This window comes from Pseudomonas fluorescens, from assembly GCF_004683905.1.
Lineage (GTDB): Bacteria > Pseudomonadota > Gammaproteobacteria > Pseudomonadales > Pseudomonadaceae > Aquipseudomonas > Aquipseudomonas putida_A.
Map to the genome: position 1 here is coordinate 2,806,344 of NZ_CP038438.1, position 52,449 is coordinate 2,858,792.

A 52,449-nucleotide genomic window follows, 5' to 3' on the forward strand; every position below is an offset into this window, starting at 1 on the left:
TGGGTGCCGCCCGCGCTGATAGTGGAAAGCGCTTCGTCGGTACCGTGCGTGCTGGTGTGCGCCGATGACGTGCCGCGCATGGGGACAATGAAAGGTTTCGCGCTGGTCAACACGTGCCGCCAGCAGCCCTTGGCCACTCGGCGCATGGTGTTCTCAGCCATCGGTTTGTCGCGGAAAATCGTGCGTCCGAGGTTGCTCCAGTCGATGCATTCGGCGGCGGAGCGCCACTGCAATTGTTTCGCCGCTGGCCGCTTGTGGCGCTTTGGCGCTGGCCAGACGATCGACTTCCCGTCGCTGCGTGCCACCAGGTAAAGGCGCTTGCGTATGGTCGGGGTGCCAACGTTCGCCGCGATTCGTTCGCGCCACTCGACGTTGTAGCCTAGGCCGCGCACCAGCGCCTCCACAGGCACGAACTCGCCAATGGACTGCAAAATCTCCGGCATATCCGGGTGGTCGGCAGTTAGGCCGGTGCTGATCGCGGAAATGAAGGCCTTGAAGGTACGGCCACGCTCCTCCTTGATAGGCTGGCCTTCTTCGTTGATCGGGCCCCAGTCGCAGAACTCTTCGACGTTCTCCAAGAAGAGCAGGCGAGACTTCGTGACGTACAGCCAGCGGATAACCACCCACGCCAGCCCGCGCACCCCTCGATCGCGCGGCGCGCCGCCCTTTGCCTTGCTGTGATGCCGGCAATCTGGAGACGCCCAAATAATGGCGACGGGCTGGCCGCCAGTAGCCTCCAGCGGATCGACCTCATACACGTCGGCGACGTAGTGCGCTGTCTTTGGGTGGTTGGCGCGGTGCACGGCCAAGGCAATCGGATTGTGGTTTACGGCCACGTCCGGCTCCCGGTATGCCCTGGCGATGCCGGTGCTGGCGCCTCCGCCGCCGGCGAACAGGTCGACCACCAGTTCCTTTTCGAACGGCAGGCCCATGCTCGGCTGGCCATGGATGAACTGAGGCAATTTCTGTTGTGCGGACATAGGAGGATCCTTGCCGGTATAGTTCCGGGATCTACGAGGGAGAGGTTTATGAGTTGGGATTCTGTGTCGTACTGGATTGAGCATCACCCCGGCCTGGCTTCATGGGTCCAGGCGGTAGGTTCAATAGCGGCAATTATGGCGGCGATCTGGATAGCATCGCGCGATTCAAGAATGAGGCGAATCGCGGAAGCCGAAAGCGAAAAAAATGCTGTTATTCGTGCGGAAGCTGTAGTGAAAGAAGCCGCTCTAAGGGTGCGTTTAGCAATAGACGTGCATGAAGGTTTAACTCCTCCCCAGAAGGAAATGATATCCACAGGGTTGAACCAGTCGTTACAGCACTTAACGGAGGTTATTTCAAGTAATGGGGTTAAATCCGTAGTTTATACGCAGTTATTTTTGACAAGAGTTGCAGTTGAAGACGTCGCGCTCTTGGTAAGTGCAATTACCCCGGAAGACAGTTGGTCTGAATATTCGCTTCAATCAGTTCAGAAAAGATTGGATGGAATTGAGTCCGCTCACTCTGCGCTGGTCGCCATGCACTAAGCATATTTAAAAACTTGTGGGACGGGCCGTACTGAATTGACAAGTACGGCGATTTTCTTGGCGTCTCTATGCGTTAGAAAGCGGGCCACGACGTTGCGAGATCACGTCATAGCTTCTGCATAAAGGTGGCAACCCTCGTGACTGGTGATGGCAATTTGATTTGGATTGAGGTATTACGGATGACCGGCATGGGGCCGGGATATAGAGTTTGGTGGTGCTGTATGATCGAAAATGGAAAACATGATCACTTTGGAGAGACGCTTGAATACATCTCAATCGACCTCAGTGACAAGAAACACAAGAATCGCGTTATCGACTTTTTCGAAACACGTGACCCGTTGAGCCAGGAATTTACGTGCGACATTCAAGCCAAATGGTCGACGGGCAAGTTCCATCCGACATTGACCATGAGCAAGCAAGATGTTCTGGGGTTGGCTGACTTGTTTGGCGAATGGGCTGCTAGGATTCGTGAGGGCGAAGCTGACTAGTCGGGGGCAATGATCTCGTCGCCGGGATACTTCTGAATCATCAGCATGCTTTTCTGATCGAAAAGTCGCGCCACGTTTCTGGATGGTCGGTATTCGTGTCGCGGCGGAGTGAGTAGGGGAAGTGCGCCGCCCGGGCCGAGGCCGTGTAGGTGGTGAATCATCAGCGTGATCGCCTCGCCCTGTTCCTCGATGCCGCTCCAGGCCATCAGCTCAGCGAGGGCTTGGCGCGTAGCGGGCAGGGTGTGGAACCGAACCTCTACTTCGCAGCGGCTCTTCCTCTTCACCGCAGCTTTCTCTGACCGTTCCGCGTTGCTCTTGGCCATGGCCTACCTCTTCAATTCCGCTGGCCGGCAAGTCCAGCCAGTTCAGTAACTGCAAGCTTCAACACTCCGTGATCCGTCTCGATAACGTAGGTTGAAGTGATGGCTAAATGCGATTACGATGCCGCCCCTTCACAAGGGGGTTGCGCAATGTTTCCAAGGTATTTTCGCTGGATCGCAGCATTTGGCATTCTCGCGGCATTGGCGATGATGGTCATTACCGGGCTGCAGGTGTTTTCCGGCATGGCCTCAGCCGGAGACCTGATACGACCCATCATTGGCGTGGTTGCATTCGGCTGGATGTTCACTCAATCGACCAAGGTTTGAGGCAGATCACGCTGCCACCTTGACCAGCCTAACACCGGCCATGCTGAACTTGTCGCCTTGGGCTGCGACCATTGCGTCGAGTGCTTCCCAGTCCACAGTCAGCACCGAAATTGGCGCTTGGCCGTAGGCTACGGCTTTGATCAGCGATTCCAGATCGAACACTTCAGCCTGCAGGTTCACCGGCGCCGCGGTTGTGGTCGCTGGCTTCGACGCAGACTGAACCGGCGCAGCGACTGTTACCGGTGCCGGGATTGCGACTGGCGCGGGTTCGATCGGCGCCTTGGCTTTCGCCTCATCCTCGATTCGCTTCAGCTCCTGCTGGCGGATCTGCTCGCGCTGGGCTTCGGCTTTCTGCTCTTCGGCTTTCTGGTGTTCCGAGATCCGCACCTTGATCAGCGCGACTAGGTCGTCGTTCGCTTTCATCACCAGCTGCTGAACGTCGTTGAACAGGAACATATATTCGGCGGCGAGCTCGTCCAGGCTGGCCAAGTTGCTCCGGATGCTGTCGCCGACCTGGCTTGCGGCAATCTTTGCCCGGGCCAGCTCGGAATCGGCAGAGTCGCGCAGGCTGCTGATCGTCTTTTTGCCTTTGATGGCTCCGGCGAAATCTGCAGGCACCGCCGGCATGCGCGCTTTACCGCCCAGTGAAGCGTTGATCTGGTCGATGTGGACCTGCAGCGCCTTGGCTGCATCCATGACGATGTCTTCACGGATGCTGAGCTTGCGGGCTTTCACCAACTTGTCGAGCATCAGGCGTTTGGCGCGCGCCTCGGCGCTGATTTCGTCAATGGTGCGGAACAGCGCGTCAATGCTTTCGGTTTGGCTCAGCGCGTGCTGCTTGGCGGCTTCCAGTCGCTCCTCGACATCGCCACACCACTTGACCGTTTTTTCGGCGTCAGCGAAGTGCTGATCGGTTTCCAGCTCGGTGTTGATTGAGCTGAAGACAGCCAGCGAGTGGGCTTTGAACTGCTCCAGGTTGCTGGCAGTGACCATGCCGGTCACCTCGATCCGCAGAGCTGGCAGTGACTCCGGCGTTTTCCCAACGGCCTCCGGCACCACCTCGGCGGAAGTGAAGTCCTGCAGGTCGGCTTGGAATTGTTTCCAACCTGCGACGAGCGTCGCGGCGCGGCCGGGCACCGGCGCGTATTCCATCGACACGAAGTTTTCCTCGGTGCCGTCGGAGCAGACGAAAATTACTTTCTCGGCGCCGCTGACCAGCAGCTGCTGTTCCAGCTGCCAGTAGTAGTGCGGATCCAGCGTGCCGGCGCGAACGTCGGCAGCAAGTTGCTCGTTCCACATTTTGTGTTCGAACAGCACGTCACCGAGGATTGTGCAGCCATCGAGGGATGCGAGCAGATCACCTTCGGTGCCGACGACGGGAAACAGGTCCTCGCCAATTCGCCCCTCAAGAATCGGCCGAGCGAGCGCCTCCGCTTCGTGCCCTTTGTCGAACAGATTTTTCTGCACCCACCACGACACGTCCCGATCGAGACCGGTCTTCTTCGCGTGCAGCAGTTCAGTGCGCTTCATCTGCTTTGAGGCGCCCATCATTGCCGGCGCTTCTGAAGCCGTGAAGTAGTTGGCGCGGAGCGCGTGCCAGGCTTCGGAGCCCTGAGCGACATTGTGGATCTTCATTCGTGGTCTCCTTCAATCGGCGCGAGCGCTTTGATCTTGGCGATCTGCTCTTCGCTCAGTGTGAATTTGCTGCTGACAGTTGCGATCAGGTGATCAGGGGCGGAGCGCCCGGCGTCGACAGCGACTTGCCATTTAGGCAAGTTCTCTGCGAGCTTCTCGTCGGGGTAGGGCGGAAGTTCAGCTGGCGCCGCGCCACGCGCCGGTGATACGTCGCGAATGGTTGGTGCGCTTTCTTCCAGCTCATCCGGGCTGTACACGCCGAGGATCACGTCCGGGCAGTAGAGGCGCGACCAGCGTTTGGTGGCGAGGTATGCCAATTGCTGGCGAGGATCGTCAGCCCAGAGGGTGCTGTTACGGGTGCGAGCCTGGGCCAGAAGCAGCTCAAGCACGCGCGGCTCGTCTTCGCCCCGGAAGGTCGCCCAGACCTTTACGCCCAGACCTTGCTCGTCCTCAAGCTTCCAGCCCGGGACGCGGTACTCACCTTTGTCGCCGTTCTTGATGGTGAATTTACCGATCACCTTTTCCCAGGCGCCGTACCACTCGTAATGCAGGCGATCCACTACAGGTGCGCAGGTAGTGATCACCGCGTTTACCAACTGCGCTTCGTAGCCCAGCACGCCGTTCACCAAGTGCGTTTTCTGCGCCACGGCGAACGGGTTCATCCTCCACTGCATCGATTGCATGACGACCGCCAGACAATCCGCCGGGTTACCGTTGAAGTGCTTGGGCAGCGTGGCGCGGCCGGTGGCCATGACTTCGGCCAAGCGCATCATCTTGTCCAGGCTGTCGCCGTCCAGTACCAAGGCGCTGGTGCTCGTTGCTGCGTGCGGAAGGACGTGGAGGTTTCGGTCGTGCGCCACCGGCGCAACGCTTTGAGCGGACATGACTGTTCCTTGCCGCGCGGTGCGCAGCGATTGAATGCTTTGTTTATTGAGTGATGCGATCGGCGAGGGCGCTGAGCAGCATCAAAAAGGTGAAAACGCCGAGGGAAGAAAACGCGCCGCGCCAGATGATTAGGCGACGCGCCCATTGGCGACCGGTCACGGGCGAACTCTCACCGCAATTCGCTTGCCCTTCATGGAGGGCGCCAGACGGTGCGGGAGACTGGCGACCAGATCCTCGCGCTTGCGGCCGATCACTTCGTTGAAGGGAAGGCCAAAGCCGAGCAGGGCGATCTTGTGTTCAATGTCCTCGAGCTGCTCGTCGATCAGCGATTTAACCGGTGCGGTACTCATGCGTCTTCCTTGCGCCGCTGACAGGTGTCACGCAGGCGTTTGCAGTAGTGGTTGAACTCGTCGGTGGTGATCGCGCCGTCGGTGAAGAGGCGGGTGATCAGGCCCTGCACCAGCAGGCTGATGTCTTCCTCGCCGGCGGGCGCTGACACACCATCAAGGGCTTGGTCGATCAGGATGTGAGGGCTCAAAACCCACACTCCCGTTCAACGCGATCGCTTTCGCGCTTGGCATCTCGGTATTCGTTGGCGTGCACCGCGACCAGGTCGCCGGCGAGTCTTCGAACAACCAGCGGATCGCCGCCAACTGCCTCTACTGCCCACTTATGCAGTACACCGCCATCCCCGCGACAGATCAGCTCGATCAGAATCTTCTCGATGGACCGATCGGGATCAGGGTTCGCGGCCATGTGATCCGCCAGCGCCGCCGGTAAGTGGTCAGCGTTGACCAGGACCTTGCTGCGACCTACCGGATTTGGCGCCTCGACGTGGCGTCGATAAAGCAGATCGTCGACCGACTCGGTCAGCCATTCCTGACCTGCCTCCGTTTCGAGAAAATCGTCTTCCGGGATGGGCTTGCGTAGAGCTGACATGGTCGTCTCCAGAGTGGCGGGTGTTGATCCAACAAAACTCGGATGCACTCATCCGCTCCGCTGGTTGCCGTTGGGAGCGGAGGGGAGTGCATTCGAGATTGGTCGGGAGATTGATGCCTAGCTGCGCGGACTCATTGGGGTGCGACACGCAGAAAAAAGCCCGCGAGAGAGGCGGGCTTTGGGGATGGCTTCAGAGGCAGTCGGACTTGCCTATTTGAAACTCGACTATCGGTGAGCTGGTTGAATCTTTGTAGAGGAGGTCAATGGAAAGCCCCGATTTTACGAACTGCCCTAAACCTTTTTCATTACAGAATGCAGAAGCTGCAAGCGCTCTTGCGTCCTTGGTGAATTCATCGGAATCCATTTCGTCTTTCGTAACTTTTGTGAGTGTGTAAGAGATACGCATGACCTCATCGCTGTAGGTCACAGAGTCGACGCGGGTTGAATCGTCGGATACTTTTCCGGACTGGACACTCATGATGAGCGCGAGCCCCTTTAGTTGGCGCTCCCGCTCCTGCTTTTTCTCTTCCGGGCCAGATTTTGCGTGCCATACCTGTACCAAGATAAAGAGCAAGGTCATTGCCGAAAAAAATATGATGATTCCGCGATTTTGTTTCAATTGAAATTACCGTAGCAAAAGGCCATTACTCAGTTGACCATGCCGGTAGCACCATCTCAAGTCGGAGGAGTTGCGTCATTGATCCACAAAAAGGCCCGACTGCAGCTATCCGCTCCGGTGAGTGCCTCTTGGCGTAGAGGGGAATCGCGCGCGGGTCGGGCGGAAGGGAAAAGGCGTAGTGGGGTAGTGGGGCCGGCGGTGGATTGATTGTCCTAGACGCCGGCAACGAGCATGGTCACTCTACGATGCAAATCCAGCGGTGATCTTCCCGGTATGGCGCGCGAGTGAAGTGAACATCTGAAACCAGATTCATGCCTCGCTCTTGGAGCGCTTCGGTGAGTTGTACGAGTGTCTCTGCTTGAATAGTCATTGCTGTCACCTCGTCAGATTTTCTACGTTCATAATTCTTGACCGGGCGGGCAACTGGCTAATTCAATTTTTCTACTCGGTCGATTTGTTCAATCCACACCGCAGAGCTCTCCCTGACTGTCCCCTTCATTCAAGACTCAGGGCAAGGAGGGCTCTGCGCTGTGGATTGATGCCGCCTCATCGAAGCGGCATCAATAAATCTGTGGTCTTTCTCCGCCCCATGCGCGGCGCCGCGGTTTCCCCACCTGGCCGGCGTCACACATTTCGGGTTCGGTGTTCTTCGCCGGCTGGCTTGCATGGTTTGGCGTCCTCCCATATGGGGAGTCCGGCAGGTTCCAGAGCCTGCATGGGGATCGAAGTTTGTGTTTCGCGCTATGCCCGTTTCCGGGGATCGATCCGCGAAGATTCCTGGCTGTTAAAGAGCGGCGCGGCTTTCGCCGCTGGGCCGGTGTTGTCTGGCTTGCGAATAAAAGTAGCAGTGCTGCTATTTAAAGTAAATAGCGCTGCTAATAAATAATTTGTGGGCGTAAAAATGCCCGCGCTTGGCGGGCTGAAGAACCGTATCTTGGAAAGGGTGTTGTAGCAGGCGGGAAAAGCCTCAAAAGGAGGTGGCGATCGCCTGGGCTAATTGACCGTCTGTCATATGTGGGAGAGGGTAGTACGCACGGTAATGTCGTACCGCTTGCTCAAATTGAGCGCCTCGGGTCTCGCCGTCTGAACCGATGAAGGCGAGCAAGTGCTATCTTCGAGGGCAGCCTATTTTGAAAGATCGAATGGACAGCGCTTCGTTCCTAGCGTCTTTCTCATCTTGATTTTTCATTGAGAATGTACCGTCTTGATAGCTCTTGGCCATGGCACTGTTATTTCTATCGATCTCGCCGTAAATGTGAGCGCACTCAGCGGACTTTGCTTCGGCAGTAGCCGGCGGCGGTGCGTTTTCGACATCGAGTACATATTGAGACTTTTGATAGGCGCATCCAGCCAATATGGATAGCGAAAGAAGTGCAATGATGTTTTTCATGAAACCTCCGTGTCATTTTCTGTGAATCTAGTGCCCTAAACAGCGCCAGCTTGAGGCGCGCCGCGGAAGACTTGCGGTTTTCGATGGGGCGAGCCATCAGCGTGCTGGATCCTTGGCCGCCATATTCGTCACATCGCGCTTATAGCGTTGGTTGGGCTTGCTGAGGGGCATTCCATACCCCTACATTAACGTGAGTACATCGCCCACCAGAACACATGCCCCAGAATCGAAATCTGCTGCTCCTGGATCTGCTGGAACGTGTAGTCCTCGTCAGGATGTTCATCACGGTTGAAGCTGCGTAGGCGAATTCCGATCGGGATCCGATAGACCTGCTTCACTCGAAGCTGCCCGTTGTGGTTGATGGCGTACATCTCGCCGTCGACGATGTCACTCAGTGAGTTTTTCCCCACGTTCACGCCTACAGTGGCGCCGTCGCGCAGCACGGGCACCATACTGTTGCCGCCTACTTTCACGCATTTCGCATTGCTGAACTGAACGCCGTTGTGGCGCAGATCCTTCTTGTTGAAGCGCAGACGCGAGTTGGCGTTTTCCTCGATGGCAAATCTGCCAGAGCCGGCCGCCAGTTCGACTTCGTGAAGGAAGGGGACGTAGACCTCGTCGTCATCGAGAGGGGTGTCGTCGTCCCAGGTCTCGATGCTCCCTAATTTTACGCTTGGCTGTATGCGCTCCTGCTGCACGCTGGCAACAGTGGATACCAGTCGAGAGCTGACCTCGCTTGCATCGAAGTTGAGCGCCTTTGCGAGCTTCAGCAGCGCTTCAACATTTAGTGGCACCTTCCCGGTGGCGTATTGGCTGAATGCGCTTTGCCCGGACCATCCGCATGCTTCGGCAACGTCCGCCTGCGTCAGGCTGCGCCCGGCCGCTTTAGCAGCTGATTTCCGCTGTTCGTAGATAGCTTTGAGCCTGGCGCTCTCGGCGACTTCTTCGGGGGTGAGGGGGCGACGTATTTTCATACGAATAAGAGTATTAGCAGAGCTGATATCCAAGCAAACAGCACTGCTAGTATTTTGTTGCTGATAAAAAGCAGCGCTGCTACTATCCATGGCAGATATCAAGCCGTGGAAATTCCATGAAAAAGATCCCTTTGAGCAAATACCTAGAAGAGCACGGCACTCAAGCCGCGCTTGCTGCTGCTCTTGGCGTGAACCAGAGCGCGATCTCGCAAATGGTTCGAGCCGGCAGAAGCATTGAAATCACCCTTTATGACGACGGCCGTATTGAGGCGAATGAGATTCGTCCGATCCCGGCGCGCCCAAAGCGAACAGCTGCCTGAGGCAGTCATTGCTTACTGCCCGAGCAAATGATCGCCCACGCACTGGCAGGGCGCCACGGAAACAAATTTGAGGTTTTACGAATGGAAGATTTTCTGCGGGCCTGCCAGAGCGCTGTCCTCGACAACGAAGCCAAGACCCTTGCTGCAAAGATGGGCGTTCCTCACGTTGGCCTGCTTCAGCGCGCCAATCCGGACAACGATGCACACCACCTGACCGTGGAGCATTTGTTCGGGATTCTGTTGCACACCGGCGACATGCGCCCTCTGGCAGCACTGGCGAGTGAATTTGGTTTTGACCTCATTGCGAAAGCTGCACCGGAGCCGCAAGCGTTGACCAAATCACTGATCAACGTCGGCAAAGAGGTAGCCGATCTGACCATCGCGGTGCACCAGGCGCTGGATGACAACCACGTCAGTTCTTTCGAGAAGAGCTTGATCCGCCAGGAGATCAACCACGTTCGGCAGAGCCTGGACGTGATGGATGCCTCGGTGAAGGCCGCCTGAATTCCGGGCACAAAAAAGCCGACGGAGAAGGTCGGCTGATTCGCAAAACTAGAGAGGCCCGATTATGCAGAGACAACCCAATCCAAGCAATACCCCCAAAAGTGTCGCGACACGTTTTTCGAATTCTGAAAACGTGTCGCGCATTCCAACTCAATTCAGCTTCCACGGACTGCTGGTTCGCGTTATCGACGACGGGAACGGTGAACCGCTGTTCATTGCCAAGGATGTCGCTGAAGCCCTGGGCTACACGAATACCTCCAAAGCCATCAACGCCCACTGCAAAGCCGTCAGCACCTGCCATACCGAAATGGGAGGTCAGGTGCGCGCGGTGCAGATTATCCCTGAGCGTGATCTCTACCGACTGGTGATGAAGTCCAAACTTCCTGCTGCCGAACAGTTCGAAGAGTGGGTCGTGGGTCAGGTGCTGCCGAGCATCCGCAAGACCGGCAGTTACTCTACACCGGTGCCAAACAAATCCAAGATCGTCGGCGAGCTTGCAATCCTCGAATGCTTCGATCGACTGCTGAAGCCCGCAGCATCCAGCAAGATGATGATGCTGGCCAAGATCGCCGCCAATAATGGTCTCGATGCCAAGTTTCTTCCCGGCTATGCCGTAGATGCGGCACCAGACGCAGCCGGTGGCAGCTCCATGCCAACCAAGGCCGTCACCGCGCTGATCAAGGAACACGGCATCGCCAGCACGGCTGCCGCCTTCAATCACGCGCTTGCGGCGAAAGGCATCCTCAAACAACTCCAGCGCAAAAACTCCAAGCAGGTGATGGTCGACTTCTGGTCCGTGACTGAAAAGGGTCTGGAGTTCGGGAAAAACCTCACCAGCCCTCAATGCCCACGCGAGACACAGCCTCACTGGTACGTGGATCGCTTCCTTGAACTGGCCAATTTGGTCGGGAAGGCCTGATATGCAATTCACCGTCACGATCAATCAGGTGAAGGCGTTGGAGTGGGGGCTGAACTCTCAGCAGGCCCTGCTGTTCGCTTTCGTCTACGGCTGCCCAAGCTGGGCGAAGCCAATCAAGACTGACGACGGGATCTTCTTCGCGTTGAGCAAGGCCAAGATCATTGATGAGCTGCCGCTACTCACTGACAAGCCGGACACTGCCTACCGCATGCTGAAGGCCTTGGAAGAAGCTGGCTTGATTGAGCTGTCCAGCACTTCGAACATCACTCTGTTCCGCCTTACTGAGAAGGCGATCGAGTGGAACCAGAAGCTGGACGGGTCGGAAAAATATCCGACCCCACCGAAGAACGAAGGTCGGAAAAAAATCCGATCTACATCGGAAAAAAATCCGAGCAAGGTCGGAGATAAATCCGAGCCAGGGTCGGAAAAATCTCCGACAAATCAGGATACCAATCATCAGGGTACCAATCAGGATACCAGTCAGGACTTGCAAGGCAGCCCGGACAAGCCGGCCCGCAATCTGGTGCTGGTGGTTGATCGCACCGATGCGCCACGGGTTGAGATTCCCGCTGACATGCCGGGCCCGAAAGACCAGTCCTGCAAAACCTTCAAGGTCTGGGCGAACTACGCCATGGCCTACCGCAAGCGCTACAGCACTTGGCCGGTGTGGAACGCCAAGGTCGGTGGGCAACTCGGCCAACTGGTCGACCGCCTCGGCGCCGATGTCGCTCACCACGTCGCTGCCCACTTTCTGAAAACCAGCGATGCCGCCGTCTTGCGCAAGTGCCACAGCCTCAACGAGCTGCTGGCCAACGCCGAGAGCTACCACACCCAGTGGGTGACAGGTCAGCGCATCAACGGGACAACCGCACGCCAGATGGAACGCACCGAGGCGAACGTATCCGCCGCCGAACAGGCCGCGCAAATGGTCTTGGCGAAGCGCCAAGCAGGGGAGCGCAATGAGTACCTTTGAAATGAACGACCAGCAGGTTGCTGGCCTCGCCGCCGCGATCTGCGCCACCGCTGAGGCCATGGGGCAGGAAATGAACCCAGGCACTGCGGCGATCATGGCCGAAGACCTCTGCGCTTACCCGGTGCCGGTCGTGAAAGCAGCGCTGAAGGCCTGCCGCTTTGAAGTGAGAGGCAAGCTGGCGATGGCTGACATTCTCCTGCGAGTGCAAGCCGCTGACGGCCGCCCGGGCAAGGACGAAGCATGGGCGATCGCCATGACCACCAACGATGAATTTGAAACCGTGGTGCTGACCGATGAAATCCAGCTCGCGCTGGCTGCTGCGAAACCTGTACTCGATGCTGGCGACAAGGTCGGTGCGCGCATGGCCTTCAACAGCGCTTACGAGCGTCTGGTGGGACAGGCTCGGGAGGACAGCAAAGAGGTGAACTGGCATGTGTCTGTCGGCTTCGACGCCAACCGCCGCAGGCAGGCGATCACCAAAGCTGTGCAAATGCAGCGAATTCCACAGGAGCGCGCTCAGCAGTACCTGGCCGACTTGAGTGTCGCGCCGGTCACTGAAGACGGTAGGGCCGTAGTTGCGCTGCTCACCGGTGAGGTCGCGCGACCTTCCCCAAAACTGCGGGAGAAGCTCGCCGCGGTGAAGGACTCGATGCTGGCAATGCGGAAAGCCACCGACGAGGAAAAAACAGAACTGCGAATTTTGGCAGCCAACGAGCTTGCTGATCGCCGGGCGCTGCTGATTCGGCAGGCCGAACAATTGAAAGCAGGGAGCGCTGCTCAATGAACATCGATAAACAAAAACTCCAGAAATTGCTCTGGGCCGAGGCAGCTTCATACCGCGCAGATTGCGCGAACTGGAAACATAACACTGAGGCCCTTCAGGACTTCCTCGGCGAAAAGACTGTGGAGGAGGTGGCGCTGGAGCTGTTGGCTGAGAACGAACGACTGACGCAGCAACTCGGTCAGTTGATCGACGAATTACCCGACAAGGTGGCCGCCCATGGCTGACAAAATCAGCGTCAACTGCCAGGCCAAGCTCTCGGAGGCCATCACGCGGCTCAGCAACATGTTCCGCGACGAGAAGTTCGTCGTGGTGAGCCTGCGGCCGGGCAAAGACCGCACGCTCGATCAGAACCGCCTCTGGTTCGCGATGTACAAACGCATCTCCGAAATGACCCAGATCGGCGACGCGGCCGACGCTCGTTGCTACTGCAAGTTGCACATCGGCGTGCAGATCCTGCTGAACGAGGACGCCGGCTTTCAGGCTGAGTGGTATCGGGTGATGCGGCACCTGCCATACGAGGCCAAGCTCGCCCTGATGGGTGAGTGCAAGCTCTTCGGCCCTGACGGGTTCCCGGTGACCAGCCTGTTCAATCGCGCCCAAGGCGTTGCCTACACCGACCGCATCGTTACACGGTTCGCACAGCAGGGCGTGTACTTCGATGATCTGCTGAGCCAGGAGGCTGCATGACGATTGAAAGGAAGCAGCCGCGCCCGAAAAAGTGCTCAGTCAAAACCTGCAGGGCCTCATTCGTCCCGAAGGTGAGCTTTCAGTCTTGGTGCTCGCCGGACTGCGCCGTTGTCATCGCGCGGGACAAGCAGGAGAAGAAGCGCAAGTCGCTGGCCAGCATCGAGCGCCGCGAGATCAAAGTCCGCAAAGAGGCCCTGAAAAGTCGCGGCGATCACCTCAAGGATGCCGAGAAAGCAGTGCGCGACTATCGACGCACCTATGAGCTGAGCATCGGCAGCGGCTGCACGAGCTGTGGTGAATCGCAGGAATCGATTCTGGCCGCCCAAGGATGGAAGGTGGGAGGGGCATTTGACGCGGGTCATTTCATGGGTAAAGGCGCCCGGCCGGAGCTGCGCCTGGAGCCTTCCAACATATGGCTTCAGTGCAAGGCCTGCAACTCGGGCTCCTACATGCACGCCCGTAAGGGATACACCGTTTCCCAAGGCTTTCGAACTGGACTTATCGCCCGCATCGGCCTGGAGGCCGTCGAAGCGCTTGAAGCCGACCACGAACCACGCAAACACACCGTAGAAGAACTCAAGGCGATCACCGCTGAATACCGGGCCAAGACCCGAGAACTGAAAAAGGGGCAGGCAGCATGAAACTGATCAACGCAAGGCAGGTATGGACTGAGGCTCAGCATGAATCGAACGCGTCGATCAGCGCTGCAGCCATTGACCGGGCAGAGTCTGCGCCGGTGAAAAAGGGCGCCCGTATGCGCCGGCATGAAGCGGTATTCGCCGCACTTGGTGAAGACAAGGAAGAGCGCATTCAGGTTGTGCGCGAAAGGATCAGTATCAGCGAGACGCGTCGCACGCCAGTTGGCCGCTCTACCGCTCGCGCCGCGCACTTGGCGATGATCGGAAAGGTGTTGCGCGCGATCGACACGCTGCCATACCAAGTGCAGCAGTTCGGTCACTACCTGTATCACCCGGCGATGAACATGCGACATCTACTGAACGCGGTGCTGCTGATCACCGCCAAGGCGGCGCTACCCGATCTGACCTCGGCCAAGCGAGTGAAAGCGCAGTACCTCGTTACTCTGGCCCTGCAGTCGTACAAAGGGGAGGTTCAAGGGGCGGCGGAGTGGGGGCCGGCGCGGGTCGCTGCTGAGATGGATGCCTTCTTCGGCGTCAGCATCGACACAAAGAACTGGACGCGTGACTGGATGGGACTCTGGGAAACCCTGAAAGAAGTCATTCAGGAAGTGGATATTCAGACACAACAACCTATTTGGCAGGTTATTCACGCGGAAAAAGATATAGAGGCGGCATAAACATATTGATATGACGGCGAATTGCGGTTACCTTTCCCATAGTGCGCAATTCACGCAACACGCACACGAATACCTGAGCCCGGCCTTCGAGCCGGGTTTTTTATGCTCGTTACTGGCGCATTGCCATTGCCCGTTCTTGAGATATCTGATCAAATTTACTTGGCTAGAAATCCTCCCAACGTTGCTAGACGGCGTATGAGGGGATTGAGCTAAGAATGCTAACGTTTAGCAAGCTGGGTCATAGATCGGAAAAGGGAAGAACAAGTTTGAGCGGAGTCTTAGAGACATTTAGTTTTGGCAAGGCAGTGGCAGTTCAAGCATGGCCAACATTTTGGCTTGCTTTGATATGCATTGGGGTTGTCTTGATCGTTATGAATTTGGTCTTGAGCACAAATTACCAGCGAAGCTTTGGTGAGGTCCTATTCAAGAAGGGCTATGTTTTGGCTTGCCTAGTTATATTCGCGCTTTGCGTGGCTATTCCACATGGCTGGGAGTACTTGCTGCATCCGGTTGTGGATTCGGGCGGGTTCGATAGCAAAGAAATCGACTCCCCTGAGAAAGTATTGTTTTTTGGCGATCTGGTAGGTTCAATTATCGGACTTCTTGCGGCATTTGGTGCAAGTATCGGGTATCAGAAGACGCACTAAAATGTTTTTTTAAATGCTGAGACTTATCAGCATAAACCCCGCCCTGCGCGGGGTTTTTTTATTGCTTGAATTCCACTGCAGCCGGGACAGCCTTCGGGAGGCCTGGACGCCGTTGGCCGGTAGTGCGGCGCATCTGAAAAACACCGGCAGCCCGCGCACCCTGGCCTCACATTGCTTTCGGGGTGGCGCGAGACTGGATCAGCGAGATCGATGCAAAGGGGCGTCGACGTTGAGAAGGCCTTTGGCCGACAGCTCGGAAAGACGAGCGCACCTATTCAGGGCCTCTGTATTCGCAGGGGCTCTTTCGCATCTAAGAGGTAGACGATGAAGAGCGAATACCGGCAGATCGTTGAGTCGATCATTTCACAGGAAGCCAAATTGGCTGAGGTGAAGCGAATGCACGCTGAGGCTGTCGCCCGTCTAGAGCAAACAACTGAGTGGGTAGCGTTCAATGAGGCCAGCCTGGAAAAGTATAACGACAGGCTGGCTGAGCTTGAGGCCGGGCTAACTCTTTTAGAAACCTAAATGGCTTGCAAGGAGATTGGGGTATTTGATTGGTCCTTTGGTCGCTCTCACTCTGTTCAATACATCGACCACAACCATGATGTCCTTGCTCGAGTCGAATTCACTGCCGGTCCAAAGCCGCGTGCAGAGGCTATCCGCTGTCAGATCGGATTCGAAAACATAAAATGAGGACGTTTCGTCCCAAGGGACTTCTTTCGCCAGTTCCTTTACCTGCTTCACAAAAGAGGTGTAACGCTCATTGTATGTGTCGTCTGCCTCAAATCTGAAGGTCACTATAAAATTTGCCATGGTTCCATCCTTTGTCGCGATTGTAGGGATCTCGACGATAGCACGGAGCCATATGTCCGCCACCAAGCGGGCTTTTTTATTCCCGACTCCCTGACGGGGAGGAACCGAGATGCCAAACATGCCAGACAAACCAGACACATGGGCGATAGCGCTTGCGTGGTTGAGCCAGCATTCGCCGATTCTCTATGCGGCTGCGCTGTCCTGCGCGATGGCCGTTTTGCGGATCACTTACGGTGGCGGTACACGTCGCCAGATGCTGGTGGAAGGCGCCATCTGCGGCGGCCTAACGCTGACCATCATCAGCGGGCTGGATTTCTTCGGCCTTCCTCAGAGCATGGCCACCTTTGCCGGCGGCTGGGTCGGCTTCCTGGGAGTGGAGAAGATCCGGAACATTGCGGATCGGGTGACTGACTTCAAGTTGCCGAGCCGCAAGGCCGAGTAAGTCGCGACACGTTTCGAGAATCATCAAGTTGTGTCGCGACACGCGACGAGGAGAGCAACATGGATAACCAGCACAAGAAGATCACCGGCTACCGCGATCTGACCCAATCTGAAATCGACGGCATGAATTCGATCAAGACTCTTGAGGCGGGCGCCGGCGAATTGTTCAAACAAATCGGTCAGATTGAAGGTGTCGACCCGCGACTGCTGGCATTGGCCAAGACCAACTTGCAGCAAGGCTTCATGTGGTTCGTTCGCTCGATCGCAAAACCCGCTGATCCTTTCAACTGATGTTCATTGGTTCATATGCGGACTTCGTACAAGTTCCAGCAAGCGTTGATGGCCTCTTCGCGGGTGACAAAGAGTGTTTTCGCTTGTTCTGGGTGCGGAATTTTCAGGTCAGTAATGGGGCTTAGCAAAGTCAAAAAATCCCGAGGATCGCGATTCACGTGCACTTCCTGCATCTGATTCAGTAAATAGCCCTCTGCCGTAAGAATCGCGACAGCTGCCTCCTTGTGATTACGGGCAAAAGCGATCGCGGTCTCATTTGCCTTATCGCGATTCCCGAGCAGCAGCATGGAGGCCGCGAGCTGCACTGCGGCCTGGCCTGCCTGGTTTATGAAGTCAATCATGTCCAATAGATCCTTGTGGTTGGCTTATCCGACATTGGGGGTCGTTTCGTGCGAAATCAAGCTTTGGTTGGATCGCAGCGACCGGTACCGTCAGCCGAATAGGGCCGAAAGACGAAGTCACGGTGTTCGGTCTCGGGCCAAAGTGCCACGACCTGCAATGTCTGGGTGCGATGCTGCTCGGCGAGCAGAAACTGATTGATGTGCTACTGGATGGCGGGGAAGAGTTGGTGTGCCGCATGTGAATGCGGCACGAAAACTAAAATTTTCTGCGCTTAACGGCTCGGGAAGACGACACATTGCACCAATGGCTGGGACGCTGCGATGCACTCCTCACCTCGTTCGTGCAACGGCTGATAGAGGCTTCCCAAAATAAAACCCATGATCGCCCAAATAACGCAGTAGATCTTAGGGCGTTCTTTTGGGCCATCTGTACCATTTGCGTACGCGATGCCCTTCCGCAGCTGGCGGGCTAACAAGTAAAGCAAAGGGCATAAAACTGCTAAAGCAAAGCTGAATAGGCCAATCGTAGGGGTCATGTCTGTTTCTCAAAAGCTGATAGGGAGCTCAATCCTTTGTGCGGTTCTCAGTCCAGCCAAAAAATGACGTCATTTTAATGACTGCCTGATTGGATCCAACTAATACAAGCAACACGCCATCTTTTCAATCCCTCCTTCTAACTATCAGTGAACCCTTATGACAACCAAGCAACCCGACTGGGAGGCGATCGAACGAGCCTGCCCAGCCGAGATTGCAAACATCAGGGCTTACTGAGCAGGCAAGCAACAATTCCGGGCTCTACGCATTCCGGAGCGATCATGAAAATGATGACTGCTACTGCAAGTACTAAGTAAATCGTGTTTTTCATCCTGCGAGCCTCGTTGGTTACTGAGCGCTCATTAGGCCCCGGCTGGCTCGCACATTGGCGGGCAATCTGCCCCTCTTTTGGGGGCGAACTCTGAATTGAGAAGGTTCTTCTGGTATGAATCGGCCGCGTCCTCCTGCGTCATTGGTCGAGCTATCCGATCTTTCGGATTTCGGCACCCGCCTGATGCCAGCCCCCGAAGTATGGGAATGGCTCCAGTCCGAAATCCTCGCCGACACCGGCAGCATCCACAACGAAGAACACGCCCATCTGATCGATGCGGACATTCGTGTGATGTGGGCGTCTGCTGCCTTCACGAAGAAGGGGCGCACGGTGGTGGGCCAAGCCGAACAGGTAGCGTTCCGCGCCGGCGGCTGGCAGAAGGCCCGGATGGAACAGCAGATGCGAGATTGGTTCGGCGACGTGCCGGCCTACAACATCACGCTGGCTGCCGACTACTGCGCCCAGTGTTCCGATGCTGACTTCTGCGCCTTGGTCGAGCATGAGCTGTATCACATAGCCCAAGCGACCGATAAGTACGGTCAGCCAGCATTCACCCAAGACGGATTGCCCAAGCTTGAGATGCGCGGACACGACGTTGAAGAGTTCGTCGGTGTGGTGCGTCGCTATGGGGCGAGCCCTCAAGTGCAAGAGCTGGTGGACGCTGCAAACAAGCCTGCTGAGGTAGGAAAAATGAACATTTCTAGGGCCTGCGGAACCTGTCTGCTCAAGTCGGCCTGATTCTGGACAGGCTCTGGACGGATGAAAATCTATGGCAGCCCTTCAAAACGACGTGAAGGCCTTTATTGTTCAGGCCTTGGCGTGCTTCGACACGCCGTCACAGGTTGTTGAAGCCGTCCAAAAGGAATACGGGATATCGGTGACCCGCCAACAGGTGGAGACACACGATCCCACAAAGACATCAGGGAAAGGCCTGGCCAAGCGCTGGGTGACGATGTTTGAAGATGCCCGCAAGCGCTTTCGCGAAGAAACTGCAGAGATCCCGATTGCGAACCGTGCATACCGCTTGCGAGCCATGAACCGGTTTGTTGAGCGGGCAGAGTCGCTGAAGAACATTGGCCTGGCCATGCAGATCCTTGAGCAGGCCGCGAAGGAAACCGGTGACGTGTATGTCAATCGGCGCATAGAGCCTGACAAGACTCTTGATGAAGAGATCAAGGTCCTTGAGATCGAGAAGCGCAAAGCCGAACTCAAGCTGATAGAGAAGGGTGGCGGCAACTCCAACGCCCAGCTTCTGGCTGATCTGATTGCGAGGCTGCCTTCATGATTGCCAATACCGGCAACCTATTGCTTGATCGCCAGTTGGCGCGCTGGTATCCGCTCAAGGATCACCCGGTGCAGCTCGCACTGGTTGCTGCTGTCGCGGAAGGCATTCGTTTCCCGTTGGTTCCTGCAGGTCGCCGGAGCGGTAAGACCGAGCGGTTCAAGCGCTTCCTGGTGAAGCAGGCATCCGCCTACACCGGCATGTACTTCGCCGCAGCGCCGACGCACGCTCAGGCCAAGAAGATTTTCTGGGATGACCTCAAGGCTTTCACGCTGAGCTGCATGCACAGTCGCCGGCCTTCTGAGTCTGACCTGATCATCTACCTGGACAACGGTAGCGAGATCCACGTCATCGGGTTGGACAAGCCGCAACGTATCGAAGGCATCCCTTGGACTGGCGGCGGTATCGACGAATTCGCCGACATCAAACCGGATGCCTGGGAGGCCAACATTCTCCCAGCGTTGAACACCGTCAACCCAACCATGCCGGATTACCGAGCCTGGTGCTGGCTGCTCGGTGTTCCGGACGGTCTGAACCACTATTACGACCTGTGCATGCAGGCTGAGTCGGGCAGTGATCCGAACTTCCGGGTGTTCCACTGGAAGTCGGCCGAGATCCTGCCGCCCGATGTGATGGACGCGATGAAGCGGGCCATGTCGGCAAAGCAGTTCAAGCAAGAATTTGAAGCCTCGTTCGAAACAGCGTCTGGCCGGATCTACGAGGACTACAGCAAAGCGAACGTCACGAATGCCGCCATTGAGCCGCACGAGCAACTGATGTGGATGCACGACCAGAACTTCACACCTCTGTCATCCGCGATCGGTGTCCGGCGCAACGACGGCAAAGACCTTTATCTGCTGGATGAGATCGTGCTGATCAGCGCTGTATCGAAGCAGTCGGCTGCTGAGTTCGTGGACAAATTCAAGGACCACAAGAACAAGCACGTCCTGATCTATGGTGACCCTGCGGGCAAGGCCGGCGAAAAGCACGGCCACGCCTCTGACTACACCGACATTGAGGGCGTGCTGAAGGCCAATGGCTGGACGTACACGCGCAAGGTCAAGCCGGCGCACCCGTCCATCAAGGATCGGCAGAACGCCGTTCGGGCAAAGATCCTGACCGCGTCAGGCGAAACCAGCCTGTTCATCAACCCTGTTACAGCGCCTTGGTGCCACAAGGGATTGAGCACGGTTCAGCTTCAGGCTGGGTCAACGTTTCAGGAAGACCAGAAGAACGACTACCAGCACATCACCACGGCGATAGGCTATTGCATCGACGTTGAGTGGCCGTGCATCAAACGCACAGGCGGAACACGCCGAATTGGAGGCTTGGCCTGATGCCAGTGCAATCGACAAACCCGGACTACGACGCGCACATCGCCGAGTGGGAGATGATGGATGACGCGCTTGAGGGTGAGTGCGCCGTCAAGCGCAATGAACGCAACCTGCCCAAACCGAGTGGCATGGTTGAGGCCGAAAAGCTCGACGCCGCCGGTAACAAGTACCTTTACGCGAACTACACGGCCCGCGCTCAGTACGAACACTGGGTGCGCGACTCTCTGCGCTCGATGATGGGGTTGGTGTCTCGGTTGATCCCGGAGATCGAATTGCCCGCCGGCCTGAAAGGGCTGGAGGACAACGCCACAGCGGACGGCTTCGGCCTGAAGCAGTTGTTCTTCCGCATGGTGCGCCAGGCTATCTCGCACGGTCGGGTGCCGCTGGTGGTGAACATTGATGAGCGCGGTGAGCCGTATCTCTCGACGTATGCCACGCGCAACGCCATCAACTGGGACACCGCAGATCGGGGCGGCCGGCAGGATCTGGTCCTTTCGGTGTTCCGCGAGTTTCGCAAGAAGGGCGGCGATCGCTACAGCCACGACTGCGACACGGTTTTCCGTGAGTTCTTCATGCAGAACAGCGTTTGCTACACCTCGGTACGCAATGAGGGTGGCGAACTCGTCGAGGACGAGAAACCCCTCGGCACTACGGGCACTGACAACCGTCTGGTCAAGGGGCTGCCCTACCTGCCGGTGATCTACTGCGGTTCGACCGACAACTCGCCAGACGTCGACGAGGTGCCACTGCTGACCATGGCGCGGGCCGCGTTGAAGTCGTATCAGCTGAGTGCCGACTACTTCACCGCGCTGCACCAAACCAGCCATCCGCAGCCGTGGGTATCGGGTCTCGATGACTCCGTAGAGCTCAGCGTGACCGGGCCATCGGCGGCATGGGATCTTGGCCCGAATGGTAAGTGTGGCTATTTGGAATTCCAGGGCGCCGGCGTTGAGGCTGTTCGCAAGGCCATGGATAGCCAGAAGAGCGCGGCGCTTGAAGCAGGCGCCAAGGTCATGGACGTGGGTGGCACTGAGTCGGGCGAGGCGCGCAAGACACGCCAGAACGATCAGCATGCCACGTTGCATAGCATTGTCATCACGGCGGCAGAGGCGGTGGAGCAGGGCCTGCGGTATGCAGCTGAGTGGAAGGGCTACGACCCCAAGCAGGTCAAGTTCAAGGTGAACCCTGAGTTCGTGACCCCGGTGGTCGACGCCCAGGTGCTCGCCGAGCTGCTGAAGGGCGTGATGGCCGGGACGATCAGCGCTGACACCTACTGGCAGTACCTCACCACCGGCAAGTTGCCGGATCGCCCATATGAAGACGAAGCCGACCTGATCAGCGATGAGCGGGAGTCGGCCGGCATCAACCTGGATAAAGACGATGCCAACGACAAACCTGGCGCAGGCAGACAGCCAACTGCTGGAGCAGACGACGCGCCACTCGGTAATGCTGGAGCGGCTTAAGGCCGGCGAGGTCAAGAAGTTCGAGAAGTACCTTCGCCAGATCGACACGCTTGTGCGGGTGCAGTTGACCCGCAAGGAGCTGACCACCTACAGCCGGGACCGCCTTGAGCAGTTCCTGGCTCGTGTGGACGGAAAGCTGCTCGAGATCTACAAGGCCTACGGCGATCTGGTGCAGACAGATCTGGTCGATATCGCTCTGTACGAGTCGACCTTCGAGGCCAACAGCCTGAGCAAAGCGCTGTCCATCGACGCGGTGGTGCCGACCAACACGGTGATCCGCGCGGCGGTGTTCTCCTATCCGCTGCAGGTCAAAAGCATCGACGGCGGCAAGCTGCTGAAGAGCTTCATCAGCGGCTGGTCGCGCACTGAGACGATGCGGGTCACGAACACCATCCGCCTCGGCTTCGGCCAAGGCCAGACCAACGCCCAAATCATCCAGGCTATTCGCGGTAACGCGGCGCAAAACTTCACGGACGGCATTCTTGCGGTGAGCAATCGCAACGCCGCCTCCGTGGTGCAGACTGCGATCCAGCATGTGGCCACCACGGCGCGGATGGAAACGCTGAGGGCCAACAGTGACGTGGTGCTGGGTTACCGCTGGGTGTCGACGCTCGACCGCAAGACCTCACAGGAGTGCAAGGGCCTAGACGGCATGCGCTTCGATTTGGGCAAGGGGCCTTTGCCGCCGGCGCACATCAACTGCCGGTCGACTACAGTGCCGACCACCAGGCTTTCGGAGATGTTTGCCAAGGACGCCACGCGCGCTTCGGTGGGCGACAATGGTGGCGCGCAGGTTGATGCCAGCCTGAACTATTACGAGTGGCTGGCAACGCAGCCGGCGAGCTTCCAGGATCATGCCCTCGGGCCGGTCCGGGGCAAGTTGTTCCGCGATGGAGGGCTGACGCCGGAGAAGTTCGCCAAGCTGCAGCTCGACAAGTCGTTTAAGCCGCTGACCCTGGCGCAGCTTAAGGAAGCCGAACCCGACATGTTCACCCGAGCAGGCGTTACACTCGGCGCTCAACCAAGTTGAGATGGCACATGCAGATCATCGTTGAGGACGGGAAGGGCAGGCCGGACGCTAATAGCTTCGTGCCTCTGGAGAAGCTGACCTTCTACCGCGACTACTACGGGTTCAGGATCCCTGCAACTGAGGCCGATCAGGTCGAACTGCTGCTGCGCGCCGCAGCCGATATCAACGCTCGTCAATGGAAGGGCAGCAAGGCCAATCCCAAGCAGGCTATGGCCTGGCCGCGACATGACTGCAAGATCGAATATCAGACTCTCTCAGAGACATTCGTGCCCTTTGAGCTTGAGTGGGGCCAAGTACGGCTGGCAGTTGAGTTATACGCCGCCGAGCAGGGGTTTAAGATCGAGGAGCCGACTCACTGCGCTGAACCAAACGGCCGGCGCACACGGTTGAACCGCGATACGCCCGGATTGCGCATGCGCCCGCCGCCATATGCCCCGAGCAGGACGCAGTTTGCGGATTACCTAGTGACGCGTGGTTTGACGGTCGTACCGAGGTGAGTTAGTTCGTCACATCACAGTATCGCCAAGAGTTGTCAGGTGGCACAGTCCAGCTTCCCCAAATGGAGTTCGAGAAGTGTCAAAAACAGCCAAGGAATACCTCGATACACAGCTTCCTGAAAAACCTGATCCGGAGCACGATTCAGGCTCACAATTCATTTTCGCGATCCTCGATTTCAAAGAAATCGAACCTGATGATGTAACTGCCAGCATGAAGAACGAAATCATCGCCTTGGCAATACCTAGACTTCACCTAGCTTATCCATGGGCCTCGGCAATTGTTCCAGATCAGATGGGTGTAAATCCCAGCGGATGGCTGATGCATTTCAAAGTCATACGATAAATTTGTAAAAACCACACAAAACCTCGGCCATGCCGGGGTTTTTTTATGCCCGTCAGGCGGGCCAACCAATCCCCAGGGGATACCCATGCCATTTGAATTTGACCCGGCCGCCGCTGGCCTCACCCTCGACGCAACTCAAACCGCAGCCCTCCAAGAGGCGCTTGGCGGAAAGGTTCAGGAGTATCTGGACAAGGAAGTAAACGGGCTCAAGTCCAAGAATCAGGAATTGCTGGGCTCCAATCGAACCATCAAGACCGAATTGGACAAGCTGAAAGGTCAATTCGAAGGCCTGGATCTCGACGCGGTGAAGGGCTTGCTCGCCAAGGTGGGTCAGGACGAAGAAACGAAGCTGATCGCCGAGGGCAAGATCGACGAGGTGATCAATCGCCGCACCGAACGCCTGCGCACCGATTCAGATAAACAGATCAAAGCCGCCAACGAGCGTGCCGACAAGGCCGAAGCATTCGCTGCCAAGTACAGCGACAAGGTGCTGGCCGATTCCATCCGCGCTGCAGCGATCAAGGCCGGCGCGCTCCCCGAGGCTGCCGAGGACATCATCTTGCGCGCCCGGGGCACTTTCAAACTCAGTGAAGACGGCGAGGCAATTGCCACCGACCGTGACGGCGAGGTCGTTTACGGGAAGGACGGGAAAACCCCGCTGTCGCCGCTCGAATGGGCGGAATCGCTGCGTGAAACAGCAACACACCTGTGGCCAAGGGCTCAGGGTGCCGGTCCGACCGGCGATCAAGGTGGCAAGGCCACGAAGAAATGGGGCGAGTACACCGAGCAGGAGCGCGCCGCGCTGGCCCGGGACAACCCCGACGCATTCAAAAAACTCCAGGCCACCAAAGGAACCTAATCCATGGCAACTACCCAACTGACCGACATCTTCGTCGGCGACTACTACGCCTCGCTGGCACCGGTTAACGGCCCGGAAAAGACTGCTGTTTACGAGTCGGGCATCGTGACTCGTTCGCCTGTGCTGGATGCGATCGCCTCCGGCAGTCAAGGCACCGCCGAGATCAGCTACTGGCAGGATCTCAACGCCGATGAGGCCCCGAACCTCAGCAACGATGATCCGAACGATCAAGGCGAAGTCGGTAAGGTCGAGCAGGACAGCATGCGTGCCCGCGTCCTGTACCTCAACAAAGGTTACGGCGTAACCGATCTGACTGCCGAGCTGGCCAACACCGAGCCACAGCAGCAGATCCGTAACCGCTTCGGCACCTACTGGACTCGTCAGTGGCAGCGCTACACCCTGGGTGCCGCTCGCGGCATCATCGCCTCGAACATCGCCAATAACGGCGGTGACATGGTCATCGATGCGGGCGCGACCATCAACGCCAATGCCTTCCAAGACGCCGCGTTCACGGCGGGCGACGCTGCTGATCAGTTCGGCGCGATCGGTGTGCACTCGGTGGTGATGAACCAGATGGTCAAGCAAGACCTGATCGAGTACCTGCGCGACTCCGACGGCAAGATCATCCTTGCCACCTACCTGGGCAAACCTGTTTTTATGGATGACGGCCTGATCTATGGCGCTGGCAAGTACCTGTCTGTGTTCTTCGGCCAGGGCGCTTTCGGCTACGGCGAAGGTGCTCCGAAGGTGCCGGTCGAGCTGGAGCGTAAGCCGGGCGGCGGCAACGGCGGCGGTGCGGAAGTGCTGTGGGAGCGGAAGACTTACATCCTCCAACCTGCCGGCTTCAGCTGGAAGGGTTCCGAGGCTCAGAACCTCAGCCCGACCGCGACCCAGTACGCCGCTGCCGCCAACTGGCAGCGTGTGTTCAGCCGCAAGCAGGTCCCATTTGCCGCTGTGATCAGCGGTACCACCACGCCGTAATCCGGCCCATACAACCTGGCGCCCGTATGGCGCCGGGATGCTTTTGAGGTGACTCATGAAAGTGATCTACACGGACAAGCCGGGCAAAGAGCGCGGCGTATGCTACCGCCTGCTGAGCGAGTTCTTCGGCGTCATTGGCACTGCTACTGAGGTGGTCATCGAGGGCGATGCGCCTGAAATTTACGATGCATACGAAGCGGCCGGTATCAAAGTTTCGGACGGTAAGGAGCCAGAAAACACCGAAACTGACCCTCTGAAAATGAAGGTCCCCGAGCTGAAAGAGTGGCTGACGGCGAAGGGCATCACCTTCGACGCAGCTGCCAAGAAAGAAGACCTGCAGGCTCTGGTGCCAGCCGAATAAGGACATGCACATGACCGACTTCATCACCGTTGCCGATGTTGACGCTTCGCTGGGTCCTGGCTGGGCCGGCACCGGTGATCCGGTCCTTGCTGTGACCATGGCCAACGCCTGGCTCACGGCCAAGATCAAGCGGGTTGTTCCCGATCCGGTTCCGGCCGAGATCAAAACAGCCGGCGCCCAGGTCGCCAAAGAAGCGGCGGCGGGCAAGTTGTACACGGCCACTCAGAAGGAAGTGCAAAGCAAGACGGTATCGGCTCAGTCCGGCACGTCCGTGAGCAAGACCTACGTGGCCGGATCTACTGATCAGTCGGCGGGTGTGAACTTCGCTCTGGCGCTGCTGGAGCCTTGGATCAAGCGCTCCGGCGTGATGATGCTGAAAAGGATCTGATCATGGGTATGCGCGAAGAGATTCAGGCTGAATTGGCTGAGGCGTTCGATGATCCCGACGGCCTGGCTGACGCGGTCCAGCCGCTGGTGGGCGTGCGGATGGTTCCCGGTGAGTATGACCCCGACTTGGGCGGCGAGACGCCGGAGACCACCGTCATGTACATGGGGCGAGGTGTCTTGGGTAGCTATTTGTCCAAGGAAATCGACGGCTCACTGATCCAAACCACCGACAAGAAGCTACTGTTGCTGCAAAACGAGCTGTTCGTTTCGGAGGTTGGCGTGCCGACTGCGGTGCCTGCCGCGCCGGCCATCGGCGATATCGTCAACGGCATGCGCGTGATGAATGTGTCTGCCGATCCTGCTGACGCGACGTGGACCGCTCAGCTAAGAGTGTGAGCAATTTAGTGCTTAGTTACTGCCCGTGTAGCTCAATATAGGATTGGACTTGATCCACGATTAAAGTCTTTTGCATGGAAAAGTTATAAGGGTATCGGGCAGCAATTTTTGTTGAAGTTCTGCTCAAAGTCTCTGCGGGCATTCCGTCGGGTTTGTAGGTTTTGAGAAATTCATAGCTCTCAACCTGATCAACGATGAGCGTTTTCTGCATCGAATAATTGCTGGGGTATCTTGCTTCGATTGGACGCTTTATTTTCTCCAATAGTCCAGCAGGTAGCGTGCTTGGGTTGTATTTCTCAAGGAAGTCATACGAGCTAATTTGGTCGCTGAGAAGCACTTTTTGCATAGAGAAATTATCGGGGTATCTGGCTTCGATCTGCTCTCTCATGGCGCTAATCGCTTCGGGAGGAGCGCTATACGCGAATGCGGGCATGAGCATCAAGGTGGCGATTGCAATTCCAATTATTTTCATAATGAATTCCTTGTTAGAAAACCCTGGCTTCGCGGGCTTGAGAGTTTCAGCGACTCAATTGTTCAGTTCGTGAACTGAATGACAGTTTTATTAAGCGAGAAGATGCTATGTCATCCAGGCTTTCTAGCCAATCCGGCAGCTTCGCCCTGAGCCTAGCCGATTTCGCCGCGCAGACCAGCGAAGCCATCGACGCGAGTGTGCGCGAGATCATCATTGAGGTCGGCAGCAGCCTTATCCGTATGTCACCGGTAGGCAACCCGGAGATCTGGACGCAGAACGTTGTTGCGACCCAGTACAAAAAGGCCGTCGACGAGCACAACGCTGCGCTGCGCAGCGATCCGGCCAACCTCACTAAAGGCGGCAGGCTCAAGAAAGGTCGCAAGCTCAACGACGGCATGGACATCGTCGCACCGAAAGGCTATGTCGGTGGTCGCTTCCGCGCGAACTGGCATATTTCCCTCGGCGTGGTCGAGAGCGTCACCTTCGACGAGGTTGACCCGAGCGGTGCCGAGACTACTGCGGCGCTGGTGGCAGCAATGAGCGACTTCACCGCCGGCCAGATGGCCTACATCATAAACAACTTGCCCTACGCGATTCCGCTGGAGTTCGGTCATTCGACCCAGGCCCCGAGCGGCATGGTCCGGGTAACCGTGGCTCGCTTCCAGCAGATCGTGCAGGAGGCCATCAGGAACAATCAGGTATGAGTCACGCACGCGCCCGTCAGGCCATCGAAACGAAGCTGGCCGCATGGTCGGCTGCGCGTCCAATACGAGTGGCCTATTCAAATCAGCCATTCACGCCAAATCCATCTGAAACCTACCTCCGAGCTTTCCAGCTACCAGCTAGCACCACCTGCCGTTACCTCGGTGGGGACGCCTACGAGTACACCGGCGTCTATCAGATCAGCATCGTCTGTCCATCTGCCCAGGCCATGGCCATCGCAGAGACGCTTGTTGAAGAGCTGACACAGCTCTTTCGCGCAGACACGCCACTGGCCCGCAACGGGTTCGATGGCCTCATCACTGAGCCCGTAGATCAGGGGCCAACTATCACTGAGTCCGCGACCTATACGGTCCCGGCCAGCTTCACCTACGCAGGTGTCGCAGACCAACCGCCCGCTGGGGCATAACCTACCGCCGTCAGGCGGGCATTCAAGAGGAAACACACCATGGCCGCACGCTTTCCGCTGCCGAACGGCGCTGTGCTGGAGATCGCCAGCGTTATGGGATCCGCCGTCGCTTTCACCGCGCTGACCAATGCGAAACCGCCAGTCGCTGCTTCCGTAGGCCACAGCATCGAAAATGGCGACGTTTTGCTGATCAACTCCGGCTGGGCGTTGATCAATGACCGTGCAGTAAAGGCGTCCGGCGTTACCGTTGATGCATTTGCGCTGGCCGGACTCAATACCACCAACACCGACAAGTTCACCGTCGGAGCAGGGGCCGGTTCCGTGATCCCGGTGTCCGGATGGACGCAAATCTCGAAAGTCACTTCTTTCACATCCTCCGGCGGCGAGCAGCAATACCAAACTGTCGGCTACCTGGAAGATGACGATGACAAGCAGTTTCCAACCAACCGCAACCCAACCACGATCACCATCGTGGTGGAGGATCAGCCGACCGCTCAATACGTCGAGACTGTCGAAGGCTTCGATGACACCAAGGAACTTGCCGTCGTGCGCATGAAGTTGCGCAATGGCGATCAGATCCTCTATCCGGGTTATGTGAGCATCACTCCAGATCCGACCATGGAGCGCAACAACGTCATGACGCGCACCATCAGCATCGGGCTTTCTGCTCGTTCGCTCCGTTACTTGGCCGGCGCATAAGGATTTCCCATGGCAAAGATCAGGATCGCTCAGAACCCTACGTTCAAAGCCAACGTGCACATTCCAATCGTTGGGTGTGAGCCCGAGGCAATCGAGTTCACCTTCAAGTATCGCGATCGCCCGGCACTCGCCGCGCTGTTCGACGAGTGGAACAGGAAGGCGAAGGAAATGCGCGATGGGTTCGGGGAAGGCACCACATTGTCAGATGTCGTTGCTGCCGAAACCGAATATCAGGTGCAGCAGGTCAAGGACCTGGTCGCGGGCTGGGGCTTCGATGACAAGTTCGACGACAAGAGCATCCTTGCCCTTGTGAAGTCATGCCAAGGTACTGCCGAAGCGGTAGTGAATGCCTACCAGAGCGCATTCAATCAGGCCCGGCTGGGAAACTGAGGGCAGCAGCCGCAGCGTTGTACGAAAGCGGGCCATCTGCTGAGCAGTTGGCAATCCTCGGGCTGACGGCTGCCGATTTGTCGGGTGACGATGTAGAGGTCTGGCCATGCAACTGGTCGGCCTTTCTCCTGTTCAACCGAATGTCCACGCAGTGGCGGGTCGGCACCGGTGGCCCGATCGGCCTCGATTACAACTGCATTCGCGACGTAGCCGGCTTCCTCGGCATCAAGAAAAAGAAACTCGCTGAAATCTTTCCTGACCTGCAGGTGCTGGAAAGCGAAGCCCTGCGCGTCATGGCGGAGGAAAGGGAATACAGCCCGTAGTTACGGGCACTCATTCAAGGTGAGTCGATGAACATTGCAGAGCTCGGCGTCAAGATCGACTCGGCCGATGCAATCGAGGCCAAAACGAGCCTTGATGAAATGGCGAAGGCCGGCGGCCGGGCCGAGCAGTCCGCCGTTTCGCTGATGAACGAAATGCAGGCGCTGGAGAAATCGCTTTCTACCAGTGCCAAGACCACGCAGGACCTGGCCAAACAGCGCGATGCTTTGGCGAAGCTCACCAAAACCGGCGCCTATGGCGAGGCTGAGGCCGCGAAGATCTCGGCACAGCTCGACAAGCAGCAGGTAGCGCTGGCCAAGTCGGCCATGGATGAGCAGAAGGCGCTGAACAGCCTGCTGGGCGCCATTGACCCGGCCCGCGCCGCACTGGCGAAGCTGGACACCCAGGTCGAGCAACTGGGCAAGCATCTGGATGCCGGCCGGATCAGCCAGGACGAGTACAACACCGCCCTGAGCAAGATCGACAAGGACTACGACAAGCTCAACAAAACCACCACCGGTTTCGACAAGCTGCGCCTCGGCACCCGCCAGGCGCAGGAAAACGTCGTGCAACTGGGGAATGCGCTGTCCTCGGGAGACTGGGGAAGTGGCGTACGTGCGGTTGCGCAATTGGGCGCCGGTGCAGGCGCGGGCGCAGCGGGACTGCTCGCCATTCTCGGCCCGCTCGCGCTGGCCACCGCCGCCGTAGGCGGTCTGGCGTACGCTTTCTATAAGGGGAGCGAGGAACAGGACAGCTACAACAAAGCGTTGATCCTAACCGGTAACTACGCCGGTGTGAGCGCCGGGCAGCTGGGCGACATGGCGCGTCAGGTCAGCGCAACCGTTGGCACCACTGGCCAAGCCGCAGCCGTGCTCGCTCTGCTGGCCGACAACGGCAAGATCGCCGGCGAGAGCTTCACCGGAATCACCCAGGCTGCCGTGTCGATGCAGGAGGCAACTGGCAAGGCCGTAAGCGAGACAGTGGCGGAGTTCACCAAGCTCGCCGACGACCCGGTCAAGGCGTCTGCTGCGCTGAATGAGCAATACCACTACCTGACCGCGTCGGTTTACTCGCAGATCGCCGCGCTGGAGAAGCAGGGCGACCACGCCGGCGCCGTGAAACTGGCGACCGAGCAGTATGCCGACGCGATCAACGAGCGAACCCCACGAATTCTGGAGAACCTGAGTTTCTGGGAGAAAGGTTACAACGCCGTTGCGCGTGCGGCGGACAACTTGAAGAACCTTGGCCGGCCGGATATCAACGCCGATATCGAGCAGGCTCGGCGTAATCTGGAATCGGCCCAGTCAGGCAATGTTGGTCTGTTCCAGAACAAGCAGGAGATGATCGATCTCTACCAGAATCGTCTCAACATGCTTGAAGATCAAAAAGCAGCTAAAGCCGATATCGCCAAATGGGAAGGGGAACAGGCAAAAGCCCAAGGCGAAGCTGTTACCGCCATGGGCAAGATCGACGCACTCACCAAGTCGGCGTGGACGAATGAACAGAAGCGCACCGAGGCGATCAAGGAGTACAAGCGGCAGCTCGAAGATATCCGCAAGGTCGCGCCCAACGACCCTCGCCTGAATCAGGCCGCGATCGACAAGAACCTGGCGAACATCAACGACCAATTCAAGGATCCTAAGGCTGCCGGAACTCAGGTTGATTTGACCGGCTTCAACAATGCCAAGAACAACCTGACAGCCATCAGCGAAGAGTACAAAAACGCCCAGAAGGAGCTGGACGCGGCGCAGAAGGCTGGGCTCGTTTCGCAAGCCGACTACGCCCTTAAACGCGAAGCGCTGATCGGCAATGAGCGCGACGAGGTGACAGCAGCCTACGAGGCTGAGATTGCAGCGCTGGAGGCCGCCAAGGCGAAAAAAACCACCTCTGCTGCGCAAAGCATCCAACTCGACCAGAAGATCGCCGATGCGCGAGCGGGGATGGTCAAGGCGCAGAAAGAGGCGGACAGCCAGCTTGAGGTTCTGGCCACGAACGAAACCGGTCGCCTCTCTCGACAAGAGCGGTCGATCACGACCTACGTCCAAGCCTTGGCCCAGCAACAGAGGGCTCTGGAATTGGCGGGCCAGCGCGCCGTTCTCGGCGTCGGCCAAGGCGATCGTCAGAACGCTCTCAACAGCGAGCTGAACAGCCAGCAAGACCGGTTCGCACAGCAAGCTCTGGAGCTCGCAGATCAGAAGTCCGATCCATCGCGGAATATGTCGGAGGAGGAGTTCGCCCGAAAATCGCAGGCTCTCGCCGATGCGAACAAGGCCGCCACGGACCAGATCCGCCAAAACTACGCGGATGTGGAGGCGGCGCAGGCTGATTGGACCAAGGGTGCGACATCGGCTTGGGCCAACTACTTGGACTCGGCGAGCAATATTGCCGGTCAGACGAAAACCCTGTTCGGCAACGCCTTCAGCTCGATGGAAGACGCAGTCGTCAACTTCGCCATGACCGGGAAGCTGTCGTTTGCTGACTTCACCAAGTCGATTCTGGCGGATATGGCGCGGATCGCGACCCGTCAAGCCAGCTCGGCGTTGCTGAGCAGTCTCGTCGGCGCGGCCACCAGTTACTTCGCGGGCGGTGGGGGCGGTAATGGGCTCGCGGCGGGATCAGTAGGTGCAACGTCGTCGAATCTCGGCGCGTCCTCGGCTGGTTATTCCAGCAACTACTTCCCGCAGGCGCTCGGTGGTGCCTGGTCATCGGGTGTGCAGATGTTCGCCAATGGCGGCGCCTTTACCAACAGCATCGTCAGTACGCCGACTGCCTTCGGGATGGCCGGCGGCCGGGCGGGAGTTATGGGGGAGGCGGGGCCAGAGGCAATCATGCCGCTGACCCGGACCTCCAGCGGCAAGCTGGGTGTTCTCGCTGCCGGCGGTGGCTCCGGGACTGCGATCAGCATCAACGCACCGGTCACGGTGGTGACACAGGACCGAGGCTCCGAAGGGATGCAGATTGACCAGCAGGCACTGTCGAGAAACCTGCAATCGCAAATGCAGGCCGTGGCCGAGAAAGCCGTCGCTGACTCTTGGCGCGCGGGCGGCACCAGCTTCCGAAATGCAAATGGGAGGGCCTGATGGCCATCGAGAAATTCACTTGGCCGACCGAGCGAGGGGAAACGCCCGATATCACTTATCGGGTGCGCACCTCGAGGTTTGGCAATGGCTACGAGCAGAACGTCGGCGACGGCCCGAACAACAAAGAGGACTCCTACCCGGTTACCTGCGTCGGCCAAAAGGCCACGGTGCTGGAGATCATGAAGTTCCTCGACCGGCACGCCGGGGCCAAGGCGTTTCTCTGGACAACACCGCTCGGCGAGCTCGGGCTGTTCACCTGTAAAAATCCCGCTCCCACACCAATGGGCGGCGGGGTCTTTAAACTCACCGCCACGTTCGAGCGGGCATTCCAACCATAAGGGGCAATCATGCCGCTGATCAGTGACATCCAGTTGCTTGAGCCTGGCAGCGAAGTGCTGCTCTTTGAATTGGACGGCACGGACTATGGGGCGGACGTGCTGCGCTTCCACGGGCACGCGATCCCGCACACGGCGGCCGAGCTGATCGCCGCCGGCGACAACGCAGACCAGCTGCCGGCGAAAGCGATCTACTGGCAGGGCAGCGAGTACAGCGCCTGGCCGATGCAGATCGACGGCATCGAGGCGAATGGCGACGGCACAGCGGTTCGGCCCACTTTATCGGTGGGCAACGTCAACGGGCGCATCACCGCGCTCTGTCTGGCGTTCGAGGATCTGCTCGAGTTCAAGCTGACCATGCGTCATACGCTGGGCACCTACCTCGACGCGGCGAACTTCCCGGCCGGCAATCCAACGGCAGACCCAACCCAAGAGACGATCGAGGTCTGGTACATCGACCAGAAGGCGAACGAGGACGGGGAAAACGTCAGTTGGGAGCTAGCCAGCCCGGGCGACGTCGGCAATGAGTCCATTGGCCGGCAGGCCACGACGCTGTGTCACTGGTGCCTCACCGGTGGTTACCGTGGGCCGAGCTGCGGCTACACCGGGCCGTACGTGACCAAGGACGGCGTAGTCACCGACAACCCAGAACTAGACGAATGCGACGCTACGCTGGGCAAGGGTTGCATCCCGCGCTTCGGCGAGGGCAACCCGCTGCCGTTCGGCGGCTTCCCGGCAGTCTCCCTGATCGCACGGAGCTGACATGCGTAAACACATTTTGAACGCGATCCAGGGACATGCGGCCGCAGAGTACCCGAAAGAGTGCTGCGGGCTGCTGCTGGCCGTGGGTCGCAAGCAGCAGTACTACCCGTGCTGCAATGTTTCAACCGAGCCGAACGAGGAATTTCGGATCGATCCGGAGGAATACGCGGCGGCCGAAGACGTCGGCGAAGTGATCGGCGTGGTGCATTCACATCCGGATGCCACCAGCCGGCCTTCGCCTCGCGACCTGGCCATGTGCGAAGCGACCGCGTTGCCTTGGCACATCCTCAGTTGGCCCGAGGGCGATCTGCGCACCGTCATGCCTTCCGGCGAGGTGCCGCTGCTCAAGCGGCCATTCGTGCACGGTGCCTGGGACTGCTGGCAGGTCTGCGCGGATTGGTACAAGCGCGAATGGGGGCTGGAGTTCGAAGCCTTCAAGCGCGCCGATGGCTGGTGGGAGAGCAAGGAGAACATCAGCTTGTACGAGGCCAACTATGAGGCCGCCGGTTTCTACCGCGTCGACAAGCCACAGCGCGGCGACATGATCGTGATGGAAGTAGGGCACACGGTATACCCGAATCATGCCGGTATTTTCCTAGGCGCTGACCCGGCGCTGCCAGGGGAGGACGCGGCGACGTTCGGCCCCGGCCCTTTTCTGCTGCACCACCTGTACGGCAGGCCGTCGGAGGTCATCGTGTTCGGCGGGCCATGGCTCGACCGCACACGCCTGATTCTCAGGCACAAAGATGCACAACCAAGCACATGAGATGCGGCACAGCCGTTGGAGAAAGAGATGAAAAGCGCAATCGAATCAGCAGAAAAAACCGCCAGCGGCAAACCGGTCTGGCGGCTTACGAAGAGCGGAAGTTTAGAGATTAATTACGGGTCTTGTCCGCGTTGAGCATTTGTTGGAGCTGTGCCAGGTCTGTTTTCAGAATATTCAGCGGCCATTCGTAAGCTGTTTTCGCCGCACCGCTCTCGCAGCCTTGCGCAGGGTTATCAGTAAAGTATTGAGCGGCTTTTGTGAGTGCTGCGCCATCAAAGCCAGGTGTTGATCGAATGGTCGCAGACAGTGATACCAGCGCCATCAGTACGCCTTGCTCGAAAGGGGAAAGCTGTTCCATTTGACCTCCTAGGTCATAAACGCGCCGAAATTGGCGCAATCCCAGTCCTTGGGCTTGCAGGCAAAGGACTGGGGAATCCTTTGCGCGAGGGCAAGAGGCTACTATCAGCGGGCAGCAGTACGTTACTGGAGATTCGTACAGGCTAGAGAAAGCCCGCGAAAAGCGGGCTGTTTATCAAGACGGCTTCTTTGGAGGCGGTGGAGCCTTGGGTGGCAGGACAGGTAAAGGACGCCGGACACTCGTAGGTGAAAAACCGTCTTGGGCATGTGTAGGCCCGTTGGTTTTTTTTGAAGTCATAGGCTCCTCACGAGGCTTTAGGTTTTTCAGGGGGCGCAGGTGGCGCCTTGGGTACCACGGTCGGCAAGGGACGACGTATTACATTTGGCGGCACATGATTTTCTTGAGAGTATGTCACCTCCCCATTCCTAAGCTTTCGAAGTAGTTCTCGCTCTTCAGCCGTGACGACGGGATTCTCAGCCATTTTTCGGTTTCTCAGGAGGAGGCGGCGGCGCTTTGGGTGCGCTGGTAGGTAGCGCGTTCCTTGTGCCTGGCGGGGTCAGATTGAAGCCTTCATGTAAGTCTCTCAGCAAGCCTTTCTGTAGAAGTTCTTCAGTAGATCGTTTGTCGCTCATTGCTTTTCACCTTAATTCAGAAATTCGACCCGTTGGACATCTGCTCCTTGGATCATGTATGAGTGCGTGCCGGGCGACGGCACCGGGTGTTCGCCATCGATCCAGTGCGGGCTGCTTATTAAATAAATACCGGTTTGCCTGTCATTGGGGAAAGCATCAATGTAGCCCATCATTCGACGGCCATCCGTAAAGTGGATAATCACCGAATGAGCCGCCATTTGCTTGTAAACATGGATGGCATCGCTCTGGGAGGCGCGAGTGGTCAGATTCAGTTTTCTTGCTATTGAGAATGCAATATCGTTATTGCACAAATACGCAAGGATCCCGCCCATAAACGCGGCATAGCCAATAGCGGTCCAGCTTGTCGAAGCTTCACTCCACACGCCAAAATTTATATAGTTACCAATCAGATAGCACAAGCTCTCGGTTGCGGAAACGAAAACTTGGATAATTGCCGTGCTGATGAGTGCTTGTAGAATCTTTTCAAAATATGCCGGCTTCGGAATCTCTGCGAACCAATAGAAAACGATCATCGCCAGGAAGCCAGGCATTAGCTGCTGCAGAACTGGTATCACCTCGGCAGAAAGGCCCTCCATTTATTGCTCCTTGAATCAAATCCACCAAACAATACTGCACAAGTGAATGGATGAAAACTTGCATGCCATCATAAAGCTACTATTAATGGATCCAATCGCGCCACTGTCTTTCCATCCATGCTGGATGTTTGGACAGATTCGGGGGACAGTTTCCTGAATAATAGGAGGGAATTTATGTGTACAAAGGATAAAGGCCCTGCTCGTCATGTAACTGTTGTCGTAGCGGATGAGGCGAAGCTGCGAGAGCTTGAAGAGAAGCGTTATGCAGATCCTGACAACAAGCTGCCACAGGTAATTGGTGGAGCAGGAGCATCGTCGAAGTTTGGCGAGGTTTGCTTCGAAATCCTCGCCGACGGAGAGACGGCTGGGTACTTAGTTGAAAGGAAATGGCCGACGTTGGAGGTTTTCAGGTTATTCATATTTTCAAACTTCAGATGTCGCGACATTGCCAAAAAAGCGGTCTACAAATGGCGATCAAGAAGATTGTCTAAGGGTTATACCCATGTGCAGTTGGAGGTTGACGACGAGTCTGCCGGCTTCTGGGCATCCGTTTTTCCTTGGCATTCGTTTGAATATTCCGGCGTTCATGCGGAAGTGCCAATGGAAAGCGATAAAGACGGCTTTAATCCTCCCAGCTAGCGGAGTAGAGGCTCGTTAGAGGTTTTTTGCTTCACCTAAGCAGTGCTACAGTCCCGCCATACCAAAGAGGGAACGACATGCGGATTTTGATAGCAGCTGTAGCGGTAGCGATGTTGGCGGGGTGCTCGTCGCCCGGAGATGTAAAGAAGAACGATCCGACCATCAGCGCATCCACCAGTAAATCAGCCAAGAAGTACGCTCTGTGCGTATTCCCGAAATGGCAGGAGCAGCGCTCGACTTCGACCATGTCTGAGACAGAGAGCGGCTACAGGCTGGTCGTTGCTACTGACATGATGACCGATGAGGTGCTTGAAGTTTCCAGCGCTGGGGCAGGCAGCAAAGTCGCACTGTACCAGCGGTTGCCGTGGTCAAAAATGTGGGGCCGCGCGGCACTTGAGGCAGCAGTTCGCGAGTGCCTGTAAACCGAGCAATTTATCAAAACCGCCAATTGGCGGTTTTTTTTCGTCAGGAGATAACCCATGGCGGCCGCAGCAATTTCTAAACTATCAATAACCACCATTCTTTTATCTGGCCCGCTGGCAAGGCTATTCGGACGCGTGCATTACCGAGAGCTTGGCAGTAAATCGGTTGGCGAAGCGTTCCAGGCATTGAAATGCACAATCGACGGGTTCGAAGGGGCGATCAAGGATCTGGACCGGCGTGGTATGCGATTCGCGATCTTCCGAAATCGGAAAAATGTGGGCGAAAAAGATTTTGCACTCGGGGGCGCTCAGGAAATTCGAATTGTTCCTGTGATTTCAGGAAGCAAGCGCGCTGGTGCACTTCAAACAATCATCGGCGTCGTGCTGATTGCCGCATCATTTTTTGCTGGTGGCGCTGGTCCCTCTCTGTTCTCCGCTGGTTTGGCAATGACTGCCGGCGGCGTGATCCAAATGCTCAGCCCCCAAGCCTCAGGCCTGAAGCAAAGCGCATCCCCTGAAAACGCCCCGTCCTATGCCTTCGGCAGCGCCAAGAACACCACGGCCAGCGGAAACCCGGTACCGATCTGCATCGGCGAGCGCCGGTGGGGCGGGATGATCATCTCGGCCTCGATCCTGGCTGAAGACAAAGTGTAAGCAGGACAGCAACACACCAACCGCCCGCGAGGCGGTTTTTTTATGCCTGGAGGAAAGCATGGGCGCAGCGCAACAGATCGAGATCCACGGCGAGAAGGGCGGCAGCAGCAAGCCGAAGTCGCCGGTCGAAGCCAGCGATAGCCTGCGCTCGACCAACCTTGCGAAATTGCTGATCGCCGTGGGCGAGGGGGAGTTCGACAGCGTCCCAACCGATTACGACATCTACCTGGATAACACGCCGATCCGCGATGCCAGCGGCAACTACAACTTCCCTAACGTGAAGTGGGACTGGCGCCCTGGCTCGGTGGACCAGACCTATATCCCGGGCATCCCGTCCGTGGAGAACGAGACCTCGCTGAACATTGAGCTGCGCAGCGATTCGCCGTGGGTGCGCTCGATCACCAACACCCAGCTTTCCGCCGTGCGCATGCGTTTGGCGTGGCCGGCGCTGCAACGGTCGGACGATGAAGGCAATGTCGGCGGTTACCGCATCGAGTACGCCATCGACGTGGCCACCGACGGCGGGGCCTATCAGCAGGTGCTGGTGGACGCTGTCGACGGAAAGACCACTACGCGCTACGAGCGCTCGCGCCGCATTGACCTGCCGAACGCAACCACGGGCTGGCAGATCCGCGTACGCCGTCTGACGCCGAACCAGAACAGCAACAAGGTTGCCGACACAATGCTGGTGGCCGGCTACACCGAAGTCATCGACGCCAAGCTGCGGTACCCAAACACCGCGCTGCTCTACATCGAGTTCGACGCCGAGCAGTTCACCAACATCCCGGCGGTGACCGTGAAGTGCAAGGCGCGGCGCTGGATGGTGCCGAGCAACTACGACCCGATTCAGCGCACCTACACCGGGACATGGGATGGCTCGATGAAATCGGCCTGGACCAACAACCCGGCGTGGATCACCTACGGCATTTGCACCGAAGACCGTTTCGGCCTGGGCAAGCGAATCAAGCCGTTCATGGTCGACAAGTGGGAGCTGTACCGGATCGCCCAATATTGCGATCAGTTGGTGCCGAACGGCCTCGGCGGTCAGGAGCCGCGCTTCCTCTGCGACATGAACCTGCAGGGAAAGGCCGATGCCTGGTCGTTGCTGCGCGACATCTCGGCGATTTACCGAGGCATGACGTATTGGGCGCAGGGCCAGTTGGTGATGCAGGCCGACATGCCGCGCGCGCAGGACTTCGACTACGTCTTCACCCGGGCCAATGTCATCGACGGGAAATTCTCGTACGGCAGCGCCTCGGCGAAGACCCGTTACACCCGTGCGCTGGTCAGCTACGACAACCCAGCCAACAACTACGACACCGACGTCATTCCGTTCGCGAATCTGGATCTGCAGCGCCGTTACGGCGACCGGCCCACCGAGCTGAGCGCGATCGGCTGCACCCGTGCCTCAGAGGCGCAGCGCCGCGGCAAGTGGGCAATCTTGAGCAACAACCAAGACCGCACCGTGTCGTTCAAGACCGGCATGGAGGGCGTGATTCCGCTGCCTGGTCACATCATCCCGGTGGCTGACTCGCTGCTGGCGGGCCGGGAGGTCGGCGGGCGGATCTCGTCAGCAGCTGGCCGCGTCGTCACGCTCGATCGCGATACCCAAGCCAAGGCCGGTGATCGGTTGATCATCAACCTGCCGGGAGGCCGCGCCGAAGGTCGCACCGTGCAGGGCGTCAACGGCCGTGCCGTGACGGTGACGGTTGCCTACAGCGAGCATCCAGTCGCGCAACTGCAATGGGCGCTCGACGCCGATGATCTGGCGATCCCGCTATACCGTGTGCTGCGCACCAAGCGCACGACCGAAGGCGACTTCGAGATCAGTGCGCTGCAGTTCGAGCCGAGCAAATTCGCTCACATCGATACCGGTGCGCGCCTGGAAGAGCGGCCGATCAGCGTGATTCCGATCACCGTCGTTCCGGCGCCGGCCGGCGTATCCCTCACGTCGACGTCATCGGTAGTGCAGGGCCTGGCCGTGGCCACCATGACCATCAGTTGGCCCGCCGTGGACGGCGCCGTCGGCTATGACGTGGAGTGGCGTAAGGACAGCGGCAACTGGATCAAGCTGCAGCGCACCGGCATGACCAACGTGGACGTCATCGGCATCTACGCCGGTGCTTACGTGGCGCGGGTCCGCGCGGTGAGTGCGTTCGACATCTCGTCGCAGTGGCGCAACTCGATCCTGACTAACCTGAAGGGTAAGCAGGGACTGCCGCCGGCGGTATCTTTCCTGCGTACCGTCAGCAAGGTCTACGGCATCGGCCTTGAGTGGGGGTTTCCACCTGGCACGGAAGATACACAGCGCACCGAGATTTGGAATAGCAAGACCAACGATCTTACAGCAGCTGTGAAATTGGCAGACTTCGCCTACCCGCAGGCGAATCACGAAATGCAGAACGTCGTCCCCGGTACCAGCCTGTTTTTCTGGGCGCGGCTTGTCGACCGAACTGGCAACGTTGGCCCATGGTTCCCCGCGGTAAACGGTGTCAACGGGCAGGTAAGCATCGACCAGGCCGAATACGAGCAGTACTTCCTTGGCAAGATCCAGGAGTCGGCGCTCGGCCAAAAGCTGCTTGAGGAAATTGGGAAGATTTCTGGTGACGGTGAAGGCTCGGTGAACGAGCGGCTTGAGCTGGCTAAGCAGGAACTGCAAGACCTGATCAGCGAAATCACTGACGCCATGGCGTATGACCCGGCCAAGCCGTATGGCAAAGGTGAAGTGGTGCGGCTCGATGGTCGTCTATTTTCGGCGATCAAGGCTGTACCAGTCGGCACTGCACCACCGAACGCCGAATTCTGGTACGACATGGGGACGATTGCCGAGACCACCAACGCGATGGCGCTGCAGATCCAGCAGCACTCGACCAAAATTGAAACCATCGACGGCATGGTCACCGCGCAGGCGTCAACGATGCAGGCCCTGCAAGCGGCGTGGCGAGAGGATGACGGCACTGGTGCAATGAGCGAGGCGCTGAAGGCGTATCAGAACACGGCCAGCATCGTGACGAGTGAGAAGGTGATAGCGGAGGAGAAGCTTGCGTCAGCGACGCGCTTTACGTCCCTCGATGCTGCGGTGGGGAAGAATGCCGCCAATCTCTCAACGCTGGAGTCTGCGGTTGCAACGGACAAGGAAGCGACTGCGCAGCGCATCGAGACGATCTCGGCCACTGCTAACAATGCTACGGCAAAAGCCGAAACGGCGAGCACCGCTGTTTCCGGCTTGAACGGCAAAGTGTCTGCGCTGACGACCATCAAAACATCCACCACTGTTGGGAACAGGACGGTAATGGCCGGCTTGGCCATCGGCGTGGAAGGTGAGCAGCAAGAATCGCAGATCCTTGCGTTCGCTCAGCGATTCGCGATCCTGGATGAGGTGAGCGGCCAAATGATTGCGCCATTTGTTGTACAGGGCGACCAGGTATTCATGAACACCGCGATCATCAGCCAAGCCTTTATCAAGGAGCTGGTTCTGGGCATGACGTTGCGGTCGGCAGCCCTCAATTCGCAAGGGTTGCCGCTGCTGGAGATCAACATTCCAGCGGGTACGTTCACGCTTCGTGGCCAATCCAGCACCGGTTATACGTTGCTGAACAACAACGGCATCTACGTCTACGACTTGAACTACATCGAGCGCGCAGCTCTCGGGAAGATGACGTAATGGACTATTACGGTGCGAGAACGAAAGACTCAATGGGGCGGGTGACGCTTGAGTCATCAACGATGACGATCCGGTCGATTGTGACCAGGCAAGTAACCGTGCCGCCCATCACGAGTGACTTCACCAGCTTCATCAACATGCCGGAGATCACTGCTCAGTCGTTTGTATGCGTGACGCTGCCCAATCCAACAAGTGAGGAAGCTGCGCTGCCGGCAGTGTTCTGGTCGCCGGGGCAGCTCAGGGTCCGGCGCGGGCCGGGGCTGGTGCTCAACGTTTTTATTTTGACCTATCAATAGGAGGAGAGGCATGGACTACGGATTCAGGTCGCGCAACGGCCAGAACTTCTTTCAGGTCGATAGCGAAAACAAAGTGCTTAACGTGGCGGCTTCCGGCACCTATACCATCGGAAAGCCAGCGACGGCGCCCGTAACGATCACGCAAGCAGTCATCACTTACCCGTCACCGATAACGACGGCCGAGCCGCCGCAAGTTTTTCTGAACCCAAATAACCAAGGCATGTACCACTCGCTGGTGCAAATGGGTGGGCCAGGCAATTGGACCGGCTTCTATTTCAGGCTTCATCTGATGTCGCCGTTCAATAGCTCCGATTGCAGTGGGCGCTGGTTGGTCGCAACGTTCCGTTCGACTTCGCCGCCCAACGAATACGACCTGCGCCTGCGCAACGCGGCTGGCGAACAAATCTTTGTGGGGGCGGACAATCTTCTGGTGATGACCGGCCTGCCGATCAACGAAGGCTGGTCGCTCGATAATCTCGGCGGTGAGGTCTCTGGGATCTACTGGAGCGGATGCCAGATGCCTTGGACGGGGTCTTACGATGACTATTTTTTAGCATCCACGTTACTTGGCGGAAAAATCTACAACGGCAACACCACACTGCAGACGCCATGCGGTTTTCATGCGGGCGTTCGTTCGACGCTAAACGGCTACGTGGGAGCCATGGTGAGCTCGGAAGGCGGAACGGCCAAAAACGGGCGAACCACATTTGCGGCCAAGCCCATGCGGCCGCTGTGATTTAGCCGCAAACCATTAGCCCGCCGAGCGCGGGTTTTTTATTGACCAAATTTAAGGACATTCCATGCCCTGGCTCAGAGGTGGAACCGTCGCGGTCACCAATGGATCAACGACCGTCATTGGCACGAATGCAGACTTTGCAGCGAACTCCCGGATCGGTGACGCCTTCATCGGCCCCGATGGGAGCAGCTATGAGATCGGCAACGTTGCGAGCGCGGCAGTAATTTCGATCATTCCGGCTTACAAGGGACCAACAGCCAGTGGTGTCGCCTACGCGATCATGCCAGTGCATGGCTATCCCAAGGCTCTGGCCGACTCGTTCAATAGCATCAATCGTCAGTGGGGATCAAAGCTTGAGGCGCTCGGGACAACCGGTAACTACGACACCCTGCCTCCCGGCAAAGGAGGTACAGGTATAACCGACCTGTCGGTTTTCATTCAAGGCATGCTCAATGATGCAGATGATGCTGCGGCTCGGGCTACGCTCGGCGCGGCAAAGTCTGGGGCAAACAACGACATCACCGCGCTAACTGCACTAACCGCTGCCATCCCTGTTTCGATGGGCGGTACGGGTGGGAAAACGCAGCCGGATGCTCGCGCGGGGCTTGGGCTCGGTAGTTCGTCGGTCAAAAACACGGGCACGTCTGGTGATAGCGTGCCGTTGTTGAATGCTGCGAACACTTGGTCTGCGCCTCAAGTCATGAGCAATGGCACGGTAGTTGGTGCAACAGGAGTTGTACCTGGATCCGCTGTTTTTCAAGTCATTTCATCGCAAGGTCGCATAATTCTCACGCAGGGAACCGGTCTGAATTCTATTCAGTCCGTGAACGCAGCCAACAGCGGCTACCTTCCTCTCAACGTGGTGTGCACGAACTTCTACAACGACATTGATAACAGCGCGAACCTGGGTAATGGCTCAAAGCGCTGGGCTACTGTCTTTGCTGCATCAGGGACAATCAACACCTCTGACGCTCGAGAGAAGACCGCGGTTGCGGAAATGTCGCAAGCGGAAATCAACACAGCCATGGCGCTTGCAAAAGAGATCGGCGTTTACAGGTGGTTGGACGCAGTCGCCAATAAAGGCGATGAGGCGAGACTTCATATAGGCCTTACGGTGCAGCGTGTCATAGAGGTCATGGAGTCATTCGGTCTTGAGCCTCTGAAATACGCCTTTGTGTGCCATGACGAATGGCCCGCGATTGAGGAGCAAGGCTACGAGTCCATAAAAGGGAATATCTACTCACTCGGCGAGCGCATATACACGGATGTCGAGATTTCGATGTTTGACCAGTACAGAGAATACCCAGCAACCTTTACCTGGGAGGAAACCTCACGCGAATACGTTGTGACGCAAAAATCCGTTCCGGCCGGTGACCGTTATGGATTCCGATACGATCAACTCGCCCTGTTTATCGCTCGAGGACAGGAAGAGCGAATCGCAAGGCTGGAAGCCCTGATCAGTCCGATTGAATGAGCCAAAGAAACGACTGAAACCCGCCAGTGAGCGGGTATTTTTTTGCCCGGAGAAAAGTAATGACTGCAATCGATAAAGACCGTGACATCCTTGCCCGCACCTTGTGGGGCGAGGCTCGCGGCGAGGGTACGGCCGGCCAGATCGCCGTAGCCTGGACGATCCGCAACCGCGTGTTCGACGGAAAGACCAATTCGTGGTGGGGGGAGGGCTATGCCGGCGTCTGCCAGAAACCGTACCAGTTCAGCTGCTGGAACAAGACCGACCCAAACTATCAGTTCCTGATTGGCGTGAAGGAAATCCCGTTCCGCGAGCTGGCGCAATGTCGAATCGCTGCGGACCAGGTGATCGACGGGAAGGTGTCTGATCCTACCGGCGGGGCCACGCATTACTACGCCACCAGCATCAAGGCGCCGGCCTGGGCGTCGAAGGCCCAGCAGACTCTCAAGTTGGGCGGTCACGTCTTCTTCAAGGATGTGCCGTGATGCTCGTTCCGTGGAAAACGGTGGTCGCGCTGGGGCTGGTGCTGATCGGCGCCGGCAGCGCCTGGCAGTTTCAGGACTGGCGCTATGGCAAGCAGTTGGCCGAGCAAGCCCAGCAGCACGCCGAAACCCTCAATCAACTGACCCAGGCCGCCGCCGCCACGCAGCGGGCCGAGCAGGACAAGCGTCTCGCGCTCGAGCAGCGGCTGGCGGCCAGCGAGCAAACCCACTTCGAGAAAATGACCGATGCTCAAAAGAACCAAGATCGCCTGCGCGATCGCCTTGCCACTTCTGATCTCCGGCTGTCAGTCCTCCTCGACTCAACTCACGCTACCAAAGGCCGTGGTGTGCCAGCCACCGCCGGCGCCGGCGGCGTGGATCATGCAGCAGTACGCGCCCGACTTGACCCGGCGCATGCTCAACGAATTATCGCCATCACCGACATCGGCGACCGCGGATTGATCGCGCTGCAGGCGTGTCAGGCCTACGTGAAAGCTGCGGTCTCTTTGCGTTCCCAGTGAGCCAGTTCTAATCAGATAAGTATGTTTAAATTTGACGAGACTTGGCAAACGCAAAACAGTACCATGCTGGCGTTAAAATGCCTGGAGCTATGTGCATGACGTCTGTTTCGCATTCAAAGGATAGTAAAGTGTCGACGACTTTACAGTTAAATAACTATAGGCCGGACATAGACGGACTTCGTGCAATAGCGGTCATCTCCGTTATTCTTTACCACTTCAAAATTCAATTATTTTCTGGTGGCTTTGTTGGTGTTGATATTTTCTTTGTGATAAGTGGTTACTTGATCACCAAGGGGATACTTGATAAAAATAGCAAAGGCACATTTGAATTCTCAGATTTTTATTTTAGAAGAGTTCGGCGCTTGATACCTGCGCTATTGGTCACAATCGTAGCATCCTACATTGCATCATTTGTTCTCTTTTCGCCCGCAGATTTCAAACAAATGTCAGGGTCTACCCTGTACGCCCTTAGCGGAGTGTCAAATGTCTTCTTTTGGATGGAGAGCGGATATTTTGACACGTCTTCCATTGTTAAACCACTGCTACACACTTGGTCTCTCAGTGTAGAAATACAGTTCTACATAATTTGGCCTATCGTGTTTTATCTTATAGCGAAGGCCGGTAAGGTAAAGTTACTCGCAACTTGCTTATGCGTTGTTGCTGGTTGTGCGGCCGCGGTGATTTATTTAGATAAGGATTCGTCTGGGGCTTTTTTCTTGACCCCTTTCAGGATTCATGAGTTTTTATTTGGAGCTATAGTTGTATTGGTAGAGCGTTTCCGAATTAATAAGTTCTTGAATGGCTTGGCGTATTTGTTTGGTCTTGTTGTAATACTGTATTCAATGATGTTTTTCGATATTAGGGCTACTAAGTTTCCGGGATATGCAGCATTGCTCCCGGTACTAGGTGCGTCATTGATGATCTATGCTGGTAATAGCACAGGGTTTTCTGCGCCGCTTAGATCTTGGCTGGCTACGAAAATTGGTGAGATAAGTTACTCGCTGTATCTTGTGCACTGGCCTATTTACGTTTTTGTAAGTTATATCTTTTTTGAAAGAATTACTCCGCTCGGGGTTGTTGGACTGCTCATCGCAACTTTCATTTTTGCTTTTGCTCTTTATGCTTTAATCGAAAAGCCATTTAGGAGTCCGGCCAATTCAAGGTTAAGTGGGGCGGAGTTCAGCTTGGCAACTTTGGGAGTTGCAGCATTAGTTATGGTTGTTTCGTCGAGTAGCTGGGCAATGAACGGCTGGGATTGGCGACTGCCTGCTTCAATTAGGAATATAGCTAAAATTGACCATGATGAGCTCGATAAATATGTTTGGAGGCGTCAAGATGCGTTCAATTTGAGGGGCGGCTTTGATTCGGAATCTGGTAAAGAAAAGGTTCTAGTAATAGGTGACTCGCAAGCGGCTGACCTTGTTAATATGCTTGCAGAGGGCGGTCATGCTGAAAAAATGGACATTGTTGCGAGGTCTTTATTCACCAATTGCAGTACTTTCTATCTTGAACCTGGTGAAGAAAATAATTTCTTTACCAAGGTTAATATTATGACCATACAAAGTCCTGAGCTTATTGAGCCATGTAAACTTCAAATGGCTCGTGTTCTGGACGCAAAGCTTCTCGATCAGGCCGATCGAGTGTATATAGCTTTTCGCTGGAATCCAGAAGCTATTAGCTATAACGAAAAAGCGATCGCTAAAATCGTATCGATGACAAAAGCAAAGGTATACGTATTCGGACGTAAAAACTTACTAAAAAGTAGTATTGAATTAGTCACCGCGCTTGGTCGCACCTCCGGAATTGACCATTTTGCCGCTAAATTTAAGAGCGACGAAACTAAGTCTCTAAATGAGCGATTGGCTGCCGCGAGAAATGTTAACTTTGTAGACCTCATGAAAATAACTTGTCCAAAAAAGACAAGTTGCGCCGTCTTGAGCCCAAATGAGACTGCCATATTTTTCGATCCATCCCACCTCTCAAAGGATGGGGCGGCATATTTTGGTAAGTCCATCGCCGCGCTAATAGACTCCTCTAGTCTAAATAATTAGAGCAATAAAAATCTAAGTCAGCGTGGGTAAATTTCGACGCGGATGAATGCACCAGCGATGCTAAAAAAGGCTGTACATCATTTTTGAAGCTGTACTGGTGCAGCGCTTGAAAACGCTGAACGAGAGCTGATCAATCGACGGATTTTATCAGATCCGGGCCCTGATTCCGTACATTCCCCACGGCCCGGTCAACCTTGAACCACTCGAACACCTCTGTGGGCTCGCCCTGGTGCAGCACCATCTGTTCGGCGCGTTCTTTCGGCGTGGCCGGATCCAACCATTCCCGGGCGAGCTCAGGCGATAACGCTACCGGCCGCCGGTCGTGGATATCGACCATGCCCCCGGCGCTGTCGGCTGTGATGATCACGAAGCCGTCGTGCTCGCTTGGTCTGTGTTCTTGATTCGGGTATTGGCCGATGGCAGCACAGAGAATCGGCGAGCCATCCCGATGCCGGATCAAGTAGGGCTGTTTCTTCGGTCCGCCTTCGTCGACCCACTCGAACCAGTTGTTGATAGCGATGATTGCCCGGTGCGGCCAGATGGCACGGAAGAACGGGCCGTGTGCGACCTTCTCCACTCGAGCATTGATCGGCGCGGCGCGATCCTTCGCCCAGTGTGGGCGCCATCCCCAGCGAACCATGTCGGCGTGCAGGAACTGTCCTTCCTGATGGAAGAGGGCGAGCTGCGCTGTCGGCGCGGCGTTGTAGCGCTCGAGCGGTTGCTCGCCGGTCGAGTTGACTAGAGCGTTGGGCATGCTGAGCGCCGCTACGAAGTCGTGAATGCCGCTGTACTGGGTTAGTCGTCCACACATTGCCCGCTCCTCGCATGGTTCCTTCAGCGTAGACCCGTCGGTGCCGACTTCGTCACAAAACCTTTTCCGGTGCAAGTTGGGCAGTCATCACGCGCATCAAATCGATCGAGGCAGGTGGGGCACATGCAAAAAGCCGCCGACTCGATGTGAGGACGCACCTTTTCAAAGGCGTGTAGGTCGCGCTCTTCCTGGGCGACTTGCGCAACATCAACCAGAGCGCGGTAAGCGTATGGATCATCCATTGGCTTGTAATCAACACCGCGAACGACTCGTTCGGTTTCAACCAGCTGATACAGGCGCCCGTTCAATTCCAGCATCAGGCCTGAGATTGTCCCAATGTTCCGGGAAAGCCCCAAGGTCAGCCGCACACCGTCTGCGCCAGAGTAAACCTTGCCGTCGTAGGTAAAGGAGGCGCCGCGTGGTTCGTCGCTTTCGAAGTTGAAGATCGACCGGCTGATCGTACCCAGCAATTTCCCGTTGTCGATCCGCACGACGTCATAGGTCGACGCTCCGCGGTACTGGCCCGGCGAGTTCTGCAACTCCTCCACGGCGTGCCAGTAGGCAGCGTCTGCCATCTCGTTCATGTCGAACTGCTCAAGCTGATCAATGAGTCCCTCTGTATGCAGGGTGGCCGCCATTTGATGAAGCGTTTCCCGGTGCCCCTCGGGGTTTTGCAGTCGAAAGTCCTGGTCGTCGAGAGTTGCGCGCCATCGCTGGAGCCGGAAAGATTTGGCTTGGTTGAAATTCATGGAGGGGGATTCGCTGTACATGTGCTGTATGCATGTACAGTAATCGAGGCTTGGTAGGTGAGCGAGGGTAAGGCGACGAGTTGCGCGTCAGTCGTCTACTTGAACTAAAAGCTGACCTGTGAGTCAGGTTGATTGTAGATATCCACCCATCGAGGGCAATTCATGTGCAATTACACGATCCAATACCTGTTCAACGGCGAGCCTCGTACACAAGTGATTGAGCTGAACCAATCTGAGCTCGCAGTTCAAGATGCCGCTATGCATCTGCTTGAGCTACATTTTGGAGATGGCGAGAATAGCTTGATCATGCCGACAGCCGATTCGACTGCTGGAGAGATCCTAGAGCAGGCCAGCCTGGTTGGAATCACTAAAATCGAAGTGCGTGTTGCCGGAGAGGTTTAACCATACGGGTAGCGGCCGTCTGATTTGTATCACTTGGGCGGCGGCTTTCGGTCAATAGCAGCCAGATGTCGCGGATCACACTGGGCGGGATTGCTGTTTATTTTCGCAGGCGCTAGCCTCGCCAAATTTAAAATGCACAAATCAAGGGCATGCCGATGTAGAGCAGCACCTGATGAAAATGCGTTAGTAGAGATTGAGAAAGCGATTATGACTTTACGCCCCGCAACTGATTCTGATCGAGCAGCCCTTTTTGACTTGCATCGAACAGTCTTCCAGAGTCACATCGAGAAAATATGGGGCTGGAATGAAAGTTGGCAACTCTCAAATTTTGCAGCGGAGTTCGCGTGCGCAGCCACTTCAGTTATTGAAGCTGATGGCCAGATTGTTGGATACGTTCAGATCCTGGACCAGGAAGATCGGATCTATGTTCAGAACATCGCTATTTCACAGGAGTTTCAAGGCAAGGGCATTGGTACCCGCATTCTAAAGAAACTCCAGCTGAACGCGGCTGCCCGAAATGTACCCGTGCAATTGGGCGTTTTCCGAACAAACACATTGGCACAAAGGCTCTATGAAAGTCTGGGCTTTCGCCGGACTGGCGAAACACCCACTTTATATCGAAATGTCTTAGGCTGCGAACTAAAATTCGAGTTATATCAAAGGCTTGGGTAGCTAACGGCCAGAAGCGGATGGTTGAACAGTCGCTGATTTTGTAGAAGCTGAACGACCGCTTTTGGCCGAAACCGGTCACTCGGGCGCCATCAAAACGGCCAAGGTCATCTTAATGAACTCCTCGTTCTTGTCGATCGTCCAGAGTGCGCCGCGGACGTTCTCTGCGACATCTGCCGATCCGCGCTGCTCGACCCAGTTGGACAGCTCCATGATGGCGGCTTCGAGGGCGAGCTGGTTTTTCGTTGATCTTGAAGAGCAGGGAAGGGAGTAGGTCGGAGTTGGGCATTTTGGTTTCCTTGGCAGCCAAGGCATCAGCGTAGCACCGTGTTACATGAAGAGTGTTTTAACGATTGGCAGGACGCCGGAGAGGGGAGAAATCGGTCGGAGTTATGGAACGCGCCCACAAAAGTTATGGAACACATATCGAAAGGCAGAAATTTTCGTAAACGCCAGAAACGACAAAGCCCTGAATAATCAGGGCTTTGTCGTACATAAGATGGCGGAGGCGATGGGATTCGAACTCATGGACCTGTTACAGTCGACGGTTTTCAAGACCGTTGCCTTAAACCACTCGGCCACACCTCCGTTTGCGTTGCGGGCGCCATAATACCTGAATGAAACACACTGTCAAACTCTGTGCATGGCTTGTTACAGAGCGTCTGTTATGATCTTTGCCACTGAACGTTTCAAACCAACAGGAGTGTCGCCATGCGCGAACAGGATTACGCAGTTCACAACAGCGTGCAGGCTGAGCAGCTAGAGGTTAGCCGCGTCCTGCGCAACACTTACGGTCTACTGGCGCTTACCCTTGCATTCAGCGGTGTGATGGCGTTCGTGGCGCAGCAGATGCGTGTCGGCTACCCGAACATTTTCGTAGTGCTGATCGGTTTCTACGGGCTGTTCTTCCTCACCAACAAACTCCGTGATTCTGCGTGGGGCCTGGTGTCCGCCTTTGCGCTGACCGGTTTCATGGGTTTCCTGCTCGGCCCGATCCTCAACCGTTACCTGGGCATGCAGGGCGGCGCTGAAGTGGTCAGTTCGGCATTCGCGATGACCGCGCTGGTGTTCGGTGGTCTCTCGGCCTACGTGCTGATCACCCGCAAGGACATGAGCTTCCTCGGTGGTTTCATCACCGCCGGTTTCTTCGTGTTGCTGGGTGCAACGCTGGCGAGCATGTTCTTCCAGATCAGCGGCCTGCAACTGGCGATCAGCGCCGGTTTCGTGCTGTTCTCGTCGGTGTGCATTCTGTTCCAGACCAGCGCGATCATCCACGGTGGCGAGCGCAACTACATCATGGCAACCATCAGCCTGTATGTATCGATCTACAACCTGTTCATCAGCTTGTTGCAGATCTTCGGCATCATGAGCCGCGACGACTGATCGCTGTTTGTGAATCAACAAAAAACCCGCTTCGGCGGGTTTTTTGTTGCCCGTGCGAAAGCGTAGTGGCCTTTCGCCGACATTTTTTCAAGAAATCATGGCGCCTTTATGGAATTGGCCTACACCTAAGACAAGGAAGAACGGCAGGCGGTCGACAGGAGTCGGCATGCAGTAACACCTTCTACAGCCCCCGCATCCCATGTTTCTTCTTCTGTTCAAGCCCGGAGCGTCGCCCGGGTTGTCGTATTCGTTCATCCGGAAAACAGGAGGTCCTCCAAACCAGCCTACCCAGATTCAACCGTGAGTTGCTCTCGGCCCGCAAGCCGAGTCCCTGATTATCAAAAAAATAATGGAGGCCCTGGTGGTCGGACTCGATTCATGGGTCGCTGCAGGCGTTGTCCCAATCAAGGAGATCATCGATGAACCAGCCCCAAGGAAAGCGTGCCGTATTGGCTATCACGACAGCACTGTTCAGTGCCTCGACTCTTGCCGGTGTCTACCCCGATTTTGGCTATCAGCCACCCGCCAGCCAATATTCAGGCCCGTTGTTCGAACTTAGCCAGAGTTACCCGACCCAAGCTCCCCAAGGAGCGCTGCCGGATTTTTTCAAAAAACTCCCGACCAAACCCGACAACAACTTTGAAACCTGGCGTGCCTACATGGAGGAGGTGAAGCACTATTGCCTGGAAGGCAATGTCGAGGTTGATTGGAATGTACAGAAGAACAAGCTGCGTCAGTGGTACCACATGCCTTGGCAGCACTATGGCCCGCTGGGGCGTGAAGGTATTCATGGTCTGACCAAGGAAGCGCAGATTCCGGTCAAACAACTGGCACAGACGCAGATCGCCAGTGGCCAGACCTACGCCGTGGGCATTTACAACGACATTGGCGCCTACACCATTGGCGAGGTCTGGAAAGATCCGAACAACCCGGATCCTGGCTTCACTTCGCAACCCAAAAGCTTTGCCAATGGCACCGTAGTCTGCAAGGCATTGTTTGCCGATATTGATCGCACCACCGTACCGT

At 56.9% G+C, this 52,449-nt stretch carries 69 protein-coding genes, 1 tRNA gene and 2 pseudogenes (2 of these 72 running past the window's edge); 52 read left to right on the forward strand and 20 right to left on the reverse strand.

Going from position 1 to position 52,449, the window contains the following annotated elements:
- A protein-coding gene (locus E4T63_RS12690; RefSeq protein WP_135295624.1) for a DNA cytosine methyltransferase crosses the window boundary here: on the reverse strand, positions 1-980 show its 5' portion. Its footprint begins 826 nt before the window's first position; the window shows 980 of its 1,806 coding nt (coding positions 1-980); it begins with the start codon at positions 978-980; its stop codon lies beyond the left edge, outside the window.
- A 48-nt stretch (positions 981-1,028) separates the two neighbouring features.
- Between E4T63_RS12690 and E4T63_RS12695 the strand changes: the two genes are divergently transcribed.
- Positions 1,029-1,523, forward strand: a complete 495-nt coding sequence (locus E4T63_RS12695) for a hypothetical protein (RefSeq protein ID WP_135295625.1) — start codon at positions 1,029-1,031, stop codon at positions 1,521-1,523.
- A gap of 137 nt (positions 1,524-1,660) precedes the next feature.
- The gene (locus tag E4T63_RS12700; RefSeq protein WP_135295626.1) at positions 1,661-2,011 is read left to right on the forward strand and encodes a hypothetical protein; all 351 of its coding nucleotides are present in this window, start codon (positions 1,661-1,663) and stop codon (positions 2,009-2,011) included.
- Here the strand turns inward: E4T63_RS12700 and E4T63_RS12705 are convergent.
- Positions 2,008-2,334: a hypothetical protein gene (locus tag E4T63_RS12705; RefSeq protein ID WP_135295627.1), complete on the reverse strand. Its 327-nt coding sequence runs from the start codon at positions 2,332-2,334 to the stop codon at positions 2,008-2,010. The genes E4T63_RS12700 and E4T63_RS12705 overlap by 4 nt on opposite strands.
- A gap of 99 nt (positions 2,335-2,433) precedes the next feature.
- On the opposite strand from E4T63_RS12705, the gene E4T63_RS12710 reads away from it, so the two are divergent.
- On the forward strand, positions 2,434-2,658 hold the full coding sequence (locus E4T63_RS12710; protein WP_135295628.1) for a hypothetical protein: 225 nt from the start codon (positions 2,434-2,436) through the stop codon (positions 2,656-2,658).
- Between the two features lie 6 nt (positions 2,659-2,664).
- Here the strand turns inward: E4T63_RS12710 and E4T63_RS12715 are convergent, their stop codons facing one another.
- The 6 genes from E4T63_RS12715 to E4T63_RS12740 form a co-directional block, all read right to left on the reverse strand.
- Complete coding sequence (locus tag E4T63_RS12715) at positions 2,665-4,293, reverse strand: YqaJ viral recombinase family protein (protein ID WP_135295629.1); 1,629 nt, start codon at positions 4,291-4,293, stop codon at positions 2,665-2,667.
- On the reverse strand, positions 4,290-5,177 hold the full coding sequence (recT, locus tag E4T63_RS12720; protein WP_135295630.1) for a recombinase RecT: 888 nt from the start codon (positions 5,175-5,177) through the stop codon (positions 4,290-4,292). Before recT ends, E4T63_RS12715 begins: the two co-directional genes overlap by 4 nt.
- A gap of 156 nt (positions 5,178-5,333) precedes the next feature.
- Positions 5,334-5,528: a hypothetical protein gene (locus E4T63_RS12725; protein WP_135295631.1), complete on the reverse strand. Its 195-nt coding sequence runs from the start codon at positions 5,526-5,528 to the stop codon at positions 5,334-5,336.
- A complete protein-coding gene (locus tag E4T63_RS12730; RefSeq protein WP_103302231.1) occupies positions 5,525-5,716 on the reverse strand; it encodes a hypothetical protein in 192 nt (63 codons plus the stop codon). Before E4T63_RS12730 ends, E4T63_RS12725 begins: the two co-directional genes overlap by 4 nt.
- Complete coding sequence (locus E4T63_RS12735; protein ID WP_135295632.1) at positions 5,713-6,117, reverse strand: hypothetical protein; 405 nt, start codon at positions 6,115-6,117, stop codon at positions 5,713-5,715. Before E4T63_RS12735 ends, E4T63_RS12730 begins: the two co-directional genes overlap by 4 nt.
- A 190-nt stretch (positions 6,118-6,307) precedes the next feature.
- The gene (locus E4T63_RS12740; RefSeq protein ID WP_226501436.1) at positions 6,308-6,736 is read right to left on the reverse strand and encodes a hypothetical protein; all 429 of its coding nucleotides are present in this window, start codon (positions 6,734-6,736) and stop codon (positions 6,308-6,310) included.
- A gap of 715 nt (positions 6,737-7,451) precedes the next feature.
- Between E4T63_RS12740 and E4T63_RS28520 the strand changes: the two genes are divergently transcribed.
- On the forward strand, positions 7,452-7,622 hold the full coding sequence (locus E4T63_RS28520) for a hypothetical protein (RefSeq protein ID WP_167797074.1): 171 nt from the start codon (positions 7,452-7,454) through the stop codon (positions 7,620-7,622).
- 81 nt (positions 7,623-7,703) lie between these two features.
- Here the strand turns inward: E4T63_RS28520 and E4T63_RS12745 are convergent.
- From E4T63_RS12745 to E4T63_RS12755, 3 genes and pseudogenes are all read right to left on the reverse strand, one after another.
- A pseudogene (locus tag E4T63_RS12745) lies at positions 7,704-7,838 on the reverse strand (DUF2388 domain-containing protein); the annotation flags it as partial.
- 6 nt (positions 7,839-7,844) lie between these two features.
- Positions 7,845-8,126 carry a hypothetical protein gene (locus E4T63_RS12750; RefSeq protein ID WP_135295634.1) on the reverse strand — a complete coding sequence of 94 codons (282 nt, stop codon included), beginning with the start codon at positions 8,124-8,126 and terminating at the stop codon, positions 7,845-7,847.
- A gap of 185 nt (positions 8,127-8,311) precedes the next feature.
- Positions 8,312-9,100: an XRE family transcriptional regulator gene (locus tag E4T63_RS12755; protein WP_135296921.1), complete on the reverse strand. Its 789-nt coding sequence runs from the start codon at positions 9,098-9,100 to the stop codon at positions 8,312-8,314.
- Between the two features lie 116 nt (positions 9,101-9,216).
- Here E4T63_RS12755 and E4T63_RS12760 point away from each other — a divergent pair, with 116 nt between their 5' ends.
- The 11 genes from E4T63_RS12760 (at position 9,217) to E4T63_RS12810 (ending at position 15,774) form a co-directional block, all read left to right on the forward strand.
- A complete protein-coding gene (locus tag E4T63_RS12760) occupies positions 9,217-9,420 on the forward strand; it encodes a Cro/CI family transcriptional regulator (RefSeq protein ID WP_025110113.1) in 204 nt (67 codons plus the stop codon).
- 81 nt (positions 9,421-9,501) lie between these two features.
- Positions 9,502-9,924: a phage regulatory CII family protein gene (locus E4T63_RS12765; RefSeq protein WP_135295635.1), complete on the forward strand. Its 423-nt coding sequence runs from the start codon at positions 9,502-9,504 to the stop codon at positions 9,922-9,924.
- A 64-nt stretch (positions 9,925-9,988) separates the two neighbouring features.
- Positions 9,989-10,843: a BRO-N domain-containing protein gene (locus E4T63_RS12770; protein WP_135295636.1), complete on the forward strand. Its 855-nt coding sequence runs from the start codon at positions 9,989-9,991 to the stop codon at positions 10,841-10,843.
- 1 nt (position 10,844) lies between these two features.
- The gene (locus E4T63_RS12775) at positions 10,845-11,816 is read left to right on the forward strand and encodes a phage replication protein (RefSeq protein ID WP_135296922.1); all 972 of its coding nucleotides are present in this window, start codon (positions 10,845-10,847) and stop codon (positions 11,814-11,816) included.
- Positions 11,803-12,600, forward strand: coding sequence for a hypothetical protein (locus tag E4T63_RS12780; RefSeq protein ID WP_135295637.1), 798 nt, complete (start codon positions 11,803-11,805; stop codon positions 12,598-12,600). The genes E4T63_RS12775 and E4T63_RS12780 overlap by 14 nt, the downstream gene beginning before the upstream one ends.
- Entirely contained in the window at positions 12,597-12,824 is a 228-nt protein-coding gene (locus E4T63_RS12785; protein WP_135295638.1) for a hypothetical protein, read from the forward strand. The genes E4T63_RS12780 and E4T63_RS12785 overlap by 4 nt, the downstream gene beginning before the upstream one ends.
- On the forward strand, positions 12,817-13,287 hold the full coding sequence (locus E4T63_RS12790; RefSeq protein ID WP_135295639.1) for a hypothetical protein: 471 nt from the start codon (positions 12,817-12,819) through the stop codon (positions 13,285-13,287). Before E4T63_RS12785 ends, E4T63_RS12790 begins: the two co-directional genes overlap by 8 nt.
- Positions 13,284-13,928 carry a recombination protein NinG gene (locus tag E4T63_RS12795; RefSeq protein ID WP_135295640.1) on the forward strand — a complete coding sequence of 215 codons (645 nt, stop codon included), beginning with the start codon at positions 13,284-13,286 and terminating at the stop codon, positions 13,926-13,928. Before E4T63_RS12790 ends, E4T63_RS12795 begins: the two co-directional genes overlap by 4 nt.
- Complete coding sequence (locus E4T63_RS12800; protein ID WP_135295641.1) at positions 13,925-14,602, forward strand: hypothetical protein; 678 nt, start codon at positions 13,925-13,927, stop codon at positions 14,600-14,602. Before E4T63_RS12795 ends, E4T63_RS12800 begins: the two co-directional genes overlap by 4 nt.
- A 215-nt stretch (positions 14,603-14,817) precedes the next feature.
- A complete protein-coding gene (locus E4T63_RS12805; protein ID WP_135295642.1) occupies positions 14,818-15,249 on the forward strand; it encodes a hypothetical protein in 432 nt (143 codons plus the stop codon).
- 324 nt (positions 15,250-15,573) lie between these two features.
- Positions 15,574-15,774 carry a hypothetical protein gene (locus tag E4T63_RS12810; protein ID WP_095668776.1) on the forward strand — a complete coding sequence of 67 codons (201 nt, stop codon included), beginning with the start codon at positions 15,574-15,576 and terminating at the stop codon, positions 15,772-15,774.
- Here E4T63_RS12810 and E4T63_RS12815 read toward each other — a convergent pair.
- Entirely contained in the window at positions 15,763-16,182 is a 420-nt protein-coding gene (locus tag E4T63_RS12815) for a hypothetical protein (RefSeq protein WP_179294921.1), read from the reverse strand. The two genes, E4T63_RS12810 and E4T63_RS12815, sit on opposite strands and share 12 nt — an antisense overlap.
- Between E4T63_RS12815 and E4T63_RS12820 the strand changes: the two genes are divergently transcribed.
- Positions 16,172-16,504, forward strand: coding sequence for a phage holin, lambda family (locus E4T63_RS12820; protein WP_085747314.1), 333 nt, complete (start codon positions 16,172-16,174; stop codon positions 16,502-16,504). The genes E4T63_RS12815 and E4T63_RS12820 overlap by 11 nt on opposite strands.
- 59 nt (positions 16,505-16,563) lie before the next feature.
- Positions 16,564-16,794: a DUF7681 family protein gene (locus tag E4T63_RS12825; protein WP_135295643.1), complete on the forward strand. Its 231-nt coding sequence runs from the start codon at positions 16,564-16,566 to the stop codon at positions 16,792-16,794.
- Positions 16,795-16,805: 11 nt separating this feature from the next.
- On the opposite strand, the gene E4T63_RS12830 is transcribed toward E4T63_RS12825, so the two are convergent.
- The gene (locus tag E4T63_RS12830) at positions 16,806-17,135 is read right to left on the reverse strand and encodes a hypothetical protein (RefSeq protein ID WP_135295644.1); all 330 of its coding nucleotides are present in this window, start codon (positions 17,133-17,135) and stop codon (positions 16,806-16,808) included.
- 979 nt (positions 17,136-18,114) lie between these two features.
- Here E4T63_RS12830 and E4T63_RS12840 point away from each other — a divergent pair.
- From E4T63_RS12840 to E4T63_RS12895, 12 genes are all read left to right on the forward strand, one after another.
- A complete protein-coding gene (locus E4T63_RS12840; protein WP_135295646.1) occupies positions 18,115-18,738 on the forward strand; it encodes a putative metallopeptidase in 624 nt (207 codons plus the stop codon).
- Between the two features lie 31 nt (positions 18,739-18,769).
- A complete protein-coding gene (locus E4T63_RS12845) occupies positions 18,770-19,285 on the forward strand; it encodes a DUF2280 domain-containing protein (RefSeq protein ID WP_245223443.1) in 516 nt (171 codons plus the stop codon).
- On the forward strand, positions 19,282-20,619 hold the full coding sequence (locus E4T63_RS12850) for a terminase large subunit domain-containing protein (protein WP_135295647.1): 1,338 nt from the start codon (positions 19,282-19,284) through the stop codon (positions 20,617-20,619). The genes E4T63_RS12845 and E4T63_RS12850 overlap by 4 nt, the downstream gene beginning before the upstream one ends.
- Positions 20,619-22,079, forward strand: a complete 1,461-nt coding sequence (locus tag E4T63_RS12855) for a DUF4055 domain-containing protein (protein ID WP_135295648.1) — start codon at positions 20,619-20,621, stop codon at positions 22,077-22,079. The genes E4T63_RS12850 and E4T63_RS12855 overlap by 1 nt, the downstream gene beginning before the upstream one ends.
- On the forward strand, positions 21,997-23,109 hold the full coding sequence (locus E4T63_RS12860; protein WP_209318232.1) for a minor capsid protein: 1,113 nt from the start codon (positions 21,997-21,999) through the stop codon (positions 23,107-23,109). Before E4T63_RS12855 ends, E4T63_RS12860 begins: the two co-directional genes overlap by 83 nt.
- Positions 23,110-23,117: 8 nt before the next feature.
- On the forward strand, positions 23,118-23,606 hold the full coding sequence (locus E4T63_RS12865) for a DnaT-like ssDNA-binding protein (protein ID WP_135295649.1): 489 nt from the start codon (positions 23,118-23,120) through the stop codon (positions 23,604-23,606).
- A gap of 76 nt (positions 23,607-23,682) precedes the next feature.
- Positions 23,683-23,949: a hypothetical protein gene (locus tag E4T63_RS12870; protein ID WP_135295650.1), complete on the forward strand. Its 267-nt coding sequence runs from the start codon at positions 23,683-23,685 to the stop codon at positions 23,947-23,949.
- Positions 23,950-24,034: 85 nt separating this feature from the next.
- Positions 24,035-24,808: a hypothetical protein gene (locus tag E4T63_RS12875; RefSeq protein WP_135295651.1), complete on the forward strand. Its 774-nt coding sequence runs from the start codon at positions 24,035-24,037 to the stop codon at positions 24,806-24,808.
- 3 nt (positions 24,809-24,811) lie between these two features.
- On the forward strand, positions 24,812-25,789 hold the full coding sequence (locus tag E4T63_RS12880; protein WP_135295652.1) for a major capsid protein: 978 nt from the start codon (positions 24,812-24,814) through the stop codon (positions 25,787-25,789).
- A 55-nt stretch (positions 25,790-25,844) separates the two neighbouring features.
- Positions 25,845-26,150 carry a HeH/LEM domain-containing protein gene (locus E4T63_RS12885; protein ID WP_135295653.1) on the forward strand — a complete coding sequence of 102 codons (306 nt, stop codon included), beginning with the start codon at positions 25,845-25,847 and terminating at the stop codon, positions 26,148-26,150.
- A gap of 10 nt (positions 26,151-26,160) precedes the next feature.
- The gene (locus tag E4T63_RS12890; RefSeq protein ID WP_135295654.1) at positions 26,161-26,538 is read left to right on the forward strand and encodes a hypothetical protein; all 378 of its coding nucleotides are present in this window, start codon (positions 26,161-26,163) and stop codon (positions 26,536-26,538) included.
- Between the two features lie 2 nt (positions 26,539-26,540).
- Positions 26,541-26,933 (forward strand): hypothetical protein, encoded by a 393-nt coding sequence (locus E4T63_RS12895; protein ID WP_135295655.1) that lies wholly within the window; start codon positions 26,541-26,543, stop codon positions 26,931-26,933.
- Positions 26,934-26,949: 16 nt separating this feature from the next.
- On the opposite strand, the gene E4T63_RS12900 is transcribed toward E4T63_RS12895, so the two are convergent.
- Positions 26,950-27,405, reverse strand: coding sequence for a hypothetical protein (locus E4T63_RS12900; protein ID WP_135295656.1), 456 nt, complete (start codon positions 27,403-27,405; stop codon positions 26,950-26,952).
- Between the two features lie 107 nt (positions 27,406-27,512).
- Here E4T63_RS12900 and E4T63_RS12905 point away from each other — a divergent pair, with 107 nt between their 5' ends.
- The 9 genes from E4T63_RS12905 to E4T63_RS12945 are packed head-to-tail and all read left to right on the forward strand — an operon-like array spanning position 27,513 to position 34,887.
- Complete coding sequence (locus tag E4T63_RS12905; protein ID WP_135295657.1) at positions 27,513-28,109, forward strand: hypothetical protein; 597 nt, start codon at positions 27,513-27,515, stop codon at positions 28,107-28,109.
- Positions 28,106-28,534, forward strand: a complete 429-nt coding sequence (locus E4T63_RS12910) for a phage tail terminator-like protein (RefSeq protein ID WP_135295658.1) — start codon at positions 28,106-28,108, stop codon at positions 28,532-28,534. The genes E4T63_RS12905 and E4T63_RS12910 overlap by 4 nt, the downstream gene beginning before the upstream one ends.
- Before the next feature lie 39 nt (positions 28,535-28,573).
- Positions 28,574-29,233 carry a phage tail protein gene (locus tag E4T63_RS12915; RefSeq protein WP_135295659.1) on the forward strand — a complete coding sequence of 220 codons (660 nt, stop codon included), beginning with the start codon at positions 28,574-28,576 and terminating at the stop codon, positions 29,231-29,233.
- A 9-nt stretch (positions 29,234-29,242) separates the two neighbouring features.
- Positions 29,243-29,623, forward strand: a complete 381-nt coding sequence (locus E4T63_RS12920) for a phage tail assembly chaperone (RefSeq protein ID WP_135295660.1) — start codon at positions 29,243-29,245, stop codon at positions 29,621-29,623.
- A 53-nt stretch (positions 29,624-29,676) separates the two neighbouring features.
- The gene (locus tag E4T63_RS12925; protein ID WP_245223460.1) at positions 29,677-29,946 is read left to right on the forward strand and encodes a DUF1799 domain-containing protein; all 270 of its coding nucleotides are present in this window, start codon (positions 29,677-29,679) and stop codon (positions 29,944-29,946) included.
- Between the two features lie 27 nt (positions 29,947-29,973).
- The gene (locus tag E4T63_RS12930) at positions 29,974-33,024 is read left to right on the forward strand and encodes a phage tail tape measure protein (protein ID WP_135295662.1); all 3,051 of its coding nucleotides are present in this window, start codon (positions 29,974-29,976) and stop codon (positions 33,022-33,024) included.
- Positions 33,024-33,362 carry a phage tail protein gene (locus E4T63_RS12935; protein WP_135295663.1) on the forward strand — a complete coding sequence of 113 codons (339 nt, stop codon included), beginning with the start codon at positions 33,024-33,026 and terminating at the stop codon, positions 33,360-33,362. Before E4T63_RS12930 ends, E4T63_RS12935 begins: the two co-directional genes overlap by 1 nt.
- Before the next feature lie 9 nt (positions 33,363-33,371).
- Positions 33,372-34,121, forward strand: a complete 750-nt coding sequence (locus E4T63_RS12940) for a phage minor tail protein L (RefSeq protein WP_135295664.1) — start codon at positions 33,372-33,374, stop codon at positions 34,119-34,121.
- A gap of 1 nt (position 34,122) precedes the next feature.
- Positions 34,123-34,887, forward strand: a complete 765-nt coding sequence (locus E4T63_RS12945) for a C40 family peptidase (protein WP_135295665.1) — start codon at positions 34,123-34,125, stop codon at positions 34,885-34,887.
- Between the two features lie 109 nt (positions 34,888-34,996).
- Here the strand turns inward: E4T63_RS12945 and E4T63_RS12950 are convergent, their stop codons facing one another.
- Both E4T63_RS12950 and E4T63_RS12955 read right to left on the reverse strand, forming a co-directional pair.
- A complete protein-coding gene (locus E4T63_RS12950) occupies positions 34,997-35,245 on the reverse strand; it encodes a hypothetical protein (protein ID WP_135295666.1) in 249 nt (82 codons plus the stop codon).
- A 643-nt stretch (positions 35,246-35,888) separates the two neighbouring features.
- A complete protein-coding gene (locus E4T63_RS12955; protein WP_135295667.1) occupies positions 35,889-36,473 on the reverse strand; it encodes a DUF6338 family protein in 585 nt (194 codons plus the stop codon).
- A gap of 174 nt (positions 36,474-36,647) precedes the next feature.
- Between E4T63_RS12955 and E4T63_RS12960 the strand changes: the two genes are divergently transcribed.
- The 10 genes from E4T63_RS12960 to E4T63_RS13005 all read left to right on the forward strand — a co-directional run bounded on the left by E4T63_RS12960 (position 36,648) and on the right by E4T63_RS13005 (position 47,409).
- The gene (locus E4T63_RS12960) at positions 36,648-37,112 is read left to right on the forward strand and encodes a hypothetical protein (protein ID WP_135295668.1); all 465 of its coding nucleotides are present in this window, start codon (positions 36,648-36,650) and stop codon (positions 37,110-37,112) included.
- Between the two features lie 77 nt (positions 37,113-37,189).
- Entirely contained in the window at positions 37,190-37,534 is a 345-nt protein-coding gene (locus tag E4T63_RS12965; protein WP_135295669.1) for a lipoprotein, read from the forward strand.
- Between the two features lie 57 nt (positions 37,535-37,591).
- Positions 37,592-38,188: a tail assembly protein gene (locus E4T63_RS12970; protein ID WP_135295670.1), complete on the forward strand. Its 597-nt coding sequence runs from the start codon at positions 37,592-37,594 to the stop codon at positions 38,186-38,188.
- Between the two features lie 58 nt (positions 38,189-38,246).
- Positions 38,247-41,852, forward strand: coding sequence for a host specificity protein J (locus tag E4T63_RS12975; protein WP_135295671.1), 3,606 nt, complete (start codon positions 38,247-38,249; stop codon positions 41,850-41,852).
- Entirely contained in the window at positions 41,852-42,148 is a 297-nt protein-coding gene (locus tag E4T63_RS12980; RefSeq protein ID WP_135295672.1) for a hypothetical protein, read from the forward strand. The genes E4T63_RS12975 and E4T63_RS12980 overlap by 1 nt, the downstream gene beginning before the upstream one ends.
- 10 nt (positions 42,149-42,158) lie before the next feature.
- The gene (locus tag E4T63_RS12985; protein ID WP_135295673.1) at positions 42,159-42,884 is read left to right on the forward strand and encodes a hypothetical protein; all 726 of its coding nucleotides are present in this window, start codon (positions 42,159-42,161) and stop codon (positions 42,882-42,884) included.
- Between the two features lie 64 nt (positions 42,885-42,948).
- Positions 42,949-44,358: a tail fiber domain-containing protein gene (locus E4T63_RS28600; protein WP_209318233.1), complete on the forward strand. Its 1,410-nt coding sequence runs from the start codon at positions 42,949-42,951 to the stop codon at positions 44,356-44,358.
- A gap of 59 nt (positions 44,359-44,417) precedes the next feature.
- Complete coding sequence (locus E4T63_RS12995; RefSeq protein ID WP_135295674.1) at positions 44,418-44,840, forward strand: cell wall hydrolase; 423 nt, start codon at positions 44,418-44,420, stop codon at positions 44,838-44,840.
- On the forward strand, positions 44,840-45,358 hold the full coding sequence (locus E4T63_RS13000) for a lysis system i-spanin subunit Rz (RefSeq protein WP_135295675.1): 519 nt from the start codon (positions 44,840-44,842) through the stop codon (positions 45,356-45,358). The genes E4T63_RS12995 and E4T63_RS13000 overlap by 1 nt, the downstream gene beginning before the upstream one ends.
- 95 nt (positions 45,359-45,453) lie before the next feature.
- Positions 45,454-47,409 (forward strand): acyltransferase family protein, encoded by a 1,956-nt coding sequence (locus tag E4T63_RS13005; RefSeq protein WP_167797075.1) that lies wholly within the window; start codon positions 45,454-45,456, stop codon positions 47,407-47,409.
- 130 nt (positions 47,410-47,539) lie between these two features.
- Here the strand turns inward: E4T63_RS13005 and E4T63_RS13010 are convergent, their stop codons facing one another.
- Positions 47,540-48,220, reverse strand: coding sequence for an SOS response-associated peptidase family protein (locus tag E4T63_RS13010; RefSeq protein WP_135295677.1), 681 nt, complete (start codon positions 48,218-48,220; stop codon positions 47,540-47,542).
- A 23-nt stretch (positions 48,221-48,243) separates the two neighbouring features.
- Entirely contained in the window at positions 48,244-48,969 is a 726-nt protein-coding gene (locus tag E4T63_RS13015; protein ID WP_135295678.1) for a hypothetical protein, read from the reverse strand.
- Between the two features lie 162 nt (positions 48,970-49,131).
- Between E4T63_RS13015 and E4T63_RS13020 the strand changes: the two genes are divergently transcribed.
- Entirely contained in the window at positions 49,132-49,371 is a 240-nt protein-coding gene (locus E4T63_RS13020; RefSeq protein WP_135295679.1) for a hypothetical protein, read from the forward strand.
- Positions 49,372-49,578: 207 nt separating this feature from the next.
- Positions 49,579-50,043: a GNAT family N-acetyltransferase gene (locus E4T63_RS13025; RefSeq protein ID WP_135295680.1), complete on the forward strand. Its 465-nt coding sequence runs from the start codon at positions 49,579-49,581 to the stop codon at positions 50,041-50,043.
- A gap of 75 nt (positions 50,044-50,118) precedes the next feature.
- Here the strand turns inward: E4T63_RS13025 and E4T63_RS13030 are convergent.
- Positions 50,119-50,329, reverse strand: a pseudogene (locus E4T63_RS13030) (hypothetical protein).
- Positions 50,330-50,540: 211 nt separating this feature from the next.
- Positions 50,541-50,628: transfer RNA gene (locus E4T63_RS13035), tRNA-Ser, on the reverse strand.
- 123 nt (positions 50,629-50,751) lie between these two features.
- Between E4T63_RS13035 and E4T63_RS13040 the strand changes: the two genes are divergently transcribed.
- Together E4T63_RS13040 and E4T63_RS13045 are read left to right on the forward strand one after the other, a co-directional pair.
- Positions 50,752-51,423, forward strand: a complete 672-nt coding sequence (locus tag E4T63_RS13040) for a Bax inhibitor-1/YccA family protein (RefSeq protein ID WP_027613775.1) — start codon at positions 50,752-50,754, stop codon at positions 51,421-51,423.
- A gap of 419 nt (positions 51,424-51,842) precedes the next feature.
- On the forward strand, positions 51,843-52,449 hold the beginning of the coding sequence (locus E4T63_RS13045; RefSeq protein WP_135295681.1) for a hypothetical protein. The gene runs 752 nt beyond the window's last position; only the first 607 of its 1,359 coding nucleotides appear in the window; it begins with the start codon at positions 51,843-51,845; its stop codon lies off the right edge, out of view.

What these genes read in the sequence shown, in the direction of transcription:
- E4T63_RS12935 (WP_135295663.1), top strand. Translation starts at nt 33,024, where the DNA reads ATGGCCATCGAGAAATTCACTTGGCCGACCGAGCGAGGGGAAACGCCC.
- E4T63_RS12810 (WP_095668776.1), top strand. Translation starts at nt 15,574, where the DNA reads ATGAAGAGCGAATACCGGCAGATCGTTGAGTCGATCATTTCACAGGAA.
- E4T63_RS12940 (WP_135295664.1), top strand. Translation starts at nt 33,372, where the DNA reads ATGCCGCTGATCAGTGACATCCAGTTGCTTGAGCCTGGCAGCGAAGTG.
- E4T63_RS12695 (WP_135295625.1), top strand. Translation starts at nt 1,029, where the DNA reads ATGAGTTGGGATTCTGTGTCGTACTGGATTGAGCATCACCCCGGCCTG.
- E4T63_RS12955 (WP_135295667.1), bottom strand. Translation starts at nt 36,473, where the DNA reads ATGGAGGGCCTTTCTGCCGAGGTGATACCAGTTCTGCAGCAGCTAATG.
- E4T63_RS12995 (WP_135295674.1), top strand. Translation starts at nt 44,418, where the DNA reads ATGACTGCAATCGATAAAGACCGTGACATCCTTGCCCGCACCTTGTGG.
- E4T63_RS12785 (WP_135295638.1), top strand. Translation starts at nt 12,597, where the DNA reads ATGAACATCGATAAACAAAAACTCCAGAAATTGCTCTGGGCCGAGGCA.
- E4T63_RS12885 (WP_135295653.1), top strand. Translation starts at nt 25,845, where the DNA reads ATGAAAGTGATCTACACGGACAAGCCGGGCAAAGAGCGCGGCGTATGC.
- E4T63_RS12905 (WP_135295657.1), top strand. Translation starts at nt 27,513, where the DNA reads ATGTCATCCAGGCTTTCTAGCCAATCCGGCAGCTTCGCCCTGAGCCTA.
- E4T63_RS12735 (WP_135295632.1), bottom strand. Translation starts at nt 6,117, where the DNA reads ATGTCAGCTCTACGCAAGCCCATCCCGGAAGACGATTTTCTCGAAACG.
- E4T63_RS12965 (WP_135295669.1), top strand. Translation starts at nt 37,190, where the DNA reads ATGCGGATTTTGATAGCAGCTGTAGCGGTAGCGATGTTGGCGGGGTGC.
- E4T63_RS12875 (WP_135295651.1), top strand. Translation starts at nt 24,035, where the DNA reads ATGCCATTTGAATTTGACCCGGCCGCCGCTGGCCTCACCCTCGACGCA.
- E4T63_RS12830 (WP_135295644.1), bottom strand. Translation starts at nt 17,135, where the DNA reads ATGATTGACTTCATAAACCAGGCAGGCCAGGCCGCAGTGCAGCTCGCG.
- E4T63_RS12750 (WP_135295634.1), bottom strand. Translation starts at nt 8,126, where the DNA reads ATGAAAAACATCATTGCACTTCTTTCGCTATCCATATTGGCTGGATGC.
- E4T63_RS12755 (WP_135296921.1), bottom strand. Translation starts at nt 9,100, where the DNA reads ATGAAAATACGTCGCCCCCTCACCCCCGAAGAAGTCGCCGAGAGCGCC.
- E4T63_RS13025 (WP_135295680.1), top strand. Translation starts at nt 49,579, where the DNA reads ATGACTTTACGCCCCGCAACTGATTCTGATCGAGCAGCCCTTTTTGAC.
- E4T63_RS12915 (WP_135295659.1), top strand. Translation starts at nt 28,574, where the DNA reads ATGGCCGCACGCTTTCCGCTGCCGAACGGCGCTGTGCTGGAGATCGCC.
- E4T63_RS28600 (WP_209318233.1), top strand. Translation starts at nt 42,949, where the DNA reads ATGCCCTGGCTCAGAGGTGGAACCGTCGCGGTCACCAATGGATCAACG.
- E4T63_RS12860 (WP_209318232.1), top strand. Translation starts at nt 21,997, where the DNA reads ATGCCAACGACAAACCTGGCGCAGGCAGACAGCCAACTGCTGGAGCAG.
- E4T63_RS12820 (WP_085747314.1), top strand. Translation starts at nt 16,172, where the DNA reads ATGCCAAACATGCCAGACAAACCAGACACATGGGCGATAGCGCTTGCG.
- E4T63_RS12765 (WP_135295635.1), top strand. Translation starts at nt 9,502, where the DNA reads ATGGAAGATTTTCTGCGGGCCTGCCAGAGCGCTGTCCTCGACAACGAA.
- E4T63_RS12960 (WP_135295668.1), top strand. Translation starts at nt 36,648, where the DNA reads ATGTGTACAAAGGATAAAGGCCCTGCTCGTCATGTAACTGTTGTCGTA.
- E4T63_RS12880 (WP_135295652.1), top strand. Translation starts at nt 24,812, where the DNA reads ATGGCAACTACCCAACTGACCGACATCTTCGTCGGCGACTACTACGCC.
- E4T63_RS12795 (WP_135295640.1), top strand. Translation starts at nt 13,284, where the DNA reads ATGACGATTGAAAGGAAGCAGCCGCGCCCGAAAAAGTGCTCAGTCAAA.
- E4T63_RS12890 (WP_135295654.1), top strand. Translation starts at nt 26,161, where the DNA reads ATGACCGACTTCATCACCGTTGCCGATGTTGACGCTTCGCTGGGTCCT.
- E4T63_RS12790 (WP_135295639.1), top strand. Translation starts at nt 12,817, where the DNA reads ATGGCTGACAAAATCAGCGTCAACTGCCAGGCCAAGCTCTCGGAGGCC.
- E4T63_RS12985 (WP_135295673.1), top strand. Translation starts at nt 42,159, where the DNA reads ATGGACTACGGATTCAGGTCGCGCAACGGCCAGAACTTCTTTCAGGTC.
- recT (WP_135295630.1), bottom strand. Translation starts at nt 5,177, where the DNA reads ATGTCCGCTCAAAGCGTTGCGCCGGTGGCGCACGACCGAAACCTCCAC.
- E4T63_RS28520 (WP_167797074.1), top strand. Translation starts at nt 7,452, where the DNA reads ATGGGGATCGAAGTTTGTGTTTCGCGCTATGCCCGTTTCCGGGGATCG.
- E4T63_RS12705 (WP_135295627.1), bottom strand. Translation starts at nt 2,334, where the DNA reads ATGGCCAAGAGCAACGCGGAACGGTCAGAGAAAGCTGCGGTGAAGAGG.
- E4T63_RS12970 (WP_135295670.1), top strand. Translation starts at nt 37,592, where the DNA reads ATGGCGGCCGCAGCAATTTCTAAACTATCAATAACCACCATTCTTTTA.
- E4T63_RS13020 (WP_135295679.1), top strand. Translation starts at nt 49,132, where the DNA reads ATGTGCAATTACACGATCCAATACCTGTTCAACGGCGAGCCTCGTACA.
- E4T63_RS12805 (WP_135295642.1), top strand. Translation starts at nt 14,818, where the DNA reads ATGCTAACGTTTAGCAAGCTGGGTCATAGATCGGAAAAGGGAAGAACA.
- E4T63_RS12800 (WP_135295641.1), top strand. Translation starts at nt 13,925, where the DNA reads ATGAAACTGATCAACGCAAGGCAGGTATGGACTGAGGCTCAGCATGAA.
- E4T63_RS13000 (WP_135295675.1), top strand. Translation starts at nt 44,840, where the DNA reads ATGCTCGTTCCGTGGAAAACGGTGGTCGCGCTGGGGCTGGTGCTGATC.
- E4T63_RS12770 (WP_135295636.1), top strand. Translation starts at nt 9,989, where the DNA reads ATGCAGAGACAACCCAATCCAAGCAATACCCCCAAAAGTGTCGCGACA.
- E4T63_RS12855 (WP_135295648.1), top strand. Translation starts at nt 20,619, where the DNA reads ATGCCAGTGCAATCGACAAACCCGGACTACGACGCGCACATCGCCGAG.
- E4T63_RS13010 (WP_135295677.1), bottom strand. Translation starts at nt 48,220, where the DNA reads ATGTGTGGACGACTAACCCAGTACAGCGGCATTCACGACTTCGTAGCG.
- E4T63_RS12715 (WP_135295629.1), bottom strand. Translation starts at nt 4,293, where the DNA reads ATGAAGATCCACAATGTCGCTCAGGGCTCCGAAGCCTGGCACGCGCTC.
- E4T63_RS12895 (WP_135295655.1), top strand. Translation starts at nt 26,541, where the DNA reads ATGGGTATGCGCGAAGAGATTCAGGCTGAATTGGCTGAGGCGTTCGAT.
- E4T63_RS13005 (WP_167797075.1), top strand. Translation starts at nt 45,454, where the DNA reads ATGACGTCTGTTTCGCATTCAAAGGATAGTAAAGTGTCGACGACTTTA.
- E4T63_RS12865 (WP_135295649.1), top strand. Translation starts at nt 23,118, where the DNA reads ATGCAGATCATCGTTGAGGACGGGAAGGGCAGGCCGGACGCTAATAGC.
- E4T63_RS12775 (WP_135296922.1), top strand. Translation starts at nt 10,845, where the DNA reads ATGCAATTCACCGTCACGATCAATCAGGTGAAGGCGTTGGAGTGGGGG.
- E4T63_RS12945 (WP_135295665.1), top strand. Translation starts at nt 34,123, where the DNA reads ATGCGTAAACACATTTTGAACGCGATCCAGGGACATGCGGCCGCAGAG.
- E4T63_RS12980 (WP_135295672.1), top strand. Translation starts at nt 41,852, where the DNA reads ATGGACTATTACGGTGCGAGAACGAAAGACTCAATGGGGCGGGTGACG.
- E4T63_RS12930 (WP_135295662.1), top strand. Translation starts at nt 29,974, where the DNA reads ATGAACATTGCAGAGCTCGGCGTCAAGATCGACTCGGCCGATGCAATC.
- E4T63_RS12780 (WP_135295637.1), top strand. Translation starts at nt 11,803, where the DNA reads ATGAGTACCTTTGAAATGAACGACCAGCAGGTTGCTGGCCTCGCCGCC.
- E4T63_RS12850 (WP_135295647.1), top strand. Translation starts at nt 19,282, where the DNA reads ATGATTGCCAATACCGGCAACCTATTGCTTGATCGCCAGTTGGCGCGC.
- E4T63_RS12825 (WP_135295643.1), top strand. Translation starts at nt 16,564, where the DNA reads ATGGATAACCAGCACAAGAAGATCACCGGCTACCGCGATCTGACCCAA.
- E4T63_RS12710 (WP_135295628.1), top strand. Translation starts at nt 2,434, where the DNA reads ATGGCTAAATGCGATTACGATGCCGCCCCTTCACAAGGGGGTTGCGCA.
- E4T63_RS12910 (WP_135295658.1), top strand. Translation starts at nt 28,106, where the DNA reads ATGAGTCACGCACGCGCCCGTCAGGCCATCGAAACGAAGCTGGCCGCA.
- E4T63_RS12950 (WP_135295666.1), bottom strand. Translation starts at nt 35,245, where the DNA reads ATGGAACAGCTTTCCCCTTTCGAGCAAGGCGTACTGATGGCGCTGGTA.
- E4T63_RS12815 (WP_179294921.1), bottom strand. Translation starts at nt 16,182, where the DNA reads ATGTTTGGCATCTCGGTTCCTCCCCGTCAGGGAGTCGGGAATAAAAAA.
- E4T63_RS12900 (WP_135295656.1), bottom strand. Translation starts at nt 27,405, where the DNA reads ATGAAAATAATTGGAATTGCAATCGCCACCTTGATGCTCATGCCCGCA.
- E4T63_RS13015 (WP_135295678.1), bottom strand. Translation starts at nt 48,969, where the DNA reads ATGAATTTCAACCAAGCCAAATCTTTCCGGCTCCAGCGATGGCGCGCA.
- E4T63_RS12725 (WP_135295631.1), bottom strand. Translation starts at nt 5,528, where the DNA reads ATGAGTACCGCACCGGTTAAATCGCTGATCGACGAGCAGCTCGAGGAC.
- E4T63_RS12920 (WP_135295660.1), top strand. Translation starts at nt 29,243, where the DNA reads ATGGCAAAGATCAGGATCGCTCAGAACCCTACGTTCAAAGCCAACGTG.
- E4T63_RS13040 (WP_027613775.1), top strand. Translation starts at nt 50,752, where the DNA reads ATGCGCGAACAGGATTACGCAGTTCACAACAGCGTGCAGGCTGAGCAG.
- E4T63_RS12845 (WP_245223443.1), top strand. Translation starts at nt 18,770, where the DNA reads ATGGCAGCCCTTCAAAACGACGTGAAGGCCTTTATTGTTCAGGCCTTG.
- E4T63_RS12975 (WP_135295671.1), top strand. Translation starts at nt 38,247, where the DNA reads ATGGGCGCAGCGCAACAGATCGAGATCCACGGCGAGAAGGGCGGCAGC.
- E4T63_RS12840 (WP_135295646.1), top strand. Translation starts at nt 18,115, where the DNA reads ATGAATCGGCCGCGTCCTCCTGCGTCATTGGTCGAGCTATCCGATCTT.
- E4T63_RS12760 (WP_025110113.1), top strand. Translation starts at nt 9,217, where the DNA reads ATGAAAAAGATCCCTTTGAGCAAATACCTAGAAGAGCACGGCACTCAA.